Here is a 57,671-nt window from a genome sequence, read left to right as displayed (position 1 = left end):
TGGAAGCACATAAAGAAACTTTAACTCAAATTGTGCGATCTACGGGATGCTCTAAGACTTGGGTTGTAGCAGGATACAGTGGCGAGAATGATCCTCTTATGGATGCTTTAAACGAACTTCGCCCTTACAATAATTGGCTTTATTGGCTTGAATATAACGATCAAGTTTTACAACGGGATAGTCATCATTTTCTAGAAAATGATGAGGAGTGCAAGGCTATTTATGGATGTGATGCAGATGAAACCTTCTTGAAAATCGCCGAAAGTTTAAGCTGCAGTTTAGACTTCATTGAAAGACCATACAAAGAATTAGAAATGTACTTAAATGAGATCAATTTCGAAACCTCAAAAAGGCGTCAACATAGATTTATTTCTAAAATAAAAAATTATATTGATATTTTAGAAAGCCCAGAAGCTATAACCCATTTTAAACATGCTGATGAAGTGGATATTTTATTAGCATATCTTGAAGATATTTATTCAAAAAACACACATGTATCGAAAAGTGAGAATATAAAAAATCAACAAGCTATTATTGAAATTTGTGAAAAACTATCACAGCTTTCCCCAAATCATGACGCAACATATTGGTACTGGGGGGACGCCTTGTTTGCACTAGCAAAATTAGAAGAGCATAAAAATAATGAAATTTACTTGAATATGGCTGAATCTAAATATCTAATATCCATTGATAAAGATGCATCTGAAGATATTAACATTAAGGCTCGTAAACTCTATGAGCTATATCGTTATCTGCATAAGCATGAAAAAAACCCAAAAACGAAAAATAATTTATTAAATAAAGCATTAGATAGCTTAAATAAAAGCCATGAACTATCCTTAGAAAAAGCACGAATACATTCTTTACTAGAACAACCTGAATTAGCCATTAATTATTTACAGAAACTTACCTTTAAAAAAAGATCTAACTCTTTTTTTCAAAATTTATTTTCTATACTTGAACTTTCACTGGATAAAATTATTACTGACCCTGATTTTAAACCTATTGAAAATGCCCCTTCATTTCAAGCATGGATAAAGCAAAAGGAACTAGAGTGTATGAATACATAACCTTTGCCACCCACCACCAAAATCCTTATACTTAAGCACAATTTTTGTTTGATTCCAGTGGATGCACCATGAGTCGTGCTATATCGCATATTGATACCTTTCAGGGCTTGATTCTTGCCCTACAAAACTATTGGGCGGAGCAAGGCTGCGTCGTATTACAACCATATGATATGGAAATGGGCGCAGGGACATTCCACACTGCAACCTTCTTACGTGCGTTGGGGCCAGAAACCTGGAACGCGGCTTATGTTCAACCTTCACGTCGTCCGAAAGACGGTCGTTATGGTGAAAACCCGAACCGTTTACAACACTACTATCAGTTCCAGGTGGTGCTGAAGCCAAACCCGGACAATATCCAGCAGCTTTATCTCGATTCATTAAAAGCAATCGGCATCGATACACTGACACACGATATCCGTTTCGTGGAAGACAACTGGGAATCTCCAACACTTGGCGCTTGGGGCTTGGGTTGGGAAGTCTGGTTAAATGGTATGGAAGTGACTCAGTTCACTTACTTCCAGCAAGTCGGTGGTATTGAATGTTACCCAGTAACAGGTGAGATCACTTACGGCTTAGAGCGTCTGGCGATGTACCTGCAAGGTGTAGATTCTGTTTACGATCTGGTCTGGACTAAAGGTCAATTCGGTACAGTAACTTATGGTGATGTATTCCATCAAAACGAAGTTGAGCAATCAACCTATAACTTCGAATACGCACCTGTCGATAAAATGTTTGAATTATTCGACTTCTATGAAGCTGAAGCTTCTCGTTTAATCGAAGCTGAATTGCCACTTCCTGCCTACGAACAGGTGATCAAAGCATCACACTGCTTTAACTTGCTCGATGCACGTGGTGCGATTTCCGTGACTGAACGTCAACGTTATATTTTACGTGTTCGTACTTTGGCACGCTCAATTGCACAAAGTTATGTGGCTGCCCGTGCCAAACTTGGTTTCCCGATGGCAGAACCGCATTTGCGTGATGAAGTATTGGCTCAGCTCAAAGCACAAGTTGAGGCAGAAGCAGCCCAAGCTGAAAAAGCGAAGGAGAATAAATAATGACCAAGCATACTGTTTTATTCGAACTTGGCTGTGAAGAGCTTCCACCAAAAAGCTTAAAAACTTTACGTGATGCACTCAAAGCAGAAACTGAAAAAGGCTTAAAAGATGCTGGCTTAAACTTCGCTGCTATCGAAGCGTATGCTGCGCCACGTCGTTTAGCATTGAAAATTGTTGATATCGATGCAGCTCAGGCAGATACACAAAAACGTTTTGATGGCCCTGCGGTACAAGCAGCCTATGATGCTGAAGGCAAACCAACCAAAGCACTTGAAGGCTTTATGCGTGGTCAAGGCATTACCGTTGACCAGCTTTCGACTTTCCAGGCAGGTAAAGTTGAAAAAGTGTGCTTCCTGAAAGATGTCAAAGGTCAAAGCCTAGACGTTTTACTGCCGCAAATTTTACAGACTGCACTGGATAACTTGCCAATCGCAAAACGTATGCGTTCAGCCGCAAGCCGTACCGAGTTTGTACGTCCAGTGAAATGGGTTCTTTTACTCAAAGACGACCAAATTGTTGACGCAACTATTCAAGATCATAAAGCTGGCAATGTGACTTATGGTCACCGCTTCCATGCACCTGAAGCAGTGACTTTAGCGCATGCAAATGATTACTTAGCTGCCTTAGAAAAAGCTTACGTTGTTGCGAACTTTGAAAAGCGTCAAGCAACCATTCAAGAACAAGTGAAAAAGTTAGCTGATGAAGTTAACGCAACTGCGATTGTTCCAGCTGACTTGCTTGATGAAGTAACAAGCCTCGTTGAATGGCCTGTAGCTTTACGTGCAACTTTTGAAGAACGCTATTTGGCTGTTCCGCAAGAAGCCTTGATTACCACCATGCAGGATAACCAAAAATATTTCTGCTTAATCAATGCCGAAGGTAAATTACAGCCTTACTTCATTACCGTTTCAAATATTGAGTCTAAAGATCCGGCTCAAATTATTGAAGGGAATGAAAAAGTGGTTCGCCCGCGTTTGTCTGATGCAGAATTCTTCTTCTTACAAGACCAGAAGCAACCGCTTGCGTCTCGTAAAGAAAAACTGGCTAATATGGTGTTCCAGGCACAATTAGGTACACTTTGGAATAAATCTGAACGTATTGCCAAACTGGCTGTAGCATTGTCACCGATTACCGGTGCAAATGCAGCCGATGCAGAAAAAGCAGCATTATTGGCTAAATGCGACTTAACCTCTGAGCTTGTGGGTGAATTCCCAGAACTTCAAGGGATTGCAGGCACGTACTATGCGCGTCTTGAAGGTGAGAATAACGAAGTTGCCGAAGCTTTAGGTGAGCAATATTTACCTAAGTTTGCAGGCGATGTATTACCGCAAACCAAGACAGGTACAACCATTGCCCTTGCGGACCGTTTAGATACATTGGTCGGTATTTTTGGTATTGGTCAGGCACCAACAGGTTCTAAAGATCCATTTGCATTACGTCGTTCTGCGATTGGTATCTTGCGTTTAATCATTGAAAATGAATTAGACATTACGATTGAAGAATTGGTGAACTTTGCCTTGCAAGGTTATGGCGACATCATCAAAGATCATGACAAGACACGTACCGATGCAGTTGCTTTCCTTGAAGGCCGTTACCGTGCTAAATACGAAGATCAAGGCGTTGCAGTTGATGTGATTCAGGCTGTTCAAGCGCTTGCACCAAAATCGCCACTGGATTTTGATAAACGTGTGACTGCCGTCAATCATTTCCGCACCTTGCCAGAAGCGGCGGCATTGGCTGCGGCAAATAAACGTGTTGCCAATATTCTTGCTAAAGAAGCAACGCCTGAAGGTGCTGTGGTTGAAGCGAATCTGGTCGAAGCTGCTGAAAAAGCACTTTATGCAGAGCTTCAGGCATTAACACCTGTGGTTCAGCCTTTACTTGCTACACGTAACTACACAGAAGCCTTGTCTAAGCTTGCTGCGCTTCGTGCTCCAATCGATGCCTTCTTTGAAGGCGTAATGGTGATGGCAGATGATGCTGAATTAAAAGCCAACCGTTTACGTTTACTGGCTCAGTTGCGTGATTTATTCACGGCGATTGCAGATGTAAGTGTGTTACAGGGTTAAAATTTTAATATTATTGAATTTGTCTAAAAAAACCGCTATAAATTAGCGGTTTTTTTTAACTCGATAAGAATCATGAATATTCAAACACAAAATAATGAAGTAGCAACCTTGGTTACATTTGATACTGAAACTGTTTCTAAAATTATTTTAGAGTTTTTAGGAAATAAAGAAAGTTTAAAATATACAAGTACTGGAAAAACATTTACGATTCGTTTGAACGATTTAGAACAATTCCATAGATTACTTGAACAAAAATTAGAACATCAAAAAGATATTTTTGCTATCCATTTATCCATTGATATTGGCTTTCAAAATGATATTCATAGAACAATTAATGGAATTGAATCTTTATTAAAATTCAACGATATTACTAATTTAGAAATAGAAACAATCACCTTAACATGGAAAGTTATCAACAAATTTACTAAAAATAAATCTGTAGAGACACAAAATATCGAACTAAGCTTTTTAGCAAAAAGCGACAAAGTAATTCTTAATATCACTCATACAAATCAAGCATGGGCAATTGAAATTCAAAACCTGTTTTTATCTAAAATAAATGAAATATGTAAAGAAGATAATTTACTGATAAAAACCTATAAAAAGTTCAATAGTTATGAGAAAAACTTAGTATTAACAATGGCACTCATGTTTTTAACTGTAATGTTTTTACTTACAAATCAAATGGATATAAACAAATCTAAAGACCAAGATATTGCCTTATCAAATGCAATTTTAGAAAACTATAATAGGAACTCAAATAAAGATGAGTTAATTATATCTTTAGCATTAGGTAAAGACTTTAAAAACCCCCACCTTTCCAAGATGATATATGAGAACGGTATCTTAGAAAAAGAATCAAAACTAAATATTGAAAAAGCAATCCAAGAAACACCTGCAAAGTCTGCCAAATTTCTTTTTATTTCCTCTCTCAGCTTAGGTTTTTTAGTTTTCTTACTCCCAATTATAATATCTCGATATATCAAATATGCTTTATCAAGATTACAAACACCATCTTTTATCATTTTAACAAACTATTTAGAAGCACAATTCCAAAATAAACTTAATAAAGTTAATAAAGTTAATAATTGGAATTTTTATAGTATAAGTTTATTATTTTATGGAGTTATTTCTAGTCTTGTAGCAGCTTTTGTATGGAAGTTGTTTCATTTCTAACTTCTTTTTCCTTTTTTGTATCATCCCTACTCTTTTCTTCAACTCAACGATAAGATATAAAATCTCGATTGCGATACGATCGCTGAAAGGACAGAAAAGATGATGAATAAAGTACAACTCATATGTTTAACCACTGCACTTACGGCCTCGTCTTCTCTCTGGGCAGCGGATACCACAAATAACACCGCAACAGTATCAAATGCCGAAGCTGAAAAAGCGATGCCATATGGCGACAACCCAAGCATCGGTCGTGTATTGCTGTATAAAACAGGCAAAGGCATGCAGAACTTGGGCAACTCGATTCAGGGTGCATCTGAAAACACCTCTCAAAAAATGAGTGAAAAATGGCAAAGCACCAAACAATATAGCGCTGAACAATCCGAAATCGTGCAAGAGCAAACCCAGAAAGCCAAACAATATACCGCTAAAAAATGGCAGGACACCAAAGATGCGGTGGTCGGAACCAACGAAGGCAATGTGCCGATTGAGCGTGCCGGACTCAGTCAGCCCTCATCAAACTAAACAAAAAACCTCTAGCTTACACTAGAGGTTTTTTTGACTTATCAGACGGAAACGGGTTCAGTTTGTGGTGCAACCTGACGATCAATCAGATATTCATTTAAATTAAAATGACTGAGTTGCTGGCGCATCTTAAACGTTGTCCATGGCCATACGGTACTATTGCGTCCATTACGATCAATGAAATAACTCTGACAGCCGCCTTTATTCCAGACCGTGGTTTTTAAGGCTGCTTGTACACGCTGATTAAACTGGGCCATCCGTACAGGATCGGGTTCAATGGTTTGAATATTTTGATGAATCGCTTGCTTGAGTGCATCGATAATATAGGCCAGTTGCGCTTCAATGATAATAAATGCCGAAGAACTCACCGCAATATTGGGACCAAACATCAAGAAGCCATTCGGACAATCCGCCACCATGGTTCCCATATAGCCTTCCGGACTACCCTGCCAGACTTCTGACATGCTTAGACCATGACGGTTAAACACTCGTTGGGCAATCGGCGGTTCAGCCACTTCAAAACCCGTCCCGAGAATAATCACATCTGCTTCGACGCAGCGACCATCACTGGTAAATAATCGGTTGTCTTTAACTTCACTGAGAGCAGCAGCCACCACTTCAACATTCGGTTGTGCCAAAGCAGGATACCATTCATTAGACTGGAGAATCCGCTTGCAACCAATCACATAATTGGGCGTGACTTTACGGCGTAATTCAGGATCTTTAATTCCCTGTTTAATATGAAATTCAGCAATACGCTGTACTTGTCGCATCGCTGCATTACTTTGTAAGCCGCCATTTAAGCTCTCAAAAATGCCGTATACCGAACCACGCATCAGCGATTGGGTAACAGGGAGATATTTAAAAACTGTCTGGAGCGGAGCAGGTAAAGGCATATCCGACTTCGGTAAAACCCAGTGCGGTGTGCGCTGAAATACCGTCAGTTGCTTTACCAGAGGTTGAATCTGGGGGATAAACTGGATCGCTGATGCACCCGTACCAACAACGGCTACGCGTTTTCCGGTTAAATCCAGATCATGGCGCCAACGTGAAGAATGGAAAATTTCCCCTTTAAAGTCTTTTAATCCTTTGACATCCGGTATCACAGGTTCATGCATCGGGCCACACGCCATAATCGCAAATTGTGAATGTAATTCGCCTTGATTGGTTTTAATGATCCAGCACTGTTTAGCATCTGACCAGGTTGCGGCTAAGGCTTCATGATTGAAGTGAACATGCGGCATGACCTGATATTTCAGTGCGGTATTTTGCAAATATTGTTTGATTTCAACCTGTCCAGCGAACACCCGACTCCACGCAGGATTCGGTTCAAAAGAATAGGAGTACAAGGCAGAAGGCACATCACAGGCACAACCGGGATAGGTATTTTCACGCCATACCCCACCCAGCTCATCCGCTTTCTCAAGCAAGATAAAATCATGGATGCCAGCTTCTTTCAGTTTGATTGCAGCCCCTAATCCTGCAAAACCGCCACCAATGACGATGACCCGATGAAATGCTACAGCTTTCGACTTCGTCTTCATGACCTCTTGTTCCCTGTACTTAAAGCCCAAAACACTATGGCATTAAGCTCTGAAACGGTCATTATCAAGACAGGCCGTTTATAGCGTTATTTTTGACAGAATTTGCCAAATCATGCTGCTGTTGGATTCATTCAAAAAAATAAGCTTAAAATTTACAGTGTTATCTCAAAACATGCATTGAACTTCACGACCCTAGACCACACACTGAAGTGATTAATTCACAGGACCGGAATTTTGCCCATGCTGCATCGCCCCTTCAAGATCATGTTAGTCTCAGTGCTGAGTGGAATGAGTTTCACCGCCTGTTCAACCTTGCAAAACCAGAGCCCAGCCACTCCCCAAGTATTAGAGCAGATTAAAAATATTGGCGCTTCTCCAACAACAGAAGGCAATATTGCGAAACTGATGAAACAGGATAAAAATTGCATTATTGAATTCACCGGCTACTTTGACGGCGGACAAGCCATAGAGCACTGGACGTTCAATCACTCTGGATTAATTTCAGCGAGCTCATCGACACAATATACCACCTGTGCCTCTGCAAACACCTCCACAGCATTTGATATTGAAGATCCTGCCGTGCAGGCAAATTTCAAGAAACTGCAAAGTAATTTTAATGCCAGCACACTGGCGCAATGCCATTGAGGCCATAAAAAAACTCGTTGCTGCTATCTCTAGTTGCAACGAGTTATGGCTTTTAAACTATTTTCTGGATCAGTCTTGAGCTTCTAAACCCAGCTTAATTCGCATTGAGTCCACTGGTGGCCGCAGCTAAATCAATACGCGGGAAGATCAAACCGGTACGTTTATCGCGAATCGGCTTACCTGTTGCCTTCAAGCGGTTCACGGTCTGGTCTATCGTCTCGGATGGGCTGACATCATTGGCACGTAATAAGGCAATCGCGCCTGCAACATGCGGGGCCGCCTGTGAAGTGCCGCCTTGAGTTTCACCGCCTGCGGTAATCATGGCACCCGGTGCCAGCAAGGTCACCAGTGAACCGCCATTACTAAAGCAGGTCACCTGATCGGCTGCAGTAGTCGGATCTGAACACTTCACCGGATTACCCCAGGAAACACCCCCAATATTACTGTCATAAACAGCGCCTACCCGTACAGCGCCTGCAACACAGGCCGGTGAGGAAATACCATCAGCAAAGCCATCATTGCCGGACGCAACTACAGGCACAACACCTGCAGCACGTGCATTGGCAAATGCGGTGCTATAACTGCTATTGCTACATTCAGAGGTATATTTTACCCCTGGCACCCCTAAACTCAGGTTCACCGCTTTAATGTTATAGGTCTGGGCATTGTTCACGGTCCAGTTTAAGGCCGCCAGAATATCACTGTCATAGGCAGTACTACCCCATTGACCATTGACACGAATTTTACGGAAGGTATCGATCCCTATAATTTTGGTTTGAGGTGCAACTTTAGCAATAATACCTGACACATTACTGCCATGCCCATCATCATCCAGACTGTTATCATCCGGAGCGCTGTCAAAGGCATATACCACCCGACAACTCGATGCCGGGGTATTTACCGCGGTACAGCCAAAATCAGCATGCTTATAATTCACGCCCGTGTCGATCACCACCACACTGGTCCCCTCTCCGTTAAAGCCATTTGTAACCGCTTGCGGTTGGTTAATTAAAGGGAGGCTTTCCATGGTGGTGGTTACATTTTTACGGTTTGGATACACCCCTTTAACGCTCGGATCATTTAACACTTGTGCCAAGGTTTCGCGGTTTTGAATCCGGTACAAGCCCAAAGGCAAGCCATTAAACTCACGTAAGGTTTGAAAGCCTGCGGCTTTGCTGTATTTAGTTTTGAACTGATTTTTACCCACTGCAATCAGGCTACGTTTTTCTCGCCCAAAAGTGGTGCTGGTTGCACTGTTATCATATTCGATCAATAAATCATTTGAATCATTATCGATCAGGGCTTCAATATTAATTTTACCCTGCTGTACTTTATTTAATGCCGCAGAACTCAGGCGTTGTTTGAGTTGGACTGCATTCAGTGTTGCAGCTGAGGTAGTGGTAGTTAGAAAAGCGGATAAGCTTAATAGTAATAAAATTTTATTGTTCACTGTGGATCTCCATCGTTCTTGGATAAAGAACTTTTGAGTTTTTGGTTTTCTTGGATAAAGAAATCCAGCGTATTTAAAGTTTTTTAATTTCATTCGCTGGGTCGGTTTCCGGATCAATCGGTTGTATCGAAGGATCACTTTTGGTGTCATAAAATTGAACATCTTTTTGTGTTGTATTTAATTGATTCAACATATCGGATGTAGTGTGTGTTGCTGTTTTGGCCTCCTCTGGTTTTAAAATGCTTGAACTGCTGCCTGAGTGCTCAGGACGCATCTGGTAAACTGCGGTATCGTCTGAGGCACTGCTCGGCGTTGCGGGTTCAAAATAGAACACCACCACGCCAAGTGCGATCAGGACAAATAAAAATGCGGCAATCTGTTTCATTTATATTCTCCAGTGCTTGAGTTACTGGTCATTACCTGGTTGTCAGTTGTTTTTCTATAAATAATGCGAATACAATTTAAAAATTCACTTTAAATTTCACATATACATTTCAAGTCAAAACGATTAAAAATTTCATGGGACCTAAATCCCTTAAATCTTTTAACTCGATTTCATTCTTCAAAATGAAAAATGAGGTGGAATCGAAAATGGGTCCTAAAACTTTAAATGACTCAAAAAAGTACAACTACGATTTCACCTATTTATACCAAGCAATAAAAATGCCATGATTTTGATTATTTTTAAACCGGTTTAATCCTATTTAAATATTCTAAATTTTCATATTTGGTTCGATAAAATATAACTCGAAATGATTAAAAACCGTTTTGCCCTAAAAATATAAAAATGATGATTTACAGGATTTTATATTAATTAAAAAACATCACTTTTCACGTGCTTATTATGACAACCAGTCTTCATAATTTCTCACCAAAGTGTGTTTGAGCTGTAATCTGGATGTAATTTTTGATGAAAATCACACATTTTTGCTTTTTTGCTCGCTATGATGCAGTTGCGTTAATGAAGTACCGCTTTACGGTACATCGCTTAAGGAAATCGCAATGAAAAAAATGATCAAAACAGCTATCGTGACAACAACTATCCTTGCTTCTGCCTCTGTTTTTGCACAGAGCGCTGAAGTCAATGCGAATGGCTCAGCTCAAGTCAACGTACAGTCTGGTGGCTTGCTTAAGGGCGTGACTGGCGCAGTAAAAAATACTGCTCAAGGCGTTGGTCACGTGGCACAAGGCGTAGGTCATACAGCACACAATGTCGGTCACGCTGCTGTCAATACAGGCGTAAGCGCAACTCAAAAAACCGTTGGAACAGCAACTCATATCGGTTCAACTGTCGTGAACAAAACCGGTGAAGCCATTAAAAACACTAAAGATTATGCAGTAGAGAAAACTGTTGATGGGAAAGAGTTTGCAGCGGAGACCACTGCAAATGTCAAAAAACGTATTGAAGACAAAAAGGCATCTAACCAACCTAAATCATTAAATTTAGGTGCTCAAACCAATGCACAAGCACAGGTAAACGGTAAAACTACCGGTGTAAATGCCCAAACTGGCTTGAATGCAGATAAGAAAGGCCTGCAAACAGGTGCCAATGTCGGTGTTAAAGTGCTAGGCGTCAATGCCAATGTGAATACCAACGCAAAAATTGGTGCAAACTAATCCTTTAAGTCCGTTCTAAAAAAAAGCCCTTTGCAATGCAAAGGGCTTTTTTATGGCAAAGAATTAATTAAATAATTGCAGCTTGGTCTGCTCATCCACATTATTTTCAACAAAATGCGTGAAGCCTTGTTCATCACAGCTTAAGCTCAGTTGCTTATAACTGATGCTACAAAACTCGGCATAACGTTTAAACACCAGCGGCGACTGATCCAAGGCCAAAGCCTCACCGACCTTGACCAGCTTGTGAATACCACGATCATTCATAGTCAATAAATAAGTTTCATCATTCAGCTCGAGTTGCACCAATGCGCTGTCCGCAACTTTTAACGGAACAAGATAATTCAGATTGGCTGCAAGCGTCTCAGCGCTATAACTTTCCAGTTTTAAACTCACCAGATTAAAGACCAGACAGCTCTGTTGAGCCGTTATGAGCGTTGGCTTCGAATGATCAGTGTGTTGTACGAAATGCGGCTGAATCCCCAACTTATGCAGGTTCTGCTCGCCGCCATGTTTCAGCTTAAATAACTGTTGTACCAGCTTCTGCTTGATGACCGCATCAAAATAGCGCTCATCCAGCTCAAACTCATTGTTTTCTAAAATCTTCAGTAAGGCCTGATGATGTCTTGCCAATAAGGCATCCAGTACATGACGATAATAGAATTTACTTTGCTTTTTAACTTCACGTACACGCTTGTAGAAATAAGTAATTTCAAAAGGTTTTTCGACAAAATCATTCAGCAATTGCGAGCTTGCCAGCACCGAAAGTGCTTCATGGCCAGTAAATGGCAAATGAATGACATGCATCTTCGGCAATAAAGGCTGAATTTTTAAAAAATGCTCTTTATCTTCGGCAAAATAAGGGTCGTAAACAATAATATATTCACGCGATGTATCGACTTCATCAGCCTGAATCTGCATGTCTTGATGAATGCTGGCATCAAAAAACTCGGCATAACGGCGATCCTGAACCACATCGGGATCGATCGAATACTGTGGGACAAAGGCCACCACTTTTTGCATATTCAACAAGTTGGAATATTTAATTGCAGCATAGCCTCCCATGGAGCCGCCATAGCCGACAATCTGTTTAAACTGTTGCAAAATAGGCAATATCTGTTGCTGCATTTGCAGCATGCTGCTTTTAGGAAACCATGATTTTTGTTTTGGCATAATGCCAAGGACGTTGTATTGATATTTTATTAATGATTTTTCAGCATTAATGGACATTCCTTTGGCGCGACTAATCAAATCGCCGAACGAAACCACTAAAGTGTCACTTGAACCTTTTAAAAAAATAACGCGAATATGTTCATCTTCAAATACGATTTGCTTATCCATGCTCACACTGAGAAATTGATCCAGGGTCTGTAGCAAAAAGTCACCAAATGATGGCTTTGCCAAACCATAATTGCGGAGTATCTTATTTTATAGAGATAAGACAGATTAAAAAGCGCAAAAGATGACACAATCCTTACACCCTGCCGCTCAAAAAGGCTTTAGTTTAGGTGCCGAACTGTACCAGCAGGTTCGCCCCAGTTACCCGCAAGATATTGCGGTTTGGCTGCAAGATCGCCTCCAGATAGGTGAAAATTCCACTGTTATTGACCTTGGTGCCGGGACTGGCAAATTCTTACCCTACCTGTTGCAAAGCAAGGCAAAAGTGATTGCGGTCGAGCCTGTCGCTGAAATGTTACAACAGCTTCAGCACAACCATCCACAGGTGAAATGTATACAGGCATCCAGTGATCATTTGCCACTGGCAGATGCCTCGATTGATGCCATTCTATGTGCCCAATCGTTCCACTGGTTTGCCAATCTTGAAACCTTGACGGAAATGCATCGGGTATTAACATCGTCGGGACATTTAGGGCTGATCTGGAATCAACGCGACACCACGGTGGACTGGGTCAACGCACTGGCGGATGAAATTGCCCCGCTAGAAGGAGATACTCCACGTTATCACAGTGAGCAATGGAAACAGGTATTTGAACAGCAGCAACTGTTTAGCTTTGCTGAATTGCAGACCTTCCAGCAGAAACATCACGGTACGGTTGAGCAAGTGGTGAGTAAGCGTCTGCTATCGACCAGCTTTATTGCCGCCATGCCAGTGGCAGAACAACAACAGTTAAAAGCAAAGTTTGAACAAATCGTATTTGATTTTACCGGTCTAACTGCGCAAGATCAGATTGATTTCCCCTATACCACCTTTGCATATCATTTTCAGAAAATTGCAAACTAAATATTTGTCGAGTTGATCCATGCCGAGTATGAAAACCACCTTTGCCCTGAGCTGTATGCTCAGTTCAGCCCTGCTCTTGAGCGCTTGTAATAAAGATAAAGAACCGACAGCCAAACAGGAGCAGCAAAGCAGTTCGGCCCACGATGAGATTGGTCAATTAAAGCAGTTGCCGATCAAACAGTTCCCTGCAACCGCAGATGATGGCCATGATATTGCCATACTGGATGACTATGACCGCCGCTTTACCGATATGAGCGATAGCATGGAAATGGAATTGGCCAAGATGAAAGAAGCCAATACCTTAACCCCGGAATTTGAACAGCAACGCCAAAAGGACAATGTTCAATCTGCGCTGTCGATGTTGAAAGATCTGGAACTAAAAACCGAGCAAGGCCGTTATATTCAAGGCTTGCTCTATGATTATTGGGAACAGCAAGCAAAAATTTTGGACCAGACGGGTACTGCTAAAACGGAGACTCGCCAGCCGGTCGATCAGCTCAATGAATATCTACATGCTCAAAGCCAGTTACATCACTGGAGAAGTACTCAGTCCGCTGAAACAAAGGCACAGGAAGAATAATTTACATGCATAAAAAAAGAGGGATTTCGCGCCCTCTTTTTTATTTAAATACAGCATCAAGTTAAATATTCTGTTTCTCAATCCACTGAATCGAGTTAACACGGAACAGTTCACAGGCCCCATCACCGACACCTCCAGGGGTAAGCGATGATTTCCACACCAGATCCTTATCACGAATCTCGACCAGCTCACCTTTTAACTGCACCAGATCACCACGTTTCACCTGTTTAATCTGTTTGGCAATCTCTGGGTTGGCAGGAATAATGTGCATATTCGATACCATTTTGATGGCCTGATCGGGTGGGACCAGTAATGTTTTCATTTTCCAGTTCAGGTAACGGTCATATTGTTGAACATCAATGGTTCGTGCAATCTCGGGATTCGCAAACAGTCCCAAACTGACCGCATAATCTATCGGAGAAAATTTGGCTTGCTCATCATCATGATAGAGTTTTGAACCGAGAATCCGGAAGTTGCCGTCAAACGGCTTGAGTACCGAAATCGACTGATATTTCACAACGGGCGCTAAACCATTGGCAATATTGTATTCTTCCCCACTGGTCGATGCATGTGTCTGCCCAATTGCAACAACCATGCACAAACTCATCAACAGACGTTTTTTCATGGCTCAATCATCCTCAACATAACGAAAAACTTAGAAAAGCACGTCTCTTCATAGTATGCTTAGATGGTGAAAAAAAGTGCTTTTTTTAGTAACAATCAAACTCACTTTGGTCATATTTTTGTGGTGCAGTGACCCTCCGCTTATTTTGAATCAATGAATGGATTTGTATGATTTACCAATTTTACCAACGCCGTATATTCCCTCATTTGCTGAATCAGGTCATGCAAACCGCCAGCCTGATGGATCGACGTCGTGAATTATTGCTCCCGATCGAAGGCGAGGTCCTCGAGATTGGTTTTGGTACAGGTCTGAATATTCCCTTCTATAGCAATGTCGATACGCTTTATGCGCTGGAGCCAAATCCGGACATTTATCTGCTTGCGGTTGAACGGGTTCAACAGGCGCCATTCTTTATCAAGCATATCCAATCCAGTGCAGAAAAATTGCCTTTTGCCACCGCATCTCTGGATCATGTGGTCTCAACCTGGACCTTGTGCAGTATTGCCCAGCTTGATCAGGCACTGGCAGAAATCTATCGTGTGCTCAAGCCGACAGGGACCTTTCATCTGGTTGAACATGTCAAACATCCAGACTCTGCGAAAATACAGTCCTTGCAAACTTTACTCACCCCGATCCAGAAGCGTATTGCAGATGGTTGCCATCTCAATCGCGATATGGAGCGGCACCTGTTACAAGCCAAATTTAAACTGATCGAAAAACAATATTTTGATGCGGAAGGCATTCCGGCCATTGCGCAAAAGATGCTGTTCGCCCGGGCACAGAAATTAGAGATCCCGCATTAATCTTCAAAATCAATTCTTAAGGTCTCAAAACGGATCCGGCCTTCACGAACCGCTTGGGCAATGGCCTGCTGTCCTTTGCTTAAGCGTGCCCCACCGCTTTTGATGTCCAGCAAGATCACTTCGATATCTTCGGCCGTTCCATCGCCATCACGGAAATCGGTATAACCATCAAACACCACATAATCGACCGGATCACCGAGGAATTTGGCATCACTGGGCAGATACTGGAATTCAGGCAAGATCGGTGCAAACTGTTCCGCCATTTTCCCCTTCAACACCGCCCGACTGGTATTGACACTGCGCTTCTGTGCATCCAGCAAGGCCTGTTTATGTTCCAGTTCCAGCTCGGCAATATACTTTTCATATTCGGCCTGTACCCGACCATTGCGGGTACTGGACAAAATAATGGTAGTGATGACGACGCCAATACAGCCACCTATCAACATTGCGAGCCAAACCGACATAAAACCTTCCTTTTTCTGAATATCGCTATTTAACTGCAACATTAAACTTTTGTCATGTGTAACACACTCGCGCTAAAAAGATGCTAAGGTATGGTTGAATACGAGAGCCAAGTTAAATAAATCTAATTTCATGAAAACCATATTAATCGCAAATCAAAAAGGTGGCTGTGGCAAGACCATGACGGCGATCACGCTCGCTGCCGCACTCTCACAAAAAGGCTATAAGGTCGCGCTGGCCGATGCAGACAACCAGAAATCTTCTTTACAATGGTTAAAGCAGCGTCCGGCGACGGTGACTGGCATTCAGAGTCTGGATTGGCGACATGAAAAATCGATCGGTGAAGCACCGAAAAATCTGGACTATTTAATTATTGATGCGCCTGGTGCACTGTCAGGTGAACATGCGGAGCAACTGGTCAGCGAAGCGCATGCTATCGTGACGCCGCTGCAACCTTCGTTCTTTGACATTGATAGTACCCGTCGTTTCCTCAAGCATTTGCAAGACATTAAACGCATTCGTAAAGGCAAGGTCCAAATCCTGCTGATTGCCAATCGGGTCAAACCGAACAGTTCCAGCTCTAAAGATATTCAGGACTTCTTTAACAAGATTGAACAGGAACCTGTGGCCTGGATTTCCGAGCGGAGTGCCTACGGCACATTGGCCATGCAGGGTCTCAGTATTTTTGATAAAACCCAGAAAAACTTTGTCAGTATCCAGAGCCAGTGGCAACCGGTGTTAAACCAGTTAGTCGACGATCCCAGTGAATGGTTTTAAATGCACTGGTTCCATCTCATAAAGATGAAACCAGTGAAAGGCTTGGTTCTCGATATCGCTCGATTTAGCAAGCTTTGATGTTTATTCAGGCGTGATAAACGGTGCAGGATTTTCACTCGGCCCGTCTTTTTCAGCACTTTCATCTTTCAGATTATGCTTCATTTCGTCACGATCCAGATTTTCTGCCGCTTTACGAATATTTTCATTACCATGACTTCCCTCAGGGTTCTGCGAAGTCGCGTTCTGGTCTAAGCTCTGTTGCAATTGCTCGGTATCTATTAGCCCTTCAACCTCTTGATAGCTGACTTTATCGTTATTGAATAGGTTTGCAACGTTGTCATTGGGCTGGGAAACATCGTTAGGATTCGTTTTTGCTTGATTCTGCGATTCTGCTTTTTCAGGTGATTGATTGTGATTATTTGAATAAGCCATCGAACTACTCCTTAAAATTCATTTATGGATGCGTGATGGATTTAATCTAACAATACGCTTTGTAACTCGTTGCTGACTCCTGTATTAAACTCGATAGTAAATGTTGCCAGCGTGAGTTCATGTATTTTGTGCTGAACATTATTTCCTGTTTTTTACATATCTCACCAGCGAACGCGCTGACATATTAAATTTTATGCTGTTGCTGGAGCAAAACATTTAAAGGTGAAATTACCGAATGAAATTTTACTGTGCAGATTTTTCAGTTAATATGATTTTATTCGTATTTTACTTTTAGAGACGGACGCTTGTGCAACAATACGCTCCCATATTACAACGCGTTTTGCTATTTGGACTGTTCTTTGTCCTGCTCTTTTTGGGATTCAGTATTCTCAAATACTTTATTGTCCCTGTGCTTTGGGCGGCCATTATTGCGTATATGACCTGGCCTGTTTATTTATGGGTACAGCGTCGTTTCTTTGGTGAAAACCGTCCTACCCTAAATGCCACACTGATGATTACGCTGGTGATTTTAGTGATCGGAATTCCTTTTATTTTTGCAATCTTCATGTTGCAACTGGAAGGACGCAATTTATATTTCAATTTACAACGTCAACTATTCTCGGGTCATATCCAGATTCCGGACTTTATCAGGAACCTGCCCATCATTGGTAAGGATATCAGCCGTACCGTAAATGAACTCAGTAATGATCCGAACAGCATTACCAAGAATATTGCGGAATGGATTCAAAGCCACTTGAGTTATGGACGTTTTGTGCTGAGTGAAATTAGCCGTAATCTGGTCAAACTGACCTTTGCCATCATGACCCTGTTCTTCTTTTATCGTGACGGGCAAATGATTCTGGCTCAGGTGAGCCGTGCCCTGGAAATGGTGATTGGCCCACGTGTGCATCATTATCTGGACACCATTTCAGAAACCACCCGTGCCGTAGTCTATGGCGTTGGTTTAACTGCAGTGGCACAAGCCCTGCTGGCAGGTCTGAGCTACTTTGTGGCGGGTGTACCAAATCCGATGCTACTCACCATGGTGACTTTTATCCTCGCGCTGATTCCTTTTGGCACACCGGTTTCCTATCTGGGTGTTGGCCTGTGGCTCTTTGCGCAAGGCCAAACCATGGAAGCGATTGGGGTGGTGCTGTGGGGCGTGCTGATTGTCAGCAGTTCGGATAATGTGATTCGACCGTTGGTGATTTCAGGTGCAACCCGGATTCCGTTTATCCTGATCATGTTTGGGGTACTGGGTGGTATTGCCAGCTTTGGCTTGGTCGGTCTATTCATTGGTCCTGTGATCCTGGCGATTCTATTGGCGATCTGGCGTGAATGGCTGCATGAAAATGTGGATGAACCGGTTGCAACACTGGATGCTCCATCTGAAACCAAATAGGTTTATTTTGTTTAATTTTTTGTCACCAATTGATTAACTTGCTTGCGGGATATCCTAGACTTTGTTTGAATCGTCTAATAAAGATAATTTATAAGGATATCTTCGCAATGACTTTAACGATTCAAAAACTCTCTTTACTGGGCTGTCTGGGCCTGAGTATTGCTGCCTGTTCTTCTGCTGATTTAGATCACAATGCATCAAAAATCCAGACCCAATCAACCACGCAACAACAAAAACAACTGGTACAGGTCTATCAGGTCGATGCCAAAGGTGTGGGTTCTTCTATTGGCACAGTGGCTTTTCAGGAAACCTCAAAAGGCTTGCTCATCACCCCTGCGCTCGGCAAGCTTTCGCCGGGTGAACATGGTTTCCATATTCATGAAAATGGCTCATGTGAAGCCGCAATGAAAGATGGCAAAATGGGTGCAGCGCTTGCAGCTGGTAGTCATTTGAATCCGAATCAGGCCCCTCATCACGGTACCCCGGAAAATGGTCATTTGGGTGATTTACCAGTTCTGGTTGTAGATGCAAAAGGCTTTGCCACCCAACCAGTGATTGCACCACGTTTAAAACTGGCTGATATTCAGGGTCGGGCCATCATGGTGCATGTCGGTGGCGATAATTATTCTGACTCACCAAAACCTTTAGGTGGTGGCGGAGACCGTATTGCCTGTGGTGTGATTAAATAATTTAGATACTGTGGGTATCTAAAAAGATATCCACAGTTTTGCTGTTGTTTTGAGCAGTATAAAAAAAGCTGAGACATTGATCTCAGCTTTTTGATTAGTTGAGGCCTTCTGCTTTTCGCTCCAGCATCACTTGTTTTAACACTTTTCGAGGTTGTGCAAACCAGAACCCAATCAGCACCACACTCGCCAGTGCAAAGGCCCAGATATGCACATGGGTATACAGCACCCGCACCAGTTCAATGATGACAAAATAACTGACCATCATCAGCATTGAAACCGCCGCAGCGACTGTACCTTTTGACACTTCAGAAGACATCAAGGCAAAACGGTACATCACTGAGAAGCTGATCCCCTCGCCTAAACTGACCAAGGTCATACCAATCAATAAGCATGGCACCAGATAAATGGGCCAGATCACTCCCAGCACCAAGAACAGCGTTCCCAGTAACATGATCGGCAAGCCCATTAAAATGGTTTTACCTAAAGGGAAACGGTCAATAATCTTGATCAGGATGACATTACCGATAATCAGGCCAAAGAACACCGGGAACTGGGCCAAGCCATATTGCACACTGCTGAGCTTTAACTCATCTACCAGAATGATCGGTGACAAGGCGATCCACAGCATTAACGGCATACCGACCAAAGGTAAAGCAATACTTAAACCAAGAAAACGGCGATTGCTAAACACTTTTTTAAAGTCATCAAAGATATAGCTAAATGGCTGTTTCGGCTGTTTGCGACTTTCCTGTGTGGCAGGCATAAATTTCTTTAAACCAAACCAGCTCATGAAAGACACCGCCGCAATGGCGACAAAGCCCCAATGCCATGACACATAATCAATCAGGAAAGCACCCAGTACCGGCCCGAGCAAAGGAGCAAGCAAAGAGATATTGGCCATGAGTGCCATGACCTTGATGGCATCACGCTCTGCAAAGCTTTCCTGAATCGCAGCATAACCTACTGCTGAAATCACCGATAAACCAATACCTTGCAGGAAGCGTAACGTTAAAAACTGCTCGATATTATGCGTCAGCAAAATCAGTAAACAGCAGATCGTAAAGAAAGCTACACCTGCCAGTAATACTTTTTTTCGTCCCAGCCGGTCTGAAAGCGGGCCAAGTAACCATGCCACACTGGCCCCACCCAACAGGTAGAACGACATGGATGAGGGTGCCCAGGTTGCACTCACGGCAAACTGTTCGGTAATGGCCAGCATGGCTGGCTGAATCAGGTCATTACCGATATAAACCGAAAATTCAAATAGCACTAAAGCTAAAGGAAACATGAGCGTTATACGGTTTAACGTCATGTTCTGATTATTCGTCATCATGTTTTATTCACAAAAATAACCAACTAGTGCCCGTCCCATTTTCAAAAAAAGAAAACAGGATCACGACCACGAGATTTTATGGTTTAGAATTAAATTTTGATTTCATGCCCTAAAAAAGCATGTGATAAATGTGAAAACACCGTATTCACTAGGTGTATATAAGAAAAACAATCTATTTACGTGAGACTGGTAAATGTTTTACCTTTTGGCACAATCGCCAGGCGCAACTTTAGCACTTTTTTAAAATGACAGCAATTTGAATCCATCTTCCACAGCGATTGTGACAATGTGAATAACCTGAAAGTTATCCACATTTTTGAATAGATTTTAGACTGAACAATAGGTTCCCGATCATTATGGGCATAACTCAAACTGGAAGGTTTCGGTATTTTCACCTCTGGCACATTGGTAACTTTGCTTCTTATTCACGATTTTCCAGACGTCCTGATCGCGCTTTAACTGATATTCGGTACGCACCGCCACAACAGAATCATCTAGTTGCGCCTGTTCCACCGTAATCTGTGCATCACTTGGATTTTCTGCCGTATTAAACTGCTGATCTATCTTTAGATTATTATCATCGTGAAATAAATTCGGCTGATCCAGTAGTACCGCATGCATCGCCGTACTTTTTTGAACTGCCGCCTGCTGTTGCGATTCGGTAATCGGTTGATTACATGCGCTAAGCAATAAAGCACATCCCAATATCATTGCAGTTTTATACATTTTGCCCTCTGCACTTCATGTTGCTCATTTATGCTACTATACAAAACTGCATGGTCAGGCAACAAAATGTTATGTCGTGCTAGAGATTTGTTGGATTCAACAGTCTGCTTATAAATAAACAAATAAATCGAAGATATTGATTTTACGACCTTCATATCACAACAATTTAGGCATGCAGAGATGTCAGATTTTACTAAAAAATTAACGATTATTTTAATCCTAGGGAGTACAGCCTTCGGTTGCTCGAAAAAAGAAGAAGGCCTTGCCAGTGATGCAGCTGTCGCGACGGAAAGTGTTGCACTCGATAGCCAAGCGGTACAACAAAATGCCGCGAAAAATCCGGAACAACTGGTGAGTCAGCAACAAAATGCCTTGGAGCAGAATCGTCAACTGGTTAAAAGTGCCCAACTTCAGTTTGAAGTCAAAGACGTATTAAAAACCACATCGGCACTGGAACAGCAGTTATCGCAATACCAAGGCTATATCGAAGAGAAACAGATTAATTATCAAGTCAGTGACCGATCTGAACGGGATCGTATCGATGGCAGTGTCGATATTTATGAAAAAATCACCCCCACGGTACAACTCACAGTCCGTGTCCCCAATCAACAGGTTACGCCTTTCCTGAATCAGTTATTGCCCTTGATGTTGAACTTTAATAGCCAAAGCTATGAAGCCAAACGTTATGAATTAAAACTGCTTGAAGAAAAACTGAATACCGCCAACCAAAGTAACAGTGCATCAAATGCGGTCAACAACCAGTTGCAGCAACTGACCAATCTGGAAGTCAAAGACCGTTTGGCCTATAGCACCATCCGGCTGGAGTTTTTCCAGCAAGCGCAAGTCCGCAAGACCCGTGATCTCAATATCAATCGCATTGCAACCTTAGACAGCGATCCTTTACTCAGCCGAATCTGGGAAGCGATTAAAATCGGACTCTATGGCTTAAGAGAGACGATCATCTGGCTCGTGATGTTATGGCCGTTGTATCTCGCGATTGCAATTTTATGGGGCATTCGCCGTTACTATAAGGCGAAAAAATCAAAAGCTGGATAGTTTAATTGTTGATTTTTGGTCAATAGTATTTTGCTCATTTATGCATTTTTACTCATGAATAGATTTTCTAAAATACGCTCAGTTTTTAGTATCTATTTTTGAGTAATTCCATGAGCAATATTTTAATTATTAACGGCGCGAAAAAGTTTGAACATTCCAATGGTGAATTGAATGACACCCTGACCGAGATGTCTCAAGCACATCTAAGCAGCTTAGGTCATCAGGTACAGGTGACGCGTACCGACAGTGACTATGACATTCAGGCCGAAATTGCCAAATATTTATGGGCAGATGTGGTGATTTACCAAATGCCAGGCTGGTGGATGGGTGCACCGTGGACCATGAAAAAATATATTGATGATATCTTCACCATCGGGCATGGTTCACTCTATGCCAGCGACGGTCGCAGCCGTTCAGATGCCTCTAAAAAATATGGTTCAGGTGGCTTAATCCAGGGTAAAAAATACATGTTGTCTTTAACCTGGAATGCACCGATGGAAGCCTTTACCGATCCTGACCAGTTCTTCCACGGTGTTGGTGTGGATGGTGTTTATCTCCCGTTCCACAAAGCCAATCAATTCCTGGGGATGGAATCGCTTCCAACATTTATTGTCAATGATGTGATCAAGGCACCGAATGTACCAAGCTATCTTGAAGCCTACAAAGCACATTTAGATCAATTATTTGCAGCACATTAAGCGAGAACAGATCATGCTAATTATTATTGCTGAAATCCGTACCCATGCAGGTGCTGGGCATCGTCAAGCGGTATTAGATGCATTTAAAAAAGTGACGCCAACCGTACTGGCAGAAGATGGCTGTCATGGTTATGAAGCCTTGATTGATCACCTGCCTGCGATTGAGATGCAGGCCACTGATGAGAATACCATTGTCATGTTAGAGAAATGGCAAAGTACTGCTCATCTGGAAGCTCACATGCAAACTGCCCATATGCAGCAACATTTTGAAGCAACCAAAGACCATGTGGCTAATGTGAATATTCGTATCCTGGAAAGCGGGATTTAACAGATAACATCATAAATCTGAGTCCGACAAAATATGGAATTATTGAATATTTCAGTCGAACTCAGCTGACGAATAAACGCTTTGTTTTACTGATAGTAATGCTGTTTTAAATGACGGCTATAATCCGTTAAATAAGCTTCCAAACTGGCACGACGATCAGCCTTGGGCATCGGCTTTGCTGCCAATTGCTCTATCTTGCTTTCCAACAACTGAAGAATTGCAGCTTGCTCCGCTTGGGGTAGCTGTGCTTTTTCTTGTTGCTGCTTTTTAATTTCCAGATAATCTTCTGCCCAATGACGTAATGGATCATTTACATCCACTTGCGCAAACAGATCGGTAATCAATAATTCAGGCATCTGCTCTTCGGTTGCCAACTCTGCTGACATCAAACCACGAATCGAATAAAACACTTTTTTATAGGTAAAGTTATCCGCGGTTTGCATCACTTTCATTCCACCTTTTGCCAATGATAAATAGTGGTGATACAACGCGCTATAATCAATTCGCTCTAGCAAGCCATCTCGAAAAATTTGCCATTCTGGAAAAGCATTAAAATACACTATATGTGCTCTCACCCACTCTAAAACGGTTGGATTGCTTTTTGTCAGTAGCCCAAACATTTTATCAAGGTCATAAGAAACAAAATCAAAGTCCCCATCCATGATCTCAATCAAGTCACGATATTTTTTATAATCAAAATATTGGTCTTTGCTGGGTAGATGAAAACCACGCACATCGTAGTCACTATCAGGACTGGCCATGCCCCATAAGCGGCTGCCACTTTCGATATAAAACAGTGGGATATCTTGACGTTGTTGAAACAGTTTTTCGATTTCGTGATGGATATTCATTGCGATGACTTCATTATTTAAAAATTTATACTTGTGAGAGACAATACTCTTTTCTACCGTACTCATTAATTTGATTTTAAAAAAATTATCGTTTGATAAAATCAATCTCTATTCAATATAACAAATAGGATCATGCATGCAACTGACTTATGCGGGACAGGTTTTCTTGGTGGTGGTTGCGATCTTGTGTGTCTGGTCTTTCGTGCTGACAAAGTTTTGGCTAAAACGTTTAGCTAAGAATCGCAACAGCAGTAAGTTTGAATTTGCTTATTTATTTGTTGTGGTGTTTAGCATCAGCTCCCTATTTTTCCCTTTTACTTATTGGGTGTCGCAAGCTGTATATGGTTTAGCAACCAAACCGAGCTACGATGCAACTATCGTGAGCTATACCTCTGAATGGGTCGATACCGAACGTACAGATTCCAACGGGCGTAAATATAAAACCCAAACTTTAATGCATACGGCTCAAGTGCAATTCAAAGATGCTCAAAACAGAACATTGGTTTTGGATAATTCAGTCCGTTCAGGTGATGTGCCTGTAGTCGGAGATCATATTCAAGTGGTTTATGAGGCAGGTGATCAGTCTGCTCAAGAAAAGAGTTGGCGCACAGGTTTACTGTTTGCCGCTACCCTATTTATGCTTTTTATTATGGGCTATATCTTGGTCATGATTATTGCCTATGCTTTGAATCGGAATATGGAGCCTTACAAAGCCTTTGCTAACGCCTTAATTTTTAGAATTACCCTTCCACTCGGCACAATGGTGATGTTTGGGATGCTGTCTTATTCGGTTTTTGCTTATTTCTTTTTGGGCAACCCACAGAATATGCCTGTCTGGGCTGTTGCGATTTGTGGCTTCTTTGCACTTTGCCTTTTACCGCTGATTTATCATATTTTGACAGGTTGGAAAGCGTACAAGAGATAATTTTTTATTGCCGTTTATTCTTTAATTCTTGTTATATACGCTGTTCCTATACTTTTACCTTGAAAATCCGACACTGAATAATTTTTCATCAAAATAATTTCATCTAGAATTTGTCCAAATACGATTTCACAGACCAGAAACTCATTCAGAATTTTCTTTTCTTTATCTTTTAGATATAGGCGCATCATATGAGTTGAATCTTCTATTTTCATAAACAAGATCATACTAATATATAAATCATTATTCTTGTTATGAAAATCAACGTAGTCACCAGTAATGTCTTTACGATGCAAGCAAATATATCCCCGACAAATCGTTTGTTTTTCTATCATTTATTCTTTCTTAATAATAAAAAAAGCGCATCTTACGATACGCTTTTAGCAGAATTTCTTTTATTCAATCAAGCATTAAAGATCAAATAATTTACCCGGGTTCATAATCCCGTTCGGGTCAAATGCCAACTTCAATGCCTTCATATATTCAATTTCTTCAGGCGAACGTGAATATTCCAAATACGGCTTTTTGGTCATACCGACACCATGCTCAGCAGAGATCGAACCATCATATTTTTTCACGGTATCAAACACATATTTATTCACCACCTGACACTTGGCAAAGAACTCATCTTTGGTCAGGTTTTCAGGTTTTAGAATATTTAAGTGCAAGTTACCGTCACCAATATGACCAAACCAGCAGATTTCAAAGTCAGGATAGTTATCTTGAACAATTGCATCAATCTCACGAATAAATGCAGGTACGTGGGTAATTAATACTGAAATATCATTTTTGTATGGAATAAACGGCGCGATTGATTCCGAAATATCTTCGCGTAAACGCCATAAGCTTTCGACCTGATCAAGGCTCTGGCTCATCACGCCATCCAGCACCCAACCTTGTTCCATACAATGCTCAAAGATTTCCATGGCTTTGTCGACAATTGGCTCATACGGCGCTTCAAACTCAAGCAATACGTAGAATGGGCATTGTGTTTCAAATGGACGTTGTACATGACCGCGATCAAGTACCTTTTGCATCGCAAGTTCACCAAAGAACTCAAATGCGGTTAAGTCAATATCTTTCTGGAATGCATGGAGTACCGGCATCACGGCATCAAAATCAGGTACACCGAGCACCAGTACTTGTAAGTTTTGTGGCTGACGCTCAAGCTTGATTTCCGCTTCAGTCACTAGACCCAATGTGCCTTCGCCACCAATAAATAAATGCTGAAGCGAATAACCCGTCGCATTCTTAATCATGCCTTTGTTTAAACGCAGGATATCGCCTTTACCTGTTACCACGGTCAAGCCAAGCACCCAGTTACGGGTCATGCCGTATTTAATGACTTTAATACCGCCTGCATTGGTGCCGATATTACCGCCAATCTGGCTTGAACCCGCTGAGGCAAAGTCTACTGGATAGTACATGCCTTGTTCTTCGGCATAATTCTGTAATTGCTCGGTCACCACACCTGCTTGTATGCGTACCATACGATCCGCTGGGTAGAACTCAAGAATCTGGTTCATCTTGTCAAAGCTAATCACGATCTCGCCATTGCTTGCGACCGCGCCCGCAGAAAGGCCGGTACGACCGCCCGATGGGGTAATTGCGACATTAAACTGGTTGGCAAGTTTGACAATGGCCTGCACTTGTTCAGTGCTTGAAGGGAAAACGATGACTGATGGGTTCGGATCAAAATGTTTAGTATGATCACGTCCCCAATTTTCCAAACTGTCGGCATCGGTTTTAATACGGTTTTCACCCACAATTGCCGTTAATTGGGTCAATAACTCAGGTGTTAAAGCGACTGAAGCATTCATCGTTTACAGGCCTAGCAAGAAGTAAAGATAGAGCGTCTGGATAACAATACAATATTTTTCAATATTTTAAATTGTAATATCCAACATATGGAAACTCGGCAGAACAGCGCAAACCTAAGGGTTTCAGGTTTGACTATCAGATATCTGCATTTTACATAGAAGCAGGCATGGGATAAAGCGCAGGATAAAGATACTGTAATAACAAAATGTGTTTAACCCATAAAATTCAGCTGCAACTGAAAAATTATCAGCAATTCTGCTGTGCTAATTTTAAACCAAATATTTATATCTCAAAGCTGTATGCTATAGTACTGCAACTAAATTTTGGCCTTTGTAGCGGAGCCGTAATGAGCCAACATCTATCACTACCTAAAGACAAAATCCGTTTCCTTCTGTTAGAAGGTGTGCATCAAAATGCCATCGATACCTTAAACGCAGCGGGTTATACCAACATCGATTACCACAAAACTGCGCTTGAAGGCGAAGCTTTGAAAGAAGCGGTTAAAGACGCTCACTTCATTGGTATCCGTTCCCGTACTCAATTGACTGAAGAAATCTTTGCAGCTGCGAACAAACTGATCGCAGTTGGCTGTTTCTGTATTGGTACCAACCAAGTTGATTTAAAAGCGGCAATGTCTCGTGGTATCCCTGTTTTCAACGCACCGTATTCAAATACACGTTCGGTTGCAGAACTGGTTCTTGCTGAAACCATTTTGTTACTTCGTCGTGTACCTGAAAAATCGAAAGATACACATGCGGGTGGCTGGAATAAATCTGCGGTGGGTTCTTTTGAAACTCGTGGTAAGACTTTAGGTATCGTCGGTTACGGCTCGATCGGTTCACAACTTTCTGTTTTGGCAGAAAGCTTGGGTATGAAAGTGATCTACTTTGATGCTGTGACTAAATTGCCATTAGGTAATGCACGTCAAGTTGGCTCTTTAGATGAACTTTTAGAAACTGCGGATGTGGTGACTTTACACGTTCCAGATGTTCCATCTACGCGTAACTTCTTCAAGAAAGAACAGTTCGCGAAAATGAAAAAAGGCTCAATCTTCTTGAACGCAGCACGTGGTACCTGTGTAGTAATCGAAGACTTGGCGGATGCGATCAAAGCGGGCCACATTGCAGGTGCAGCGGTTGACGTATTCCCGAAAGAACCAAAAGCCAATGGTGAAGAATTCCAGTCTCCACTTCGTGGCTTAGACAACGTGATCTTAACCCCGCACGTGGGTGGTTCGACCATGGAAGCGCAAGCCAACATCGGTCTGGAAGTTGCTGAAAAATTCGTTGCTTATTCAGACAAAGGTATGACGCTTTCTGCGGTGAACTTCCCAGAAATCGCATTGCCACTTTCTGATGGTCAGCACCGTTTACTGCACATTCACAAAAACATGCCAGGTGTGTTATCGAAGATCAACACATTGTTTGCTGAACAAGGCATCAACATCTCTGGTCAGTCTTTAATGACCAAAGGTGATATCGGTTACCTGGTGATGGATGTTGACGCATCTGCATCTCAAGAAGCGCTAGATACCTTGAACCATGTTGAAGGCACCATCCGCGTTCGCGTATTGTTCTAATTTATAGTTAGAACTATGCTGAAAAAGCCACAGCTGATGCTGTGGCTTTTTTATGGGCATTTGAATTATTATGTGAATATTATACCGAATGTAAAAAAATAAGATGTCTAACCCTGTACTGAAAACACCTCTGCATGCTTTATTGCTGTTGATGATTGCCATGTTATGTGTACAAGGCAGTGGTTCTTTAGCCAAAATCCTGTTTCAAAGCTTTCCCGTATTGACTGTCTCTGCCATGCGCCTGTTTTTTGGTGCAATGATTCTGGCTGTAATTTTTAAAATCTGGACCATTAATTTCAAAGTGGTGCGCTGGAAAGCCATTCTGACCTATGGTGTCGCACTGGCAGGCATGAATGCGCTGTTCTATTTATCACTTGAACGCTTACCTCTGGGTTTGGCAGTTGCCTTTGAGTTTATTGGTCCCTTAAGTGTTGCTTTATATCATGCCCGGCAGAAATACGATTTCATCTGGGTTGGTTGTGCCATTCTCGGTCTGGTTTTGCTGTTCCCTTTGCAACAGGCCCAGCAAGGTCTCGACCTGATCGGGGTATTGTTTGCTGTCAGTGCAGGTGCCTGTTGGGCACTATATATTATTGCCGGACAAAAGCCTTCTGGTATCTCAGGCAATCATACCGTCTGCTTAGGCATGTCGATTGGCATGCTGTGTCTACTGCCTTTCGCGCTCTTCTCAGGCGCAGTCGACCGGGTGTTTGAACTGCCGAATTTATATTATTTTATTGGCCTTGCAATTTTAGCCAGCGCCCTGCCTTTTACCTTGGAAATGATTGCCCTACGGAGTTTAACCCCACTGAGCTTTGGCACCTTAATGAGTCTGGAACCTGCGGTGGCTGCCCTCTCAGGCTTTATTTTCCTCGGTGAAGTATTACTCTGGAATCAGTGGCTAGCGTTGGGTACGATTATCATAGCTTCAATTGGCTGTACCTTTACAACACAACATGCCCGCCAGCAAAAACAGGCCAAATAAAAATGTTGCCCGCTTATCCCCTTTTCTATTGTTTTTTAGGCCAGTCATGAAAAATATCCAGTTAATCGCTGTGCTGTATATGGTCCTTTCCATGGTGGCTTATCAGATCAGTGCCTCATTCGCCAAGCAATTGATTGCCACACTCGATCCACTCACCGTGACGATTTTAAGACTCTGTTTTGCCACTATTCTGGTTGCAGTGATGTTTCGTTCCTGGAAGATCATTGCCAAATTAAAGGAACTCAAATGGCGAGATTTACTGTGCTATAGCGCTGCCTTGTGCTGTATGAATATTCTGTTTTACACCTCTTTGGGCAAACTGCCTCAAGGGATTGCGGTCGGTCTGGAATTTATTGGTCCACTCGGTTTAGCCCTACTCTCGATTAAACAGCGCAGTGACTATATTTGGGTGGCATTTGCGATTTTAGGTATTGCTTTAATGGTGCCGTGGCACGATGCCAATGCCCAAAATTTTTCCTATATTGGTGCAGCGTGTGCTCTGAGTGCCGGTTTGTTCTGGGCGCTGTATATTTATTTTGGGCATCGTGTGGTCCAGCAAAACATCGGCATGCATGCCCTGACCATTGCCATCAGTTTATCTGCACTGACCCTGCTGCCTTTTGGGCTCTGGAATAATGCACATGCGCTGATGGATACCCAATATTGGGGCAAAGCACTGGTGATTGCACTGCTGGCCACAGCAATTCCTTATGCACTAGATTTAATGGCACTGAAACGGCTGACCAAGCTCAGTTATGGGACCCTTTCCAGCCTTGCGCCTGCATTAGCAGCCTTAGCAGGTCTAGTCCTGCTGCATGAACGAATCAGCCTGATTCAGTGGGTGGCTTTAGCCTGTATTATGGTGGCTTCGATTGGGGTTACCTTACGTGGCAGTCAGACAAGCTAGAACCTCATTATAGAATTTTAGCTTTCTTCTCCCCTGTTTTGAGATCGGCTTAAAACGGGCAACTTATTCCACTGTAAATAAGCTGCCTGTACTGACTCTAGATACATTATCCAAAAATGGCATTGACCGTCAGAAAAAATACAGAGGGGCCCAATAAACAGCCCAAGCCGGTATAAAAAGTTGCGACCAGCGCGCCGTAAGGCACCAGACGAACATCGGTACCCGCCAATCCTGCCGCCGTACCGCTGGTGGTACCTGCCAGTCCACCAAAAACCATGGCTGAACGGGGACTTTTTAAATACATAAACTTTGCCAGCAAGGGTGTACCCACCATAAAGAACACGGATTTGATCAGCCCAATTGCAATTGATAATGCAATCACATCTGAACTTGCACCAATGGCTGTGCCTGTAATTGGGCCCACAATATAAGTCATCGCTCCTGCGCCAATCGTGGTCATCGATACCGGGTCGCGATAGCCCATGGCCCAGGCCACCATCACACCAATCACAAAAGGCACAATACACCCCAGTGTCAGTGCAATGAGACCAATTCTCCCGGCCTTTTTGACTTCTTTTACATCGACCTCAAATGCAGTCGAGGCAATGGCCAGATCACGGATCATGGCACCGCCCAATAATGCAAAACCAGAGAAGATGGCAATATCGGAAATACCTTTGGTGCCTTGCGTATAAACGCCGGCAAAATATGCCACCACTAGTCCTAAAGTAATGGCAATTGCAGAGCTTTGTAGCTTTCCTTTGGTCAAATATTTGGAAAGCAGATGCGATACAAACATCATCAAACCTGTGACTGCAAGCGCTGTCACTAACGCATTTTTTGTTAATACAGCAATGATAGCATCCATGATGAACATCCTTTTTTTATTGCTTTGTCAGTTAATTATGATTTTTCAGGCAATTTTTTCCTTTGCCTCAATCGTCCATTTATAGGTCTCATAATCGCCACTAAGTTTATTCAGATAACGGATTACCAGCACTGTGCCGATCAGTGATGCGACCGAGACAATCAATCCCAGCATCCCACCTGAAAGTGCAGCCACGACGTTTTGCCCAGCTGACATTGCCACCACAATCGGAATATACATACCTGACCAGTACAAGATCCCGAACTGTGTCACTTGGGGTAAATAACCTTTTTTTGCCAATAACTCTTTAGAGAGAATCAACAAAATCATTGAAATCGCGACGCCACCGACATTGGCTTTGACACCGATCAACATGCCGAGGGTATTACCCAGATAATCACCGAGTAGGTGACAAATCGCCAAAATTGCTGTTCCATATATAATCATTGTAAATCCCTCATATCCTTGGATTACTTGGTTTTTTTAAATCACATTCCCATAGAAATCTGATTTTCCTGTTATTTTTGCATGGCCATCCGAATGCTATCTATGCGCGTTCCCTGAAATGACAATACGGTTCCATCTTTAAATATCCGACGTGCAAGTGTGGTAAGTACCGTGCCGGGTAAAGCTTCGACCTGTAACCTGACACCTCGTTCCCATGCAGCCTGAAGCGTACTTTCCCAATCCACAGTACGGCTCATATTAAAAGCCAGATCATCCGCAATCTGTTCTGGCTTGCGCAAGATACGTGCTGTGGTACCACTTAAATAACCAATTTTAGGTTGCTTTAGAGTGACGCCCTCCATCGATGTCGCAAGTTGCAGTGCTTGCTGACTTAATAATTCACAGTGCGATGGCACTGCTACATCCAGTTTCCTTGCCACGACACCCTGCTGTTTCGCCAATCCAGCAACTTGGTTCATGGCTTCAAAACATCCTGAAATAACAATCTGGTTATGCGCATTGATGTTCGCGACATATACCTGTGGTGTTGTTGCCTCAACCTGTTTTATCCATGCTTCAACTGTTGAACGATCTGTACCAATCAACGCTGTCATGCCATAGCCTGCCGGATAAGCGTTTTGCATGAGTTCACCGCGATAAGCGACCAGACGGACGGCATCTTCGTACGCTAAAACGCCTGCAACCACTGCAGCCGACCAAGCACCAATCGATAGCCCCGCAACATAGTCCGGTTTTAAGTTTTCAGCACTGAGTAGCGCTGAACTGATTACGCCAGAAATGAGGAGGCACAACTGTACCGCTCGTGTCGATTGCAATGCCGCTGCACTGTCCAGCAGCAACACATTTTGTTTGAGTGCATCCGAGGCACGCTCAAGGTGTTCTTTCACCAGCGTGCTTTGCGGCAGATCATGCAGCATATTGCTTCTTTGCACACCTTGCCCTGGATAAACCCAAATTGAAGCCATGATACCTATTCCCTAATGCCATGGATTTCCGACTAAAACAGCGCCATCGGGCCGTTTTAATAGTACTTTCCCGCTATTCCGTGCCCATTCTTTTAAGGCCAATCCGCCTTGGGGGAGCTGTAACTGAATATCCACATTCAACCCCGCTTGTTGAAAATTTTCGAGTAGCTCAATCGCCTGCTGTTTGGCAAAAGGCTGTTCCGTGCGAATCAGTAAATCGATGTCACTTTGCGCAGTGACGGTTGCAATACCCGTTGCCAGCTCAAAGCCAAAACTTCCTGTATATCCCCAACATCCTGAAAAGTTTTTCATAATGCGGGAAATACTCTGTAAGCGTTCTGCCAGATGCTTAAACTGATGTATTGCTACCTGAGTTAGCGCTTCTGGCTTGAGTTGTCTGGTGATCGTCGATCGTGGCATCACAGCGGCGTATCGTTGATGACGAAACTGACCTCTGATCCCCACCGCAACCTGATCTGCAGCAGTTATAGCCCGGCGAACCACCACCGGATCGCCACGCTGTAATACCGCCTTCACCCACAGCGGCGCATCTCCAGCCAAAGCATCGGCTGACATGCCCCACAATAAATCATGGGCTTCAAGCTGAGCACTCATGACCATTGCTCACGCAATAATTCACGCACCCGCTTAGACATCTGACGATTTTGGCCGTGAAGTCGATGTTCCAGTCCTCTCGATTGCTCGGCCTTAATGGCTTGAAATGCTCGCGCAATTACCTGCTTCGCTAACAAAAGATCATCGTTTGTCGGTTGTTCAGGGTTCTCAACAGATAAAAGTTCAGATAACAAACTCAGTGTTGCATAACTTTCAATGTCATAAGCCATTGGCGGAATGCTTGATGCCAATTGTTCAAGCTCATCCACTGATCTTAAGGTGACACGAGCGGCGGATTCTTTCCCCATGGCATGCACCATAACACCTGAGTCTTTTAAGGCAATCATACGATTGGCTTGATAACCGTGCGCCAAGAAAGCCCCTGACATCGATTTGCCTACCAGTAAACTCACAATAGGATGTCCTGCCAGTCTAGCTCTGGCATAGCTATCTACTGCCCCTGCCAAGGCCTGATGGATACCCAATAACTCTTCACGGCGCCCATAAGCCTGACTAGGTACATCTACCACACATAAAATGCCGCGTTTGCTTTTAGCGTGCGCATCGGCTTGAATCACCTCATCAACCGCTTTAGCCAAGCTCCAGCCTTCCACCAGCCCAACTTCACCCTGCCGTGCTCGCGGGAATGGATTATTGCTGTCCTGAATCACTGCAATGACGCGTACCGCCTGTTGATCAAGCTGTCCGTCTGCCACCCAGACTGAAGCAGGGAAACCTTGCGCCACCTGAAAGCCCTGCGTGACTGCCTTAAACCAGTGTGCGCCTCGGGTAGAGGCTGTTAATGTCTCAACTGCGCTATTCATGCCGACTCTCCCTGATACAAAGCCTGAACCTGTGCTGGCGTGATCTGCTCCGCAGTATCGACTTGTTGTAGCTGTGCTAAATAAAACGGGTAATTTGAACTGCGATGCTGATCAGGGATACCTTGTTGCAAATAATCAATCACTTGTTGACGAATTTTATTGCGGTCATCATCCACATATGCATCGGCCAGAGCACTGGCAAAGCGTTGGCTGCCACCGGTGATACTCCAGATAAACGGACGATCTTTGGCGTTATATTCCTGTATGCCCGCTTCTTGCTCAATCACTTGCGGGCCATTGAGTCCCAAACGCCCCTCTTGGGTCATCACGATATAACTGCATAATCCGGCAGCAATTGACATCCCCCCAAAGCAGCCAACGCTCCCCGCGACTACCGCAATGACGGGCTGATACTGACGTAAATTCACGATAGCAGCCTGAATCTCGGCTATTGCAGCCAAACCCAGATTGGCTTCTTGCAAGCGAACACCACCCGTTTCTAACAGTAATACTGCAGCAGTGGGAATGCCGTTGAGGTTGTCTTCTACCGCCAGTTCCAAAGCACCCGCAATTTTGGCGCCACCGACTTCACCCAGGCTCCCGCCTTGAAATAAACCTTCAATCGAAATTAAGACTACAGGACGTTGTTGAAGAGTCCCCTTGGCAATCACCACCCCGTCATCCGCTTGCGGCACAATATTCTGCTGAATAAGCCAAGGTGACATCACCCGTGCAAATGGATCAAGCAGTTCTCGAAAAGAACCATCATCCAGCAAAGCTTTGGCACGTGCTCTTGCACTCAGCTCAATAAAATCCTGTTTATTGAGCAAGTCCTGAATATCAGTCATGTTCAATCTCCTCGAATGCCTGTTCCAGACGTAAGCGAACCACCCCTGGGGTAGCACCAAAATCATGGATCTCAATGTTGACCGCAGGGTGGATCTGCGCCGTAAAAATTCTTTCAAATAAATTCTTCCAGCGCGTTGCACTTCCATCCACCGAAGTGACCACCTGAATAGCGGTTTTTCCAGTTTCTCCAGGTTGCATCAAAATTTCCAGGTCACCCGACCCTACACAACCGACCAAGGCTTGTTTTACAGGGGGCTCTGCGGCCATAAACTCAAAATGAAGTGTTTCCATACTCAAACTCCCGCTTTATTCCTGAACGATGATTGCTCAACACGATCGATAAATAATGTCGCGGCCAATAAATCTGCAGCACCGCCAGCGGAGGCTCTCATGCGCAGCAAGTCAATCTCTAAAAAATGTAATGCACGTCGACCTTCCAGACTTGAACTGCCACCTAGATCCAGTACCTGCTGTGCCCCTTGTTGCATCCGCTTTAAACCCTTGGTGCCTGAACGATAAAGCACGCAGGTATCGCTCAGATCCGTCATCATGGCCAGCAAGGCATCCAAACGCGCAAAGTCTTCTTTCATCATTTTCTGGCGACTTTGCTTCAGTTGCTTTAGACCTAAATTCACAATGGTCGGAAAGCCTTGTTGTGCCTGTAGCTTTGCACCTGAAATACCTAGTTTTTGCTGTACCTGCTGCCCATGGCTTAAACCCTGCTCGGGAATAAAGCGATCTTCAAGCCGGGCAATCTGTCCTGCCAGCTGACATAATTCAACCGCAGATAAATATTGCTGCTTCGCGCGTGCCAAGGCTACCGCAGTGACCATTAGACCTAAGGCCCAGATGGCCCCGCGATGTGTATTGACACCCTCTGTCGCCAACATCATGGCCTTTTCACCTTGCCGACCAATTTCACCAATCTCTTCACGTAAGGCCAGACATAGGTCAGCATGATGCATGGCTGCTTGAGCCATTGCTTCGAACATGGGCTGTAAACTTTTTGCCGAACGCTCCATTAATGCCAAGGTCAGGTCAGCATGCGCCCCACTGCCACGGCGATCAACCAGTGCTGGTTTTGGTGTCAGATTGACTTCATCAATCAGAGCCTCTACTGCCATCTCTGCCAGAAGCTGACTATCGCTGAGGGTTTGATATTGAATTTGTGCCATCATTACCAACTCCTGAATTTTGCAGGGAGTTGATATAAGCCATCTGACCACGTCACTAAGTCGGCAATATTTTTTGCCGCTAACAGTTCACGTGTAGCATCGGTACGGCGAATGCCTAAATCCTCAGGGAATACCACTAGACCTTCACGTCTTAAACGCGCCGTGGTTTTCGGGTCTTGGCTTAAACCAATACTGGTCACACCTGCCACTGCAGCAATCATGGCTTGACGCTCTTCCTGGCTACTGGCTTTATACAGATAAGCAATGCCCTCTTCGGTCAGTAGATGAGTGACATCATCGCCATAAATCATGATCGGTGCTAAAGCTAGGCCCGCTGTTTTAGCCACATCAATCGCATCCAGACGATCTACAAAAGTCGGCTTACCGCCCTCTTGGAAGGTTTCCACCATTTGCACCACCAGTTTTTTACCGCGTGCCAAATAGGTTTCAGTTTCATTGGCACCTTGCAAACGCATATCCAGCCATGCTGGCGTATCGTGACGCCGACCGCGTGGATCATGCCCCATGTTTGGTGCACCACCGAAACCTGCCAAACGCCCCTTGGTCACAGTTGAAGAGTGGCCCATGCCATCAACCTGCAATGTCGCCCCAATAAACAAATCAACCGCATATTGACCTGCCAGCTGACACATCATGCGGTTGGAACGTAACGCACCATCACGGCCAGTAAAGAAAACATCAGGGCGAGCAGCAACATAATTTTCCATACCCAGCTCGGTACCGAAGCAATGTACGCTTTCAACCCAGCCTGTTTCGATGGCTGGAATCAGGGTCGGATGTGGATTCAGTGCCCAGTTCCGACAGATTTTTCCTTTTAATCCTAAAGACTCACCATAGGTGGGTAAAATCAGTTCAATCGCTGCGGTATTAAAACCAATGCCATGATTTAACGATTGCACATTATGCTTTTCATAAATACCGCGAATCGCCATCATCGCCATGAGCACATGCACAGGCTTAATATGTTTTGGATCACGGGTAAACAGCGGTTCGATATAAAAAGGCTGGTCTGCTACTACCACATAATCCACCCAGGAGGCAGGAATATCGACACGTGGCAGCTCTGAAACATCGTCCACCAGCTCATTGACCTGAACAATGACAATACCGTCGCTAAATGCTGCAGGTTCAATCAGCGCAGGAGAATCTTCAGTACTTGGACCGGTATAGATATTGCCTTGGCGGTCTGCCATAAAGCCTGCAGAGAGCACCACGTTGGGAATCAGATCGACCACAAGACGTGAATACAGTTCAATATAAGTGTGAATTGCACCCACTTCTAATAGACCATCTTCAATCAGCTGACTGATTCTTAAACTCTGCGGGCCCGCAAAAGAAAAATCCAGCTTACGCGCAATGCCTTTTTCAAACAGGTCAAGATGTTCTGAACGGCCTACACTCGGCATGATCATATGCAGATCATGCAATACATCCGGATTGGTTTGCGCTAAAGAACGTGATAAAAAATCGGCCTGTTTCTGGTTATTGCCTTCGAGTACCACTTTATCACCGGGTGTGATCAGTGTTTCCAGGACTTTGATAATATCTGAGGTGGGAATGACGACACCATCGGTGTACGACTTGACCATATCCAGCTTGAGTTGTTTAGCCTGACGTCGCTTGTTCCATAACCCTTGTTTATTCTGAACTGAACCTTCCATGTATGCTTACCTATAGATCACAGTTTTATTCTGAATCTATAAAAGCGCTTTATGAAATTTTGATCAATCAACCTATAGTGCCAGTTATTAACCTCAGGTTAATGATTGCTGAGCAAGGAGGATAATCCTAGGGCGGATAGTCTCGATGATGAATCAGCTTCCACTCAAAATCTGATAGCCCAAGCGGCAAATCAAGATACTCACCAGAATCAGGAATAAAATACGGATAAAGCCACTGCCATATTTTAAAGCCAAGCGGACACCCAATAATGAACCAGCAATGTTAGCAACCGCCATCATCAAGCCTAATTCAAACAGCACATGACCGGTTGGAATAAAGAAGCTTAATGCCGCCAGATTGGTCATTAGATTGCCAATCTTTGCCAATGCCGAGGCATGTAAAAAATCGACCTGCAAAAACCGGATAAAAAAGAAAATAAAAAAACTGCCTGTACCCGGGCCAAAAATACCATCATAGAAACCAATGGCTAAACTACCGATTGCAGCAAGCAGCAGTAACTTTGGCGTGATCTGCTGATCAACATGGACTTGCCCAAACTGCTTTTTGGCGAAGGTATAAATCGCGATCACAATCAGCATGACCAAGACAATCGGTCTTAAGATATGAGTAGGGATCAGAGAGACACAGGCTGCACCAATAAAGGAACTGATAAAGGCGAACAGTGCAATCACACCCAACAGCGACCACTGCAATTTCACCCGTCGTACAAATGAAAATGCAGCCGAGCCTGTCCCACAAATAGACGCCAGCTTATTGGTACCAAATAAGGTGGCAGGTGCGGTTTGAGGTAAAGTACCCATCAATGCGGGAATCTGAATCAGCCCACCTCCACCGACGGCGGCATCAATGGTTCCGGCACAAAAAGCAAAGAACACCAGTGTCAGAATCAGTTCCCAATCCATGGACAATATCCTTATAGATTTAACAAACGTTTAGGGACCAAACGTTTTTTATCCGTGATTTCAGCCAGCCCCAGACAACGTTCGCCATTAAACACCAGTACTTCGGGCGCAGCTTCATGATCAATATTGCTTTCCTGACCATTGCCGAAATATTTTTCACGGCCTTCTGGCAATTGCACGCGCGGGAAATGCTCAACAGGTGCATACACAGGTAACAATAAAGCATCGCGCTGTTCTTGGGTCAGACTTTCAAGATACTCAATGGTATAACTTGGATTAATCTCAAAATGTCCGGTTTGGGTACGATGTAACTTGGTGAGGTGTCCACCGCAACCCAAAGCTTCACCAATATCTTCACCCAATACACGGATATAGGTACCTTTCGAACAGGTCACATCCAGCGTCAGGCTATCTTCAGAGAAATCCACTAGGGTTAAATCATAAATGGTTACTGGACGTGCTTCACGTTCAATCTCGATCCCTTTGCGCGCCAGTTCATACAATGGACGGCCTTCACGCTTCAATGCTGAATACATCGGCGGAACTTGCTGAATATCGCCTCTGAACTGTGCCAGCACCTGTTCAACACCTTCTGCCGTTAAAACCGGTACTTCTCTCTGCTGGAGAATTTCACCTTCAACATCACCCGTCGCCGTGGTTTGTCCTAACTTGACCGTGGTTTGATAACGTTTGGTTGAATCGAGTAAATAATGTGAAAATTTGGTCGCTTCCCCCAGACAGATCGGCAATAACCCGGTCGCCAAGGGGTCAAGCGCCCCTGTATGGCCAGCCTTTTGCGCATTAAACAGACGACGCACCTTTTGTAGTGCCGAGTTAGAACTTAAACCTAAAGGTTTGTTTAATAGGAATACACCGCTTAAATGGCGGTAAGCACTTTTTTTCATAAAAGAAAAGTCAAAGCATAAAGACCTATTTTAGCAAAACTAGGTCGAAGTTTTAGAAAAGGATTGGCTTTTCAGCCGATACGGACATAAAAAAATGCGCCAAAGGCGCATTTTTTTGCTTTACAACAAAGTTAAAATTAACCTTGTTTACGAGCTGGTAACTTTTCACGAATACGTGCAGCTTTACCAGACAACTCGCGTAGGTAGTAAAGTTTAGCACGACGAACGTCACCACGACGTTTCACTTCGATCTTAGCAACGATTGGAGAGTGAGTTTGGAAAACACGCTCAACACCAACACCGCTAGAGATTTTACGAACTGTGAAAGCAGAGTTTAAACCACGGTTTTTCTTCGCGATTACAACACCTTCAAATGCTTGAAGACGCTCACGGTCACCCTCTTTTACTTTAACTTGAACGATAACTGTATCGCCCGGTGCAAAAGCAGGGATGTCTGATTTTAACTGTGCATTTTCAACAGCTTGAACTAAAGGATGTTTACCACTCATGTGGAATCTCCAATATGTGCGGGAGAGAAGAGGTCTCTGACGCCGCTGGGAATAGAGGCTAAAGCGCATATTTCCCGTTTAACTTTCCCCTTAAGACAAACGTCTTAAAGAGCCTATTTTTAACTTAAACAATGTTTAAGTAGAACTCGAAGCAAAGCTTCTCGTTGGGCACGAAGATCAACTGATAGCAGTTTAACCTTTCGAATTTTTTAACCATTTCATTTGCTGTTTGCTCAACGCTACTTTTTCAACCAGTTCTGGTCGACGATCTAAAGTTCGTTGATAACGCTGCAAAAAACGCCATTTCTCAATATTGGCATGATGTCCTGATTTAAGTACCTCAGGCACATCCAGCCCTTCAAAATGGTCAGGCTTGGTATATTGTGGACAATCCAGCAGACCATCCACAAAAGAATCTTGGATCGCAGATTGCTCGTCAGTCATGACATTCGGCAAACGGCGAATAATACTATCCAGCAACACCATGGCAGGAAGTTCACCACCCGATAAAACGTAATCCCCGATTGACCATTCCTGATCAACATAATGCTGGATTAAACGCTCATCAACACCCTCATAACGCCCACACAATACAATCAAACCATCATAATCAACGAATTGTTGTACTGCCTGTTCATTTAAGGTTTTGCCTTGCGGTGACATATACACCACCGGGGCATGAACACAGCCTGCTTGTGAAGCAAGTTGTTTGGCATGATTAATTGCTTTTGCCAAAGGCTCAGCCATCATCACCATACCAGGGCCACCACCGAAAGGACGTTCGTCCACCCGTTTGTAATTACCCTCAGCAAAATCTCGTGGGTTAATGCAAGTCACTTGCACGATGTCACGCTTTGCTGCACGTCCGCTAATCCCGTACGCTGTAATCGCTTCAAACATTTCAGGAAACAATGTGATGACTGCAAAAAACACCGCAGACTCCTCTATTTTCCTGCTGCGCTACTTTCCCCAAAAGGATTAGTAGTCTACGCCCCAATTGACGTAAATACGACCAGCTTCAAGATCAACGCGTTGTACCACATCTTTATGCCACGGAATCATTCGCTCTTCGGCATCAACACTGTCAGCAGTCGCTTTGACCACCATGACATCATTGGCACCTGTTTCAAACAGTTCGTAGATTTGACCGAGATTGACTTCCTGTTCATCCTCTCCAAGACCTAACACCGTTAGACCTTTAAGATCAGACCAGTAGTACTCGTCTACATCTGCTTTTGGAAGCTGAGATTTGGCAATCCAGATATTTGCGCCAACCAGATTTTCTGCACCCGTGCGATCATTTACGCCTTTTAATGCAACAACCAAGCCTTTGCCATGTGGTTTCCAACGTTTCACATCTATGGTTTGCCAACCCGCCTTGGTCTCAATGTACCAAGGAAGGTAGTCAAACATATTACTCATAGGTTCAGTATTTGAATAAACCCAGAGCCACCCATTCAATCCATAAGCTGAACGTAACTGTCCAATCTGAATACGATCTTCTGGCACATTCTGTGTCGATGTCATGGGCTACCTACTACTATTACGCAGCAGTTGCAGCTTTTTTAGCTTGAGCAGCTAAAGAAGCAACGCGCTCTGAAGGTTGAGCACCTTGAGCAACCCAGTGAGCAAAACGGTCAGCGTCTAAACGAACTTTTTCAGCTTTACCTTGTGCAGTTGGGTTAAAGAAACCAATACGTTCGATGAAACGACCGTCACGTGCGTTACGGCTATCAGTTACAACGATTTGATAGAATGGACGTTTTTTTGCACCACCGCGCGCTAAACGAATAACAACCATGAGAACAACCTTATAATTTTTACGGATTATCCCTGCGCCGACCATCGGCAACACTTCAAACCCCTTTCATAGAGGGCGATATTCTACGTTAAATCGACGCTGAAATAAAGATTATTTTTCGGCTTATCCACAGCTTTGAATTTAATTGATAAAATCTGCTGTCTTACCAGTCTTCCTGCCCGAGTCCACAAGCTTGAGCGGTGATATTGGCAGGTGTTTTGGTCTTACATTTAATTCCCGCACTGGTCAAAAGCAAGGAATAATTTCGGGGGTTTGCACTCAGCGTTGTTAAAGCCCATGTTTGCGCATTCAGCGTTAAGGTCATGGTAAATTTCTGCTTGCCGCTGCTTGCATCCAAAGGTAACAACAGGCTGTTATTGCTTGCACTCGCTACCGAATAATAGGGTCCCTGATTGGTCGAGGTGCCTTTTAGCACAAAACCATCGTAACTAAAGTTACGTGCCCGGTGTTTTTCCAGCAGTTCTGCAACCTTAAGCATCTCCTGTTGTGCCGTAGACAGTTCCGCACGACGGATATAGACCTCATAACTCGGAATCGCGATCGCTGCGATAATTGCAACAATCGCCACCGTAATCATCAGTTCAATTAAGGTAAAGCCCGCCACGCCGAGCTTTACCAGAGCCAGTCTATGCCACTCCAAAGAGAAAGCGTGTATATCTCTCCCTCTCTTTGGAGCAAAATGATGGCATCTCTTGCTTTTATTCATTACGTTCATACCAAGTCAGTGGAACCAGTTGGCGACGCATGGTATTCGCAGATAATTTGCTACTTCCGATTTTATCCTTGGCATTCGGATTAAGTAACTGACGGGTAATTCCATTTTTGTCATTGAGTCCGATACCCGCGCCCACCATCGATTCAACAATTCCATGCCCGGCGCCAAAGCTCATCGTGCTATCTTTTACGTCTTGTTCACAAACCCCAAAAGGTAAGCAATAACGTTGCACTGTCGTAGCACCATTGGCTTGAATTTTACAACCATTCCCTGCAGTGGTATTTGGATTATAAACACTGACATAGAGACTCTTGTTCATCACCACCATTTCGCCCAGAACTTTACTTCCGATCTGGCTACTTAAAGCCGTCTCATTGCCCTGGTCATCCAGCTCTTTGCCAACAACGCTATTGGCTTGTACATACCAGCCATTTGGAATCATGGCCTTGACTTGCACCAGATTTTTACCTTTTAGATCACTGGCTGTCAGCATCGCTTTAAGATCCGTTGCCAAAAGTTTTGGTGTGCTACTACTATTACCGATCGAAAAGTTGCTGCGCACCACATCCTGATCAAAAAGATTATAAACCGTACTACTTGAGTTCTTATCGCTATATGGCAGGCTGCGGTTTCCTGAGGCAATACTCACCACGGCAAGAGGTTGTTCATAACCGTAAACACTAAAGTTTGGTGCTTCATAAAAACGGCTATTGCTATCTTTAAACAACATTGTATAACTGCCACATCCGCTATCTTTGGTTCCAAGATCCTTATTCAAATCGATCCGCCAGACTTGTCCTCCCAAGTCACCAAAATAAAGATGATCAGCCAGTCCATCCCCATCTCGGTCTACTGCATTGATCCGGCTCACTACACTATATAAGTCTTTCATTTTCATGCCATGGTTGCTATCTCCAGATCCACATGATGTGCTTTGATTATCGCCGCCTGCATACCAGATCAGGTCACCATTGTCTGCATCGAACATATACACCATACGTCCTTTGGTGGCATTGGTAATCACTGGTGCAGTTTTTTCATATTCCATATCATAGCCACCGCCAACAACCATGACACGTTTTGCTGCACCGTTATACATAATGCTGGTAATGGTCGGTTTAGACCAGCTTTGCCCCATCGCAGCTAATGCCGTATTGGTTGTGGTTTTATAGGTTCCATCAGCTTGCAGGCTAATAATGCGATTGCGATCCGGATCAATATGAAATTTAAGTTTGGGTTGACTGATGTCGCTGAGATCCAGGGCGTAATAACTGCGTCCTCCCATACGTAAACCACCATAGGCGATTTGCTTGCCTTTCGCGACAACTTTACCATCGCTCTTGATCTCGCCCACAGTCGCGACAATCTCACTGCTGACACTGCCACTACTTACTGCTTTCATGCCGTAAGCGTATTCGCTATATATGGTCCAGGCACCATCGATCCCATAAGCCATATCGGCTTTTACACCAGCTGGCTTTTCCAGAAATGCTTTGCTTTGCTGGGTATTTTCCAGCATTTCATTCGGTACGAAAGCAAAACTTTCTTCACCAGTTTTGGCATCAACGACATGTAACACACCTTGGGTGGTGCCAAATAACATATAGTCCTTACGCTCTTTCACACTGTTGTCTGCATTAAAGACCGCTTCCTGAGTCAATTTAACCGGTGTTGAATGCAGGTTCATGCCCACTTTCCAGTTGGTCCGGTTTGCTTCTGTCAGATCTGCTGTGGTTGCCGCATTCCCCACGTTATACCCCAACAGATTCATCAGCAGATAACCTTTATCATCGGAACGGGCTGTTGTAGCGGAACCACATTTGATGTCCAGATATTTATTATTAATTGTCTTTAAGGCACCCACTTCAGTGAATTGATAGGTGGTGGTATTGTCAATTTGCTGACAGTCGCGATTGATCAGGACTTTACGCTCTGTAATGATCGGCTTGGTCGGATCTGAATTATCGGTTTTATTTTTCAGATTTTTAAGTTTGGCAAGTAACCCGCCCTTATTCCAGTCCTGTACATCATAGCTGTTTGCTGAAATATCCCAGGCATCTTTCAGCTTATTCACCGAGTTGTCTGTTTCAACGTAGTATTTTTTGAAGTTCCCGATCCAACTGGCTTTTTCAGTCGGTTCAAACATACTTTTATACACATCGTTACTCATACGATAAGGCGTAAGCGGATCTTCAGGTATCGTCTGCAACCCAATCGGATCACCATCGGTTACACCTAAATTATCGTGAAAATCCTTAATACTTTGTGCAATATTCTGGCTATTGGCGGCGTTATACCAACCCCCACCACCAATCACGCCCCAACGCGCCATATTCTTGATGTCTTCTGGATTACGCGGTAATAAACGATCTAACAAACTGGTAATTCCTGTGGTCAGGCCACTTCCAATCAGACTATTTGGCAATAAACCATCCAAGAGGGAACCTGTTACACCCAGCAAATCTCTTACCGCTTTAGGCACAATACCTGTTAACAACTGATCCTGCGCAACATTGGTAGTTGAAATCTGGGTTAGGCCTTTCGTATCCGTGCTATTTTCTTGCCCAGCGATATATTCAGGAAGTTGCAAGAAAGAACGATCAAGTCCAATCACGGCCGTCTTAATTGGATTGGTTTTTAATGCACGAATATCACGTGCATAGGCGCCGATACACTGCCAGGTCGCAAAGTCAGTATTGTCATTTGAGTTCTTGTTATTACCTAGCGTGGTTGGCTTCAAGTCTGTTGAATTACATCTAAAGTTCCAACTATCATTCAAACGGCCATCTTTATATTGGACACTTAAACTCTGAGAGTTATCTAAAGAGCGTGCCATTAAACGTTCCATCGCAACCTTAGTCGCTTCGGACTGGCTGCCTTTAGGCTGTAATAAAGAGTCAGTTAAAGTCGGTGCTATTGTCGGTACGCCACCCGCAATGACCATTAAGCCATTGGCATCACATTGCGGTGCAGTTGAAGGTGCTTGATAGAAGTTAGCATTACTCTTAATCAATGGATTAATTGTACTGTTATTCTTTTGACTATCCGTAAAACCGCTATATTTCGCATTTACATCAGAGCGATATTCATAATATATCTCTTGTGATCCTACACTTAATATCCCTAACACATTGAGCAAATTCGCATCAACAGATTTATAGCCATTCGTATCTAGACTACCTAGACCTAAAAAACCAACATCATCCCAAGTTGCACATGTTGTACTATCTGTCTCCCATCCAGTACATTTATAACTAGTTGGAATTCCCAACCCTCCTATTTTAAGAAGATAATTGCGTTTTCCATATTGTCTTGCTCCAGTCCCTTTGGTGGTATTGCCAAGTAAATAAGCCCCAGTTTCTGCATAAGTACTTGCCATTGGATTGTTGCCACCTAACCCCAGCATATTCAAAACATCTTTTAATGCATTGTTCGTGTTTTCTAAATTTAAGAGTTCACCCACTGCATCAAATGGATTTTTTAAAACTCGCCCAAGCGTTGCAACCACATCATTAAGCAAACCACCCACCAGTTTAGGAACAATCGTCAATAAACTTTGCAGACTAAACTCACCTTTTGAGTCCATATTGGCGCTGGCAATATAATCAATGATGTGCTGACGATGACTCTGTGTTTTTCCGTTATAGGTATAGATATCACTCAGTAACTTAGGTTCAAAAACAATTGCCCCAGCGCGATCATTGGCTATATGGTTGTAAGGTGAAATTGATAAACCGACCATGGTGCTATCAGGTATCCGTTCCATATCTGGCAGCCCCGCCTCACCCTTCTTGCCTTTTAATACATCCGTCAGTGCCATCCGGACACGCGAGTTCTTATCGTAGCAACGATAAATTCCCACAGTAGATGAATTGGTAATGGATTTGAGCAAACTAATATCAATCAACGGATCACAGGTTTCACGAATATATTGTTCTGCCGATAATCCTGTTTTTACGCCTAACAAACCATTCAATAAATTATCCAACAGCTTGACGGTTGCATCTGTGGTCACGACCGTACAAGATTGGCGAGGAAATGGATACATCGTATTCGGCTGTTCAGTTTTGATTTCAGCAATCGAATCTAAAATTCCTTGTCCCTGTCCATTGCCGAGCACACCTTTCAAAATCGCCTGATTAATCAGATCAGTGGCCTCTTTTGTGACATTAATGAGATCAGTCTGACCCGCAATTTTTATACCGAGATTTAATCCATTTTTACCCAGTACATCGGTGACACCTTGATCTACACACAGTGGATAATCTTTCACTAGATCCAAAAGACCAGCTCCCCCCATACTACGAGACTGGTCCACCATCAGCATTAAACGTTTTTTATTGCCTGCCGCAGGTTGATAAATTTCAATATCACTGGCTGATGCCACCGATGAAAGAATGAGAAGGCTGGACAATACTGTACAGCTTAACAGCAAGCCTTTAACTTTATTCTTGTGCTGACCTTCATATCTTTCTAGTTTCTTCATCTTGTTATTATTCATGGCATTTCTCCCTTATGAACCAGTTGGTTCAAAGTCAGACAAGAAACGATATTCTGCGACTTGTATGTTATATATCGGTTTTTCTGTATTTTTTTTAAGACAGCTGGCAACCTCATTGACGCCGTTATTATCTATGCTCTTGGTCAGGCAACCTTTGTCAGGATCATTGTCTGCTTTAAATAAAGCATCAGCCGTTAACAACCCTTGCATCACCGACACCACATAGACACGCAAGCGAATATTGTTCTCGGTCTTTGCCCCTGTTACCTCTGTACCACGAGATAGATCAGCAAAAGGTTGGGTCGGTGTTAACTGTCTTTTGATGTAAACCTGAGTCACCACCTGTTTACGGCCACTTGAGTTTTTTGCCGAGGTTTCAGTACATGCACCCGCACCAGAGCTATTAATGTTAAAAGATTGGCTGTTTAGCCGATAACCCGCTTTACTCAAGGCAAAGGGATCTACTCCTGAAAAGCAAAATACTAGCTCTGCATCTTTGTTATTTTCATTTTTAAAGAACCCGACCACACCATTTGCAGAAGCAAGGTTCTGCTGCGTGTTTGGATCTTGAAAATACATCAGGGCTGCATCCGCATTCTGGGCCAGCAAAGTCTGGATCTGATGATTACTCACCAGCTTCAATGAACTGATACTTTGACGTATCGCCAGTGTCCCAATAATCGTAATCATTAATAAAATCATGAGTACAACAATGAGTGTCGCACCGCGTTGAGCCTGAATCATGTTCCAGCCCCCCCATTTGTACAGGTTGGGGTTTTACTGCTATCACAACCTTCTGAAACCCAACCCATTGCATTGCGTAAAGAGACGGTTTGATTCACGACCTGACGTAAATAATTATCCTGATAGGCCGGTATCAGCTTGACGGAAGTCCCCAAGACCTGAAATGGTTCTTTATTGCGTTCTTTAATAATCGACTGGTTGCCCGTTTTGTCATCAGAACGAACCAGCACGCCTAATTGAATGGCATGGACATGCGGTCGGACAAGTTGTGTTACCCCATCAATATTTTTTGAAGTTGCCTTTAAAGCCATATAGTTTTTAATATCGGCATAAGCCAAGGTACTGTTAGCACTATTGAGATCACCATCCATATACCCCAAACGCACCTGAAAGAAATCGACATTGGGTAAAATGACCTGACTGTCTGCCCAGGCAAGTTTCAAACGATCTGTTGCGGTTTTTGCATCAAGTGAAGTCTGACGATATTGGGCTGCCTGGCAGCGCAGGGATTGACGTGAATCCTTTGCGGTTGATCCCACATAATAACGCTGTACCACAAATGTCCCGCTACTCACGTCTTTGCCCGAACAGTCCAGTCCGCCTTGGGGTGCTTGGTAACGGATGAGTAACTGGTCATTGGTCAGCCCCGTCACATTGGCATTGCCAAAACTGGTAAGCTGGTTATTGGCAAAGCAATCTGCACAATTCAGATCAATTTTTTCACCGACATTGTTTGAAGTCAGCAAAATTCCGGCATAACCAATCTGGTCATTGACTGCAGGTACAGGTGAGCTCAGATTGGCTTTACGGATATCATCTACAATAAAATTCAGACCTAAACTGGCGTTGTCCTGAATATGTGCCATGGCTTTTTGCAATTTATAACTGGTGATTCCGGTAATAAAGAGTTGAATGGCCGCTGCAACAATCAGTAGCCCTAAAGTGAGTGAGATCATCAACTCAATCAGGGTAAAGCCAGATTGGCTGTTGCTATAGGTTTTACAGTCTGCGAGGCTTTTATCCATGTTAATACGCCTCCAGAAACAGGCAGTGTGATCCTGAAACATAAGCCCCATCTTTAATACATGAGGCAATTCCATCATTTCCTGCCAGATTGGTTTCATCCCAGGCGACATAAATACATTGTCGGTTATTACCTGTTGGGCATTGATCTACAGCAAGATTCATCCCGCTGTCTTTGGCTTGTAGGGCCGCATTCTGTAAATCCTGTATCGCGATTTTTTCAGGTTTATCCGCTACATTTGATACTGACGTTTTTGGGACTTCTACCGCTGCAACCTTATATTTTCCAGCCCGGGTCGCCTGTGGATTGGCACGCATTTTCTCTGCCAGATCACGTGCAATGGTTAAGGCAATCACCTGCTTATTGGCTTCCAGACTGGAGTCCACCGCCCGTAACTGCAAGGCCGCAAAACCCAATACGCTGATCGCCAATAAGACCAGCGCGACCAAGACTTCGACCAGCCCCACACCTTGTTGTTTTATCTTCATGGGCAGGCTCCTTCCGTGATAATGGTATCCCCGATTACCCCCACCCGAACACAATAAGAAAGGCCTTGTCGCTCCAACATAAAGTCTTTTTGTGCAGCAATACTCCCATTCGTTCTAAAACTGAGACTTGTCGCAGAGGCATTTGTTTGAGACACGCCATTCTCTAAACGGGCAATAAAAATGCGTTGTGTTTCAGTTTTGGGAATCGCAATTGCAGTTGCACAATCTTCGAGTGATAAAGATGCCAGACATAGGCCTGTAGTCTGGCGAAGTAAAACGGCTTGGCTTCTTGCTTCTGACACCTTCATGGTCAGTTCACGTACGGAGGACTCTAACTTTTGGCGGTTATACATGGCAGCAAATGAGGGAGCCGCCATTAAAGCAATGATTGCTAAAACAGCGATGGTGATGATCAGTTCAATCATCGTAAATCCTGAGCGAGGTTTAACCTGTGCACAAGATAAAGTGCGATGCTCCACATCGTAATGGGCTTGTTGCATATAGTCCTCCATATGCACAAATCTTTTTGTTGTAACAGCGCTCTCAAGTATTTTAAGTAAGTAAAATCAATTCATTATATCAATGAGAGAAGCACTATTTTTCGTGATTGTTTTCATGTTTAGTTATCAATTTCAACCTAAAATACACGAAAAGCTACCTTTAGGGGATAAAAGGTATGGAACAGCAGATAAGTGATAATTTGATCACATTTACTTGTTATTATTGTTAATAATGTTAAATAACATCAAAAATGATTCATAAAAAAAGCAAACCCTAGCGGTTTGCTTTTTTTATCTGGCTATTACAGCTATGAGATTACCGACCATCCCAGTTGCTGGTTGCGGATGGGGTACAGCTCGAACCTTTAGTCCAACATTTTTGCCCTAAATAATTTAAGACAATACTTCCGTCACCCACTTGTGAAGTACCCGTTTTAGGTATAGCTGTTAATGTCCAGGTAGATGCGGTTGTTGTCAGTGTTAAATCATACAATGCTGTTCCAGATTTTGGCGTTACTGTACTTCCGTATACTCCAAAAGTGCCTGTTAAAGCAGCGCCCGCATAAGTCCCTCGCGTAACTTTAAACTGACTGAGCGTATGAGCAATCATCATCATTTCAGACTGTGCATCTGTCCGCTTTGTTCTTTTGACATATTGCTGATAGGAAGGATAAGCAACTGCAGCAAGTATCGCGACAATCGCCACCACAATCATTAATTCAATCAGTGTGAATCCTTTTTTATAATGCACTACCAGTCCTCACTTCCTGTACCACACGCCACCTTGGCAGGGGGGGTGCTTGAACCAGGATTAATATTGATATTCACTGGAGTAATTGTCTTACACTTAATTCCAGTGCTTGTTAATAGATAAGAAAAATTCTTAACATCACTACTAATGGCTGTAATGACCCAACTTTGTCCCATTGCGGTAGCGTTTGTGAGTAAAGGATTCGCATTTCCCCCATCTCTAATCCTAATTGTATATTTTGGATTACTGCTCTCCAGAGGTAAAGAAAGCATCTGTGTTGCCTCTACAAAACTATCCACTCTCGGTGATGGAGGTGCTGGGTAAAGGTACCGCGCATTAAAGCCAAGGTATGTAAAATTCTTTAGTTTATGTCGCTCTAATTGCTCAGCAATTTTATACATTTCTTGTTGCGCCTGAGCAGCAATAGCACGGCGTGTAAAATGCTGATAACTCGGAATTGCAATAGCTGCAAAGATTGCAACAATCACAACGACAACCATCAATTCAATCAAGGTGAAACCTCGATTGAATCTATGATTATACTGAATGGCAGGTAGATTCACTTTAATCATTTCAATCTACCTTCGCATATCGTTCATACCAACGATTTGGAATAAAGTGAAGATCACCGCCTGCTGTAAGGAATTTTTTATTTGTCTGACAAGCAGTTCCTATACAGCCAGCGCCAATATCTGCTGGATCCGGAACGATAATGGATTTAGTACTACCACCATCAACAGAACCTACGTTCAGGTTTACAATTCCCGCCCCTAAATTATAAATGTAGTTCGCATCCTGACCACATACACCTGTCGGCAAGCACAAGCGTTGAGTAAAACTATGCCCTTTTACACCTGCCCCACAGCTAGAGGAAGTACCATTATTTGAAGCATCATACATCGTAACGTATAGACTTCCTTCCATTGCAATAAGTGGAGCCAAACCTTTAATAATAGCTGCACTCGCATTTTCCCGATTCGTTCCAGTTTCACTAAACTTCTTCTCAAAACGATAGTACCATCCCCCCCAACCTGTAGATGGATTCGCTACAGCACCTTTGACCAGCGTTGTATCTGTGTCACTTCGTGCAATATCACTATTACTAATATATTTTAATTGGCTCGTGGACGCTGTAGTTGCATCGGTTGCTGCTAAAGTCCTGGCACCTTTATTGGTATTTGGAAAAAATTTCCCGTCTGGGTGAATATCATAATCATAAATTGCATAGACAGCGTCATATTGCAGGTTATCAGAATCCCGTTGTCCAGTTGTTAAAGGAGAGTCAGCTGTTGCTAAAAGCGGAGAACTTTTATTTCCAGATATAAAAGTCGCAACAACCACATCAGCACCTTCTTTACGCGCTGAACTATGATGAGCTGTAAAGACTGGCGGTAAATAAAAGCGTGGGCTTTTACCAATTTTTGCTGTTGCAGTTTGATGAAGATCCAAAATTTTAGTGGCTTGAGTGGTAAATTTTGTAGGACTACGAGCAAAATCGATACGAAATGCCTGTCCAGCTAAATCTCCAAAATAAATATGATCGACCATACCATCATTATTACGATCAACAGTTTTAATCTCGCTTACCACACTATATTTTAGGTCACTATTGACTAGATGAGGAATCGCCTCAGTTGTGGTTGTTCCTGCCCCTGAAGCTGGTGTATCTGCTTCCGTATTTGCATCTGCGTACCAGAGTAAGTCGCCATTGTTGGCATCAAACATATATACTCCAGCACCCTTCTTATTGGTTTGGTTATAATTATAATTTTCATAACCAGCGTAGCCTGTGCGGATACCATTTGATTTCAGACCATCACCATCATCACCGCCTGCATCGTATCCCCCACCCACAAACATAACTAATTTGCGTTTCCCCTTCCAGTTTACATAGTCAAGTTTTGGTTTAGACCAACTTTGTGCCATATTTGAAATTTGAGAAAACTCTTTTCCAGCAGGATTCGCTTTCGAATACACTTTGCCTGTACTCGGATCTATATGAAATTTAAGTTTAGGATTATCAATGTCTGTTAGATCAAGGGCATAATAACTCCGCCCTCCCATCCGCATACCACCATAAACCCATTGTTTACCATTCAGGTTTTCTTTATCTTCTGCTGTTCCACCAATAATATTACGCACAGCCCCGTTAACAGTCAGCGTTCCATCCGGTTTGGTAACATAAACCGTATGCGCCGTCCATTCACCATCCATGCCATAATAAAGTGCATTTTTACCCCCGACTAGATTTCCAGCATTTTCCCTAAATGTCTCAGACTGTTTTTCAACCATCTCACTTGGGACAAAACTGAACTTTTCTACTCCAGAAGAAGCATCCACAACACTTAGAAGCCCCTGTGTTGTACCAAACATCAAATAATCTTTACGTCCAACCGTATTAATTTGAATCTTGTTCGTCGTTGTATTTCTAGAAGCAACAGCTTTACCTTCTTGAGTCAAGAGCACTGGTAATGAATGATATACACTTCCCATTTGACGCAAGTTTGCTGATGTATTGGCAAGATTTAAGCCATTTGTTTCTGTATCAGAACTAATGTTATAACCCAACAGCGCCATCAGACCTCTTACTTTTGCGGCTGTATCTGTTTTGGTGGTCGTATCTGTCGTATAGGTATAACGAATTTGATTCAAATCAAAGTTACGGCTGATTTGAGCTTCAGCACTTTTGGTGCCATCAAATACATAATCTGTAAGCACTCTACGCGCTGTAGATGTGGTTGTACTACCATTGGTTGTTGTCGTTTGAGTGCCTAAAGTTTGCTGACTTAATAATCCGCCTTTTTTATAGATCGGTGTATTGTCAGGATAGTTAACACCTGATTTTGCCCACCTATCTGGTAAATCTTGCAAGACGCTCTTTTTAACGACCGTATAATCGGCTCCGCCACTGGCATTGGAATATACGCCATTATTGACGACATAGTATTTTTTTACATTACCAAACCATAACTGCTGGGAATCTTCGGGTCTGATTTTTGGTTCAAATTGAGGGAAATAGGCATGAGGCTGAATAATTTCAGGATTCAAGGTATCCATTGGAACAGTTGATGAGCCTGTGCTCATGCTTGGAATATCTTTATTAATTTCATTAATGAAATTATTGATACTATCCACAACACTTTGTGAATCAGTACCTACATACCACTTACCCTTACCAATCGTGCCCCAGTCTTTGGCATCATTTACATCATTATTTGTATTACTACTAAAACTGGAACTAAAACCCACAACAGCTGTTTTGATTTCCAAACCGACAGGATTTTTTGTTGATGACAATAAACTTTCAGCAAAGTTCCCAATACATGTCCATGAATTTGCGTTATTTTTATATGGTGTTCTTTTCCCTAACTGGCTATTATTACAACTAAATAGATCGCCTTTATCCCCCAAGGCTCGACTCATTAATTCATAGGCTGTACCACTCTTACCATCAGCACCTGGCGCTGTACCATTCGGTTCAGGTTCACCATCTGTTAAAAAGTAAATTCCTTGCCCACTACATTCTCGTTTTGCTCTTGCGGATTCACTCGTTCCCAACTGGGCTGTAATTGAGGCTGGAGCTTCATAATGTGTGGCGCTACTTGCTGGAGAAGTTTTTGATGCGTCCACGGAGTTTGTCCAACCTGAATAAGCTGTAGCAGCTGGACCAATATAATAATTACCACTATATCCATCTATAATACCGCTAGGGCCTTTTATGTAACCCGCTGGATATGAGAATCCGCTGTTCCAGCCATACCACCCTCCAGAACAACCTCCATTCGTGTCCCATTGTTGGCAATATACATAATAATTATTATTAGAGCGCACAAAATAGCGCTGCACATTCATATTTAGGGTATTTGTACCCATCATATATGCTGCTGCCTCAGCATATGCATAAGGTGTCGGCGTACCTCCACCGGCTTTTAGATTACTAATCGCTGTTAATAAAACATCTCTATGGGTTTCATCACGATATTTTATCCGCTCAGACCAAATAGATAAGCAATCTGAATAATCACCATAATTACATGTAACATTCGTATCTGTTTTATAACCTGTTGTTGTATAGCCAGAAGGTGTATTTCTAGTTTCTCCACTCCAGCTTAAACAGTTGTCATTATTTATATCCCAATTTGTACATGCGTTATAATACAATGTTTTCGTATATGTAGGTCTTCCCCACCGGTCTGTTCCTGTCTGAACTTTTCTGTTGTAGCTTTGCCAAAGGGGCTTTTTATAAATACTATCAACTACTCGACCGCCTGTTAATGTACTTAAAGCTTTTGCAGGTACTAAAATTCGACCATTATTCCCACTAAAGTCAGAAAGACCCATTACAATTTTATCATCGACCCGCGGTATACTCGCTGTGCCTTGCAAAACATCATTCAAACCTTTTTTCAAAATATCTAAACGACTATTACCCGCACTAGCAGTATTCGTATTCCCCATATTCCATGCCATACTCCCTGAAGTATCCAGCATTAACATCAATGTTGTAGAACCAACACTATCTTCTGGAATTTTATAGATCTCTAAATCTGCGGCATAACTAGGGACGCTAGCACAAATCAATGAAGTGATTGCAGCCGCAATCGTACTGACCTTAAATTGATTAGCCCAATCTTTCCCCTGCACACGCTGTACATCATCTTGGCTAACTTTTTCTATTTCTAGCTTTTTCATATGAGTTTTCCTTATGAAGATGCACTGATCGTTTTAATGGTGTATTCCATTTCTTGTGTACTGTATGGAACATTCTTATCTGATAAACAATCAGTCACTGTTGTATTCTGTCTGGCCTCATCTACGAAGCTCGTAAAATTTGTTAAACAGGTATTAATTTCAGTTGTGCTGGCTTCACTGAAATTAGGAAGAATCGAAGTTGCTGTAATTACAACCTTTTGAATCCCTGTACTTTTTGAGCTTTCTTTATCATCTGCTTCCAGCATGTGTTCCCAGTCTCTATCATTGGAAGCAGCCCGCACTGTTACTTGTGTCATTACTGCATTACGACCACTCAAGAAGTCCGTTATACGATTCTTTTGACAAAAACCATTTTTTCCCATTTCCGTATTACTAATTACGCCTTGATCATCCCAATACGCTACGCTTGCTAAACGGCTGCCTTCAAAGTTATCTACCACTGCACCACGCACACAAAAGACCAGCTCCTTTCCCTTATTTTCAGGGCGTAGGGTATAATTCAACATGCCGTCACCGATACGCATTTGCGTAAAAGCCAACGCATCATCAGTTTTATTTTCCAAGGTATAAAATACAGAATCACTGGTTTGCTTAAGTAAAGCTTGGGCCTGAGCGTTCGTCGCAATCTTTAAAGAGGTAATACTGCCTCTAATCGCCCATGTCCCAACTAGCGTTAAAAGCACCAGCATTATGAGGACAACGATTAGAACGGACCCAGCCTGATCTTGTCTTATATTCTTCATATCATCATCCCCATTACTCAATACCAAATCCATTGCGAATGGCGATGGTCTGCGTTACCACATCTCGTAAATACAGTTTGTTTCGGTCATTCGGTGTTAGCTTTGCACCAACATTCAAGACTTGATAAACCTGATTCGTATCAAAAAACTGATTATTTCCAACGGTATCTGTAGAACGAGCTAAAAGACCAATTTGAATAGAAACAATTTGTGGTTTTTTCCCTGTTAGAGCCCGGTAGTCTTCAATATCCATATAACTAAAACAGTCTAAACGGGTATCTGCTGCTATATTGACAATACTGCCACTCGCATCTGTTTGAGTTACAGCATTACAAGCAGCATTCGCACCATCATAAGCAACCCCTAAACGAACACTAAAATGATCAACCCGAGGAATTAATATCTCGCCTTTACCTGTTAGAGCTAAAGTGGTATTGGTCTTAGCTGATTCCGCTGTATAACGTGCTGCTTTACAAGCCAATGCAAGAGGTTTATTCGGATCGTTATTATTGATATCTTCTCTTAAAAAATAGCGCTCTACCACATAGTCACTTACCGTTAAGCCAGTACCCTCACAATCAAATTGATTAGGCGTATTGACTTTATATTGAATGACAAGCTGATCACTTTTAACGCCTACCAGATTGGATGCGCCAATCCCTCCACGGGTTAAAAGATCATTACTAATCGTAAAATTAGGCAGATTGTCTGATATATTGTTGGGTTTAAAAACCACGCCTCCGTACAACACCATATCGTCAATAAAAGGTTGTGAAGCATTCAAGTTTGCAATGCGTAAGTGATTAATCACCTCACCCAATCCAAATAACGTTGTATTCTGCAAGTTCATCATGCCTTGCTGAGTTGTTGCACTACGCTGACTTGTCAAAAATAACTGAATTGCAATCGCACTAATCAAGAGTCCTAATGCCAGTGAAATCATTAATTCAATTAAAGTAAAACCCCGATGCTTAGCCATATGATTATTCATTTTAAAAGGCCTCCATCACCAAGCATTTTGCGTCGACAATATAGGTGCCTGTGGTTGTATTCACACACTGACTTACGTTCGTTGCTGTAATTGTTGTCGGAGCCCATGCAACATAGACACAATTCATTGAACTGGCCACACAATTCGCCATCACAATCACCTGACCATGATCGCTTGCTTTTCTTAATATTTCGGTTGCATCATGCTCAGCCATTGCTGACGGATTACACTTGGGTAAATCTATTTTCATTGTAGCAGGGGTCGCATCGCGACGCGTTGCCCCATTACATACAAGTTTGTTCTCATCAATGTTTTGAGCATTAATGGTCGTTTGATATCTTGCCAAAGCAGTCCGATTTACACGAATTCTTTCAACAAGATCTCTGGCTGTATTCATGGCAACTGTTTGTGCTGTGGCTTCTTGGGCCGCATCTAATGCTCTTAACTGTAAGGCTGAAAACCCCAAAACACCTAAGGCTAAAATCACTAAAGCGACCAATACCTCAACCAGTCCTACGCCCTTCTCAAT

At 43.0% G+C, this 57,671-nt stretch carries 59 protein-coding genes (2 of these 59 running past the window's edge); 20 read left to right on the top strand and 39 right to left on the bottom strand.

Features of this window, described 5'->3' with window-relative positions:
- From JO943_RS08040 to JO943_RS08020, 5 genes are all read left to right on the top strand, one after another.
- On the top strand, nt 1–1,070 hold the 3' portion of the coding sequence (locus JO943_RS08040) for a hypothetical protein (RefSeq protein WP_227614433.1). The gene continues 562 nt to the left of window position 1, outside the view; the window shows 1,070 of its 1,632 coding nt (coding positions 563–1,632); its start codon lies off the left edge, out of view; it ends in the stop codon at nt 1,068–1,070.
- 68 nt (nt 1,071–1,138) lie between these two features.
- A complete protein-coding gene (gene glyQ, locus JO943_RS08035; protein ID WP_004775941.1) occupies nt 1,139–2,128 on the top strand; it encodes a glycine--tRNA ligase subunit alpha in 990 nt (329 codons plus the stop codon).
- On the top strand, nt 2,128–4,197 hold the full coding sequence (gene glyS / locus JO943_RS08030) for a glycine--tRNA ligase subunit beta (protein WP_202740478.1): 2,070 nt from the start codon (nt 2,128–2,130) through the stop codon (nt 4,195–4,197). The genes glyQ and glyS overlap by 1 nt, the downstream gene beginning before the upstream one ends.
- A 72-nt stretch (nt 4,198–4,269) precedes the next feature.
- Nucleotides 4,270–5,373: a hypothetical protein gene (locus JO943_RS08025; RefSeq protein WP_202740477.1), complete on the top strand. Its 1,104-nt coding sequence runs from the start codon at nt 4,270–4,272 to the stop codon at nt 5,371–5,373.
- A 99-nt stretch (nt 5,374–5,472) separates the two neighbouring features.
- A complete protein-coding gene (locus JO943_RS08020) occupies nt 5,473–5,895 on the top strand; it encodes a hypothetical protein (protein ID WP_202740476.1) in 423 nt (140 codons plus the stop codon).
- A 41-nt stretch (nt 5,896–5,936) separates the two neighbouring features.
- On the opposite strand, the gene JO943_RS08015 is transcribed toward JO943_RS08020, so the two are convergent.
- A complete protein-coding gene (locus tag JO943_RS08015; protein WP_202740475.1) occupies nt 5,937–7,439 on the bottom strand; it encodes a flavin-containing monooxygenase in 1,503 nt (500 codons plus the stop codon).
- A gap of 240 nt (nt 7,440–7,679) precedes the next feature.
- Here JO943_RS08015 and JO943_RS08010 point away from each other — a divergent pair, with 240 nt between their 5' ends.
- Entirely contained in the window at nt 7,680–8,084 is a 405-nt protein-coding gene (locus tag JO943_RS08010; protein WP_202740474.1) for a hypothetical protein, read from the top strand.
- Between the two features lie 94 nt (nt 8,085–8,178).
- Here the strand turns inward: JO943_RS08010 and JO943_RS08005 are convergent, their stop codons facing one another.
- A complete protein-coding gene (locus tag JO943_RS08005; protein WP_202740473.1) occupies nt 8,179–9,534 on the bottom strand; it encodes a S8 family serine peptidase in 1,356 nt (451 codons plus the stop codon).
- A gap of 73 nt (nt 9,535–9,607) precedes the next feature.
- Nucleotides 9,608–9,919, bottom strand: a complete 312-nt coding sequence (locus JO943_RS08000; RefSeq protein ID WP_005227511.1) for a hypothetical protein — start codon at nt 9,917–9,919, stop codon at nt 9,608–9,610.
- Nucleotides 9,920–10,536: 617 nt separating this feature from the next.
- Between JO943_RS08000 and JO943_RS07995 the strand changes: the two genes are divergently transcribed.
- Nucleotides 10,537–11,151, top strand: a complete 615-nt coding sequence (locus tag JO943_RS07995; protein ID WP_202740472.1) for a hypothetical protein — start codon at nt 10,537–10,539, stop codon at nt 11,149–11,151.
- Nucleotides 11,152–11,214: 63 nt separating this feature from the next.
- Here the strand turns inward: JO943_RS07995 and JO943_RS07990 are convergent, their stop codons facing one another.
- Nucleotides 11,215–12,489 (bottom strand): hypothetical protein, encoded by a 1,275-nt coding sequence (locus JO943_RS07990; RefSeq protein ID WP_202740471.1) that lies wholly within the window; start codon nt 12,487–12,489, stop codon nt 11,215–11,217.
- 121 nt (nt 12,490–12,610) lie between these two features.
- Between JO943_RS07990 and JO943_RS07985 the strand changes: the two genes are divergently transcribed.
- Nucleotides 12,611–13,390, top strand: coding sequence for a class I SAM-dependent methyltransferase (locus tag JO943_RS07985; RefSeq protein WP_202740470.1), 780 nt, complete (start codon nt 12,611–12,613; stop codon nt 13,388–13,390).
- A 19-nt stretch (nt 13,391–13,409) separates the two neighbouring features.
- Nucleotides 13,410–13,970, top strand: coding sequence for a hypothetical protein (locus JO943_RS07980; RefSeq protein ID WP_032868611.1), 561 nt, complete (start codon nt 13,410–13,412; stop codon nt 13,968–13,970).
- Between the two features lie 61 nt (nt 13,971–14,031).
- Here JO943_RS07980 and JO943_RS07975 read toward each other — a convergent pair whose 3' ends face one another.
- Nucleotides 14,032–14,595: a hypothetical protein gene (locus JO943_RS07975; RefSeq protein WP_202740469.1), complete on the bottom strand. Its 564-nt coding sequence runs from the start codon at nt 14,593–14,595 to the stop codon at nt 14,032–14,034.
- A gap of 167 nt (nt 14,596–14,762) precedes the next feature.
- On the opposite strand from JO943_RS07975, the gene JO943_RS07970 reads away from it, so the two are divergent.
- Entirely contained in the window at nt 14,763–15,398 is a 636-nt protein-coding gene (locus JO943_RS07970) for a class I SAM-dependent methyltransferase (protein WP_202740468.1), read from the top strand.
- On the opposite strand, the gene JO943_RS07965 is transcribed toward JO943_RS07970, so the two are convergent.
- Entirely contained in the window at nt 15,395–15,862 is a 468-nt protein-coding gene (locus tag JO943_RS07965) for a Holliday junction resolvase-like protein (RefSeq protein ID WP_004775965.1), read from the bottom strand. The genes JO943_RS07970 and JO943_RS07965 overlap by 4 nt on opposite strands.
- Before the next feature lie 130 nt (nt 15,863–15,992).
- On the opposite strand from JO943_RS07965, the gene JO943_RS07960 reads away from it, so the two are divergent.
- On the top strand, nt 15,993–16,637 hold the full coding sequence (locus JO943_RS07960) for a ParA family protein (protein WP_005227525.1): 645 nt from the start codon (nt 15,993–15,995) through the stop codon (nt 16,635–16,637).
- Nucleotides 16,638–16,718: 81 nt separating this feature from the next.
- Here the strand turns inward: JO943_RS07960 and JO943_RS07955 are convergent, their stop codons facing one another.
- Nucleotides 16,719–17,069 carry a hypothetical protein gene (locus tag JO943_RS07955; protein WP_202740467.1) on the bottom strand — a complete coding sequence of 117 codons (351 nt, stop codon included), beginning with the start codon at nt 17,067–17,069 and terminating at the stop codon, nt 16,719–16,721.
- A 307-nt stretch (nt 17,070–17,376) separates the two neighbouring features.
- Here JO943_RS07955 and JO943_RS07950 point away from each other — a divergent pair, with 307 nt between their 5' ends.
- Nucleotides 17,377–18,471, top strand: coding sequence for an AI-2E family transporter (locus JO943_RS07950; RefSeq protein ID WP_005227529.1), 1,095 nt, complete (start codon nt 17,377–17,379; stop codon nt 18,469–18,471).
- A 107-nt stretch (nt 18,472–18,578) separates the two neighbouring features.
- Nucleotides 18,579–19,160 carry a superoxide dismutase family protein gene (gene sodC, locus JO943_RS07945; RefSeq protein ID WP_202740466.1) on the top strand — a complete coding sequence of 194 codons (582 nt, stop codon included), beginning with the start codon at nt 18,579–18,581 and terminating at the stop codon, nt 19,158–19,160.
- A 94-nt stretch (nt 19,161–19,254) separates the two neighbouring features.
- Here sodC and JO943_RS07940 read toward each other — a convergent pair whose 3' ends face one another.
- Entirely contained in the window at nt 19,255–20,490 is a 1,236-nt protein-coding gene (locus JO943_RS07940; RefSeq protein WP_376746149.1) for an MFS transporter, read from the bottom strand.
- Nucleotides 20,491–20,847: 357 nt separating this feature from the next.
- On the bottom strand, nt 20,848–21,219 hold the full coding sequence (locus tag JO943_RS07935; RefSeq protein WP_150954451.1) for a hypothetical protein: 372 nt from the start codon (nt 21,217–21,219) through the stop codon (nt 20,848–20,850).
- 180 nt (nt 21,220–21,399) lie between these two features.
- On the opposite strand from JO943_RS07935, the gene JO943_RS07930 reads away from it, so the two are divergent.
- From JO943_RS07930 to JO943_RS07920, 3 genes are all read left to right on the top strand, one after another.
- Nucleotides 21,400–22,275 (top strand): DUF4349 domain-containing protein, encoded by an 876-nt coding sequence (locus tag JO943_RS07930; RefSeq protein WP_202740465.1) that lies wholly within the window; start codon nt 21,400–21,402, stop codon nt 22,273–22,275.
- A gap of 110 nt (nt 22,276–22,385) precedes the next feature.
- Nucleotides 22,386–22,973, top strand: coding sequence for an NAD(P)H-dependent oxidoreductase (locus JO943_RS07925; RefSeq protein ID WP_005227538.1), 588 nt, complete (start codon nt 22,386–22,388; stop codon nt 22,971–22,973).
- A 13-nt stretch (nt 22,974–22,986) separates the two neighbouring features.
- Nucleotides 22,987–23,301, top strand: a complete 315-nt coding sequence (locus JO943_RS07920) for a putative quinol monooxygenase (RefSeq protein WP_202740464.1) — start codon at nt 22,987–22,989, stop codon at nt 23,299–23,301.
- 86 nt (nt 23,302–23,387) lie between these two features.
- On the opposite strand, the gene JO943_RS07915 is transcribed toward JO943_RS07920, so the two are convergent.
- A complete protein-coding gene (locus JO943_RS07915) occupies nt 23,388–24,152 on the bottom strand; it encodes a DNA polymerase beta superfamily protein (RefSeq protein ID WP_202740463.1) in 765 nt (254 codons plus the stop codon).
- Nucleotides 24,153–24,288: 136 nt separating this feature from the next.
- On the opposite strand from JO943_RS07915, the gene JO943_RS07910 reads away from it, so the two are divergent.
- On the top strand, nt 24,289–25,077 hold the full coding sequence (locus JO943_RS07910) for a xanthine permease (protein WP_202740462.1): 789 nt from the start codon (nt 24,289–24,291) through the stop codon (nt 25,075–25,077).
- Nucleotides 25,078–25,091: 14 nt separating this feature from the next.
- Here the strand turns inward: JO943_RS07910 and JO943_RS07905 are convergent, their stop codons facing one another.
- Both JO943_RS07905 and JO943_RS07900 read right to left on the bottom strand, forming a co-directional pair.
- A complete protein-coding gene (locus JO943_RS07905; protein ID WP_202740461.1) occupies nt 25,092–25,409 on the bottom strand; it encodes a hypothetical protein in 318 nt (105 codons plus the stop codon).
- Nucleotides 25,410–25,484: 75 nt separating this feature from the next.
- Entirely contained in the window at nt 25,485–26,894 is a 1,410-nt protein-coding gene (locus JO943_RS07900) for an FAD-binding oxidoreductase (RefSeq protein ID WP_202740460.1), read from the bottom strand.
- 347 nt (nt 26,895–27,241) lie between these two features.
- Here JO943_RS07900 and serA point away from each other — a divergent pair, with 347 nt between their 5' ends.
- The 3 genes from serA (at nt 27,242) to JO943_RS07885 (ending at nt 30,366) form a co-directional block, all read left to right on the top strand.
- Nucleotides 27,242–28,474, top strand: a complete 1,233-nt coding sequence (gene serA / locus JO943_RS07895) for a phosphoglycerate dehydrogenase (RefSeq protein WP_005227546.1) — start codon at nt 27,242–27,244, stop codon at nt 28,472–28,474.
- A gap of 103 nt (nt 28,475–28,577) precedes the next feature.
- Nucleotides 28,578–29,459 carry an EamA family transporter gene (locus JO943_RS07890; protein WP_009513788.1) on the top strand — a complete coding sequence of 294 codons (882 nt, stop codon included), beginning with the start codon at nt 28,578–28,580 and terminating at the stop codon, nt 29,457–29,459.
- 46 nt (nt 29,460–29,505) lie between these two features.
- The gene (locus JO943_RS07885; protein ID WP_202740459.1) at nt 29,506–30,366 is read left to right on the top strand and encodes an EamA family transporter; all 861 of its coding nucleotides are present in this window, start codon (nt 29,506–29,508) and stop codon (nt 30,364–30,366) included.
- 106 nt (nt 30,367–30,472) lie between these two features.
- Here JO943_RS07885 and madM read toward each other — a convergent pair whose 3' ends face one another.
- The 27 genes from madM to pilV (JO943_RS07750) form a co-directional block, all read right to left on the bottom strand.
- Nucleotides 30,473–31,234 (bottom strand): malonate transporter subunit MadM, encoded by a 762-nt coding sequence (madM, locus tag JO943_RS07880; RefSeq protein ID WP_199973293.1) that lies wholly within the window; start codon nt 31,232–31,234, stop codon nt 30,473–30,475.
- Nucleotides 31,235–31,279: 45 nt separating this feature from the next.
- Nucleotides 31,280–31,681 (bottom strand): malonate transporter subunit MadL, encoded by a 402-nt coding sequence (madL, locus tag JO943_RS07875; RefSeq protein WP_202740458.1) that lies wholly within the window; start codon nt 31,679–31,681, stop codon nt 31,280–31,282.
- 71 nt (nt 31,682–31,752) lie between these two features.
- Complete coding sequence (gene mdcH, locus JO943_RS07870) at nt 31,753–32,667, bottom strand: malonate decarboxylase subunit epsilon (protein ID WP_202740457.1); 915 nt, start codon at nt 32,665–32,667, stop codon at nt 31,753–31,755.
- Nucleotides 32,668–32,679: 12 nt separating this feature from the next.
- Nucleotides 32,680–33,288, bottom strand: coding sequence for a malonate decarboxylase holo-ACP synthase (locus JO943_RS07865; RefSeq protein WP_202740456.1), 609 nt, complete (start codon nt 33,286–33,288; stop codon nt 32,680–32,682).
- Complete coding sequence (gene mdcE / locus JO943_RS07860; RefSeq protein ID WP_202740455.1) at nt 33,279–34,106, bottom strand: biotin-independent malonate decarboxylase subunit gamma; 828 nt, start codon at nt 34,104–34,106, stop codon at nt 33,279–33,281. The genes JO943_RS07865 and mdcE overlap by 10 nt, the downstream gene beginning before the upstream one ends.
- Entirely contained in the window at nt 34,103–34,954 is an 852-nt protein-coding gene (locus tag JO943_RS07855) for a biotin-independent malonate decarboxylase subunit beta (protein WP_202740454.1), read from the bottom strand. Before JO943_RS07855 ends, mdcE begins: the two co-directional genes overlap by 4 nt.
- Nucleotides 34,947–35,246, bottom strand: a complete 300-nt coding sequence (locus tag JO943_RS07850) for a malonate decarboxylase subunit delta (protein WP_005227569.1) — start codon at nt 35,244–35,246, stop codon at nt 34,947–34,949. The genes JO943_RS07855 and JO943_RS07850 overlap by 8 nt, the downstream gene beginning before the upstream one ends.
- A 2-nt stretch (nt 35,247–35,248) precedes the next feature.
- On the bottom strand, nt 35,249–36,133 hold the full coding sequence (locus tag JO943_RS07845) for a triphosphoribosyl-dephospho-CoA synthase (protein ID WP_202740453.1): 885 nt from the start codon (nt 36,131–36,133) through the stop codon (nt 35,249–35,251).
- Complete coding sequence (gene mdcA / locus JO943_RS07840; RefSeq protein WP_202740452.1) at nt 36,133–37,812, bottom strand: malonate decarboxylase subunit alpha; 1,680 nt, start codon at nt 37,810–37,812, stop codon at nt 36,133–36,135. Before mdcA ends, JO943_RS07845 begins: the two co-directional genes overlap by 1 nt.
- Before the next feature lie 153 nt (nt 37,813–37,965).
- Nucleotides 37,966–38,736, bottom strand: a complete 771-nt coding sequence (locus tag JO943_RS07835; protein ID WP_199973298.1) for a sulfite exporter TauE/SafE family protein — start codon at nt 38,734–38,736, stop codon at nt 37,966–37,968.
- Nucleotides 38,737–38,747: 11 nt separating this feature from the next.
- Nucleotides 38,748–39,641 carry a tRNA pseudouridine(55) synthase TruB gene (gene truB / locus JO943_RS07830; RefSeq protein WP_202740451.1) on the bottom strand — a complete coding sequence of 298 codons (894 nt, stop codon included), beginning with the start codon at nt 39,639–39,641 and terminating at the stop codon, nt 38,748–38,750.
- A gap of 137 nt (nt 39,642–39,778) precedes the next feature.
- A complete protein-coding gene (gene rplS, locus JO943_RS07825; RefSeq protein ID WP_004657502.1) occupies nt 39,779–40,150 on the bottom strand; it encodes a 50S ribosomal protein L19 in 372 nt (123 codons plus the stop codon).
- 192 nt (nt 40,151–40,342) lie between these two features.
- The gene (gene trmD / locus JO943_RS07820; protein ID WP_005282761.1) at nt 40,343–41,083 is read right to left on the bottom strand and encodes a tRNA (guanosine(37)-N1)-methyltransferase TrmD; all 741 of its coding nucleotides are present in this window, start codon (nt 41,081–41,083) and stop codon (nt 40,343–40,345) included.
- Between the two features lie 45 nt (nt 41,084–41,128).
- Nucleotides 41,129–41,677, bottom strand: coding sequence for a ribosome maturation factor RimM (gene rimM / locus JO943_RS07815; RefSeq protein WP_202740450.1), 549 nt, complete (start codon nt 41,675–41,677; stop codon nt 41,129–41,131).
- 16 nt (nt 41,678–41,693) lie between these two features.
- Entirely contained in the window at nt 41,694–41,951 is a 258-nt protein-coding gene (gene rpsP / locus JO943_RS07810; protein ID WP_004776006.1) for a 30S ribosomal protein S16, read from the bottom strand.
- Nucleotides 41,952–42,114: 163 nt separating this feature from the next.
- The gene (locus JO943_RS07805) at nt 42,115–42,549 is read right to left on the bottom strand and encodes a type IV pilin protein (protein ID WP_345787884.1); all 435 of its coding nucleotides are present in this window, start codon (nt 42,547–42,549) and stop codon (nt 42,115–42,117) included.
- A gap of 121 nt (nt 42,550–42,670) precedes the next feature.
- Nucleotides 42,671–47,188, bottom strand: coding sequence for a PilC/PilY family type IV pilus protein (locus JO943_RS07800; RefSeq protein WP_202740449.1), 4,518 nt, complete (start codon nt 47,186–47,188; stop codon nt 42,671–42,673).
- 12 nt (nt 47,189–47,200) lie between these two features.
- The gene (locus tag JO943_RS07795) at nt 47,201–47,932 is read right to left on the bottom strand and encodes a PilX N-terminal domain-containing pilus assembly protein (protein WP_202740448.1); all 732 of its coding nucleotides are present in this window, start codon (nt 47,930–47,932) and stop codon (nt 47,201–47,203) included.
- Nucleotides 47,929–48,957 (bottom strand): PilW family protein, encoded by a 1,029-nt coding sequence (locus JO943_RS07790; protein WP_202740447.1) that lies wholly within the window; start codon nt 48,955–48,957, stop codon nt 47,929–47,931. The genes JO943_RS07795 and JO943_RS07790 overlap by 4 nt, the downstream gene beginning before the upstream one ends.
- 1 nt (nt 48,958) lies before the next feature.
- Nucleotides 48,959–49,444 carry a type IV pilus modification protein PilV gene (gene pilV, locus JO943_RS07785; protein ID WP_199973304.1) on the bottom strand — a complete coding sequence of 162 codons (486 nt, stop codon included), beginning with the start codon at nt 49,442–49,444 and terminating at the stop codon, nt 48,959–48,961.
- Nucleotides 49,441–49,944, bottom strand: a complete 504-nt coding sequence (locus tag JO943_RS07780; RefSeq protein ID WP_202740446.1) for a GspH/FimT family pseudopilin — start codon at nt 49,942–49,944, stop codon at nt 49,441–49,443. The genes pilV (JO943_RS07785) and JO943_RS07780 overlap by 4 nt, the downstream gene beginning before the upstream one ends.
- 316 nt (nt 49,945–50,260) lie before the next feature.
- Nucleotides 50,261–50,659, bottom strand: coding sequence for a type IV pilin protein (locus JO943_RS07775; protein WP_050560007.1), 399 nt, complete (start codon nt 50,657–50,659; stop codon nt 50,261–50,263).
- A gap of 35 nt (nt 50,660–50,694) precedes the next feature.
- Entirely contained in the window at nt 50,695–51,267 is a 573-nt protein-coding gene (locus tag JO943_RS07770; RefSeq protein ID WP_202740445.1) for a type IV pilin protein, read from the bottom strand.
- A gap of 1 nt (nt 51,268) precedes the next feature.
- Nucleotides 51,269–55,387 (bottom strand): hypothetical protein, encoded by a 4,119-nt coding sequence (locus JO943_RS07765; protein ID WP_202740444.1) that lies wholly within the window; start codon nt 55,385–55,387, stop codon nt 51,269–51,271.
- A gap of 11 nt (nt 55,388–55,398) precedes the next feature.
- The gene (locus JO943_RS07760; protein WP_005227595.1) at nt 55,399–56,151 is read right to left on the bottom strand and encodes a PilX N-terminal domain-containing pilus assembly protein; all 753 of its coding nucleotides are present in this window, start codon (nt 56,149–56,151) and stop codon (nt 55,399–55,401) included.
- Between the two features lie 13 nt (nt 56,152–56,164).
- Nucleotides 56,165–57,142, bottom strand: a complete 978-nt coding sequence (locus JO943_RS07755) for a PilW family protein (protein WP_202740443.1) — start codon at nt 57,140–57,142, stop codon at nt 56,165–56,167.
- Between the two features lies 1 nt (nt 57,143).
- On the bottom strand, nt 57,144–57,671 hold the 3' portion of the coding sequence (gene pilV / locus JO943_RS07750; RefSeq protein WP_202740442.1) for a type IV pilus modification protein PilV. Its footprint extends 15 nt past the window's final position; 528 of the gene's 543 nt are visible here — the last part of the coding sequence; its start codon lies beyond the right edge, outside the window; the stop codon is at nt 57,144–57,146.

The sequence above is a fragment of the Acinetobacter sp. 'aerobic (ED)' genome, from assembly GCF_904886855.1.
Classification (GTDB): domain Bacteria; phylum Pseudomonadota; class Gammaproteobacteria; order Pseudomonadales; family Moraxellaceae; genus Acinetobacter; species Acinetobacter courvalinii.
The sequence above is the reverse complement of the archived record's forward strand: the minus strand, read 5'-3'. Positions and strand labels throughout refer to the sequence as shown.

What these genes read in the sequence shown, in the direction of transcription:
- glyQ (WP_004775941.1), top strand. Translation starts at nt 1,139, where the DNA reads ATGAGTCGTGCTATATCGCATATTGATACCTTTCAGGGCTTGATTCTT.
- glyS (WP_202740478.1), top strand. Translation starts at nt 2,128, where the DNA reads ATGACCAAGCATACTGTTTTATTCGAACTTGGCTGTGAAGAGCTTCCA.
- JO943_RS08025 (WP_202740477.1), top strand. Translation starts at nt 4,270, where the DNA reads ATGAATATTCAAACACAAAATAATGAAGTAGCAACCTTGGTTACATTT.
- JO943_RS08020 (WP_202740476.1), top strand. Translation starts at nt 5,473, where the DNA reads ATGATGAATAAAGTACAACTCATATGTTTAACCACTGCACTTACGGCC.
- JO943_RS08015 (WP_202740475.1), bottom strand. Translation starts at nt 7,439, where the DNA reads ATGAAGACGAAGTCGAAAGCTGTAGCATTTCATCGGGTCATCGTCATT.
- JO943_RS08010 (WP_202740474.1), top strand. Translation starts at nt 7,680, where the DNA reads ATGCTGCATCGCCCCTTCAAGATCATGTTAGTCTCAGTGCTGAGTGGA.
- JO943_RS08000 (WP_005227511.1), bottom strand. Translation starts at nt 9,919, where the DNA reads ATGAAACAGATTGCCGCATTTTTATTTGTCCTGATCGCACTTGGCGTG.
- JO943_RS07995 (WP_202740472.1), top strand. Translation starts at nt 10,537, where the DNA reads ATGAAAAAAATGATCAAAACAGCTATCGTGACAACAACTATCCTTGCT.
- JO943_RS07990 (WP_202740471.1), bottom strand. Translation starts at nt 12,489, where the DNA reads ATGGATAAGCAAATCGTATTTGAAGATGAACATATTCGCGTTATTTTT.
- JO943_RS07985 (WP_202740470.1), top strand. Translation starts at nt 12,611, where the DNA reads ATGACACAATCCTTACACCCTGCCGCTCAAAAAGGCTTTAGTTTAGGT.
- JO943_RS07980 (WP_032868611.1), top strand. Translation starts at nt 13,410, where the DNA reads ATGCCGAGTATGAAAACCACCTTTGCCCTGAGCTGTATGCTCAGTTCA.
- JO943_RS07975 (WP_202740469.1), bottom strand. Translation starts at nt 14,595, where the DNA reads ATGAAAAAACGTCTGTTGATGAGTTTGTGCATGGTTGTTGCAATTGGG.
- JO943_RS07970 (WP_202740468.1), top strand. Translation starts at nt 14,763, where the DNA reads ATGATTTACCAATTTTACCAACGCCGTATATTCCCTCATTTGCTGAAT.
- JO943_RS07965 (WP_004775965.1), bottom strand. Translation starts at nt 15,862, where the DNA reads ATGTCGGTTTGGCTCGCAATGTTGATAGGTGGCTGTATTGGCGTCGTC.
- JO943_RS07960 (WP_005227525.1), top strand. Translation starts at nt 15,993, where the DNA reads ATGAAAACCATATTAATCGCAAATCAAAAAGGTGGCTGTGGCAAGACC.
- JO943_RS07955 (WP_202740467.1), bottom strand. Translation starts at nt 17,069, where the DNA reads ATGGCTTATTCAAATAATCACAATCAATCACCTGAAAAAGCAGAATCG.
- sodC (WP_202740466.1), top strand. Translation starts at nt 18,579, where the DNA reads ATGACTTTAACGATTCAAAAACTCTCTTTACTGGGCTGTCTGGGCCTG.
- JO943_RS07940 (WP_376746149.1), bottom strand. Translation starts at nt 20,490, where the DNA reads ATGACGAATAATCAGAACATGACGTTAAACCGTATAACGCTCATGTTT.
- JO943_RS07935 (WP_150954451.1), bottom strand. Translation starts at nt 21,219, where the DNA reads ATGTATAAAACTGCAATGATATTGGGATGTGCTTTATTGCTTAGCGCA.
- JO943_RS07930 (WP_202740465.1), top strand. Translation starts at nt 21,400, where the DNA reads ATGTCAGATTTTACTAAAAAATTAACGATTATTTTAATCCTAGGGAGT.
- JO943_RS07925 (WP_005227538.1), top strand. Translation starts at nt 22,386, where the DNA reads ATGAGCAATATTTTAATTATTAACGGCGCGAAAAAGTTTGAACATTCC.
- JO943_RS07920 (WP_202740464.1), top strand. Translation starts at nt 22,987, where the DNA reads ATGCTAATTATTATTGCTGAAATCCGTACCCATGCAGGTGCTGGGCAT.
- JO943_RS07915 (WP_202740463.1), bottom strand. Translation starts at nt 24,152, where the DNA reads ATGAATATCCATCACGAAATCGAAAAACTGTTTCAACAACGTCAAGAT.
- JO943_RS07910 (WP_202740462.1), top strand. Translation starts at nt 24,289, where the DNA reads ATGCAACTGACTTATGCGGGACAGGTTTTCTTGGTGGTGGTTGCGATC.
- JO943_RS07905 (WP_202740461.1), bottom strand. Translation starts at nt 25,409, where the DNA reads ATGATAGAAAAACAAACGATTTGTCGGGGATATATTTGCTTGCATCGT.
- JO943_RS07900 (WP_202740460.1), bottom strand. Translation starts at nt 26,894, where the DNA reads ATGAATGCTTCAGTCGCTTTAACACCTGAGTTATTGACCCAATTAACG.
- serA (WP_005227546.1), top strand. Translation starts at nt 27,242, where the DNA reads ATGAGCCAACATCTATCACTACCTAAAGACAAAATCCGTTTCCTTCTG.
- JO943_RS07890 (WP_009513788.1), top strand. Translation starts at nt 28,578, where the DNA reads ATGTCTAACCCTGTACTGAAAACACCTCTGCATGCTTTATTGCTGTTG.
- JO943_RS07885 (WP_202740459.1), top strand. Translation starts at nt 29,506, where the DNA reads ATGAAAAATATCCAGTTAATCGCTGTGCTGTATATGGTCCTTTCCATG.
- madM (WP_199973293.1), bottom strand. Translation starts at nt 31,234, where the DNA reads ATGGATGCTATCATTGCTGTATTAACAAAAAATGCGTTAGTGACAGCG.
- madL (WP_202740458.1), bottom strand. Translation starts at nt 31,681, where the DNA reads ATGATTATATATGGAACAGCAATTTTGGCGATTTGTCACCTACTCGGT.
- mdcH (WP_202740457.1), bottom strand. Translation starts at nt 32,667, where the DNA reads ATGGCTTCAATTTGGGTTTATCCAGGGCAAGGTGTGCAAAGAAGCAAT.
- JO943_RS07865 (WP_202740456.1), bottom strand. Translation starts at nt 33,288, where the DNA reads ATGGTCATGAGTGCTCAGCTTGAAGCCCATGATTTATTGTGGGGCATG.
- mdcE (WP_202740455.1), bottom strand. Translation starts at nt 34,106, where the DNA reads ATGAATAGCGCAGTTGAGACATTAACAGCCTCTACCCGAGGCGCACAC.
- JO943_RS07855 (WP_202740454.1), bottom strand. Translation starts at nt 34,954, where the DNA reads ATGACTGATATTCAGGACTTGCTCAATAAACAGGATTTTATTGAGCTG.
- JO943_RS07850 (WP_005227569.1), bottom strand. Translation starts at nt 35,246, where the DNA reads ATGGAAACACTTCATTTTGAGTTTATGGCCGCAGAGCCCCCTGTAAAA.
- JO943_RS07845 (WP_202740453.1), bottom strand. Translation starts at nt 36,133, where the DNA reads ATGATGGCACAAATTCAATATCAAACCCTCAGCGATAGTCAGCTTCTG.
- mdcA (WP_202740452.1), bottom strand. Translation starts at nt 37,812, where the DNA reads ATGGAAGGTTCAGTTCAGAATAAACAAGGGTTATGGAACAAGCGACGT.
- JO943_RS07835 (WP_199973298.1), bottom strand. Translation starts at nt 38,736, where the DNA reads ATGGATTGGGAACTGATTCTGACACTGGTGTTCTTTGCTTTTTGTGCC.
- truB (WP_202740451.1), bottom strand. Translation starts at nt 39,641, where the DNA reads ATGAAAAAAAGTGCTTACCGCCATTTAAGCGGTGTATTCCTATTAAAC.
- rplS (WP_004657502.1), bottom strand. Translation starts at nt 40,150, where the DNA reads ATGAGTGGTAAACATCCTTTAGTTCAAGCTGTTGAAAATGCACAGTTA.
- rimM (WP_202740450.1), bottom strand. Translation starts at nt 41,677, where the DNA reads ATGACATCGACACAGAATGTGCCAGAAGATCGTATTCAGATTGGACAG.
- rpsP (WP_004776006.1), bottom strand. Translation starts at nt 41,951, where the DNA reads ATGGTTGTTATTCGTTTAGCGCGCGGTGGTGCAAAAAAACGTCCATTC.
- JO943_RS07805 (WP_345787884.1), bottom strand. Translation starts at nt 42,549, where the DNA reads ATGATTACGGTGGCGATTGTTGCAATTATCGCAGCGATCGCGATTCCG.
- JO943_RS07800 (WP_202740449.1), bottom strand. Translation starts at nt 47,188, where the DNA reads ATGAATAATAACAAGATGAAGAAACTAGAAAGATATGAAGGTCAGCAC.
- JO943_RS07795 (WP_202740448.1), bottom strand. Translation starts at nt 47,932, where the DNA reads ATGATTCAGGCTCAACGCGGTGCGACACTCATTGTTGTACTCATGATT.
- JO943_RS07790 (WP_202740447.1), bottom strand. Translation starts at nt 48,957, where the DNA reads ATGGATAAAAGCCTCGCAGACTGTAAAACCTATAGCAACAGCCAATCT.
- pilV (WP_199973304.1), bottom strand. Translation starts at nt 49,444, where the DNA reads ATGAAGATAAAACAACAAGGTGTGGGGCTGGTCGAAGTCTTGGTCGCG.
- JO943_RS07780 (WP_202740446.1), bottom strand. Translation starts at nt 49,944, where the DNA reads ATGCAACAAGCCCATTACGATGTGGAGCATCGCACTTTATCTTGTGCA.
- JO943_RS07775 (WP_050560007.1), bottom strand. Translation starts at nt 50,659, where the DNA reads ATGATTGTGGTGGCGATTGTCGCGATACTTGCTGCAGTTGCTTATCCT.
- JO943_RS07770 (WP_202740445.1), bottom strand. Translation starts at nt 51,267, where the DNA reads ATGATTAAAGTGAATCTACCTGCCATTCAGTATAATCATAGATTCAAT.
- JO943_RS07765 (WP_202740444.1), bottom strand. Translation starts at nt 55,387, where the DNA reads ATGAAAAAGCTAGAAATAGAAAAAGTTAGCCAAGATGATGTACAGCGT.
- JO943_RS07760 (WP_005227595.1), bottom strand. Translation starts at nt 56,151, where the DNA reads ATGAAGAATATAAGACAAGATCAGGCTGGGTCCGTTCTAATCGTTGTC.
- JO943_RS07755 (WP_202740443.1), bottom strand. Translation starts at nt 57,142, where the DNA reads ATGAATAATCATATGGCTAAGCATCGGGGTTTTACTTTAATTGAATTA.